Source organism: Microbispora sitophila (assembly GCF_014892245.1).
Taxonomy (GTDB): Bacteria; Actinomycetota; Actinomycetes; order Streptosporangiales; family Streptosporangiaceae; genus Microbispora; species Microbispora siamensis.
Window position 1 is genome coordinate 1 of record NZ_JADBGC010000041.1, and the last position, 57,671, is coordinate 57,671.

The 57,671-nt window shown below is 71.3% G+C and carries 37 protein-coding genes; 23 read left to right on the forward strand and 14 right to left on the reverse strand.

The window, feature by feature from the left end:
- The first annotated feature begins 488 nt into the window (after positions 1 to 488).
- Entirely contained in the window at positions 489 to 1,826 is a 1,338-nt protein-coding gene (locus IL992_RS43045) for a CynX/NimT family MFS transporter (RefSeq protein WP_193209053.1), read from the forward strand.
- A gap of 22 nt (positions 1,827 to 1,848) precedes the next feature.
- Here the strand turns inward: IL992_RS43045 and IL992_RS43050 are convergent, their stop codons facing one another.
- The gene (locus tag IL992_RS43050) at positions 1,849 to 2,634 is read right to left on the reverse strand and encodes a carbon-nitrogen hydrolase family protein (protein ID WP_193209054.1); all 786 of its coding nucleotides are present in this window, start codon (positions 2,632 to 2,634) and stop codon (positions 1,849 to 1,851) included.
- Positions 2,635 to 2,674: 40 nt separating this feature from the next.
- Here IL992_RS43050 and IL992_RS43055 point away from each other — a divergent pair, with 40 nt between their 5' ends.
- On the forward strand, positions 2,675 to 3,328 hold the full coding sequence (locus IL992_RS43055) for a GntR family transcriptional regulator (protein WP_319019199.1): 654 nt from the start codon (positions 2,675 to 2,677) through the stop codon (positions 3,326 to 3,328).
- A 20-nt stretch (positions 3,329 to 3,348) separates the two neighbouring features.
- Here the strand turns inward: IL992_RS43055 and IL992_RS43060 are convergent, their stop codons facing one another.
- Entirely contained in the window at positions 3,349 to 4,692 is a 1,344-nt protein-coding gene (locus IL992_RS43060) for an MFS transporter (RefSeq protein ID WP_193209056.1), read from the reverse strand.
- Positions 4,693 to 4,799: 107 nt separating this feature from the next.
- Here IL992_RS43060 and IL992_RS43065 point away from each other — a divergent pair, with 107 nt between their 5' ends.
- From IL992_RS43065 to IL992_RS43080, 4 genes are all read left to right on the forward strand, one after another.
- Positions 4,800 to 5,483, forward strand: a complete 684-nt coding sequence (locus tag IL992_RS43065; protein WP_193209057.1) for a DUF2848 domain-containing protein — start codon at positions 4,800 to 4,802, stop codon at positions 5,481 to 5,483.
- Between the two features lie 43 nt (positions 5,484 to 5,526).
- Entirely contained in the window at positions 5,527 to 5,871 is a 345-nt protein-coding gene (locus IL992_RS43070) for a cupin domain-containing protein (protein ID WP_079314337.1), read from the forward strand.
- 70 nt (positions 5,872 to 5,941) lie between these two features.
- On the forward strand, positions 5,942 to 6,715 hold the full coding sequence (locus tag IL992_RS43075; RefSeq protein ID WP_226874835.1) for a class I SAM-dependent DNA methyltransferase: 774 nt from the start codon (positions 5,942 to 5,944) through the stop codon (positions 6,713 to 6,715).
- Positions 6,716 to 6,853: 138 nt separating this feature from the next.
- Positions 6,854 to 7,717, forward strand: coding sequence for a hypothetical protein (locus IL992_RS43080; protein WP_193209058.1), 864 nt, complete (start codon positions 6,854 to 6,856; stop codon positions 7,715 to 7,717).
- A 161-nt stretch (positions 7,718 to 7,878) separates the two neighbouring features.
- Here the strand turns inward: IL992_RS43080 and IL992_RS43085 are convergent, their stop codons facing one another.
- Positions 7,879 to 9,267 carry an MFS transporter gene (locus tag IL992_RS43085; RefSeq protein ID WP_319019200.1) on the reverse strand — a complete coding sequence of 463 codons (1,389 nt, stop codon included), beginning with the start codon at positions 9,265 to 9,267 and terminating at the stop codon, positions 7,879 to 7,881.
- 206 nt (positions 9,268 to 9,473) lie between these two features.
- Here IL992_RS43085 and IL992_RS43090 point away from each other — a divergent pair, with 206 nt between their 5' ends.
- The 4 genes from IL992_RS43090 to gntD all read left to right on the forward strand — a co-directional run bounded on the left by IL992_RS43090 (position 9,474) and on the right by gntD (position 12,493).
- Positions 9,474 to 10,190 carry a TetR/AcrR family transcriptional regulator gene (locus IL992_RS43090; protein WP_319019201.1) on the forward strand — a complete coding sequence of 239 codons (717 nt, stop codon included), beginning with the start codon at positions 9,474 to 9,476 and terminating at the stop codon, positions 10,188 to 10,190.
- 194 nt (positions 10,191 to 10,384) lie between these two features.
- A complete protein-coding gene (locus IL992_RS43095; RefSeq protein ID WP_193209059.1) occupies positions 10,385 to 11,206 on the forward strand; it encodes an ArsR/SmtB family transcription factor in 822 nt (273 codons plus the stop codon).
- A gap of 22 nt (positions 11,207 to 11,228) precedes the next feature.
- Positions 11,229 to 11,444 carry an MbtH family protein gene (locus tag IL992_RS43100; protein WP_193209060.1) on the forward strand — a complete coding sequence of 72 codons (216 nt, stop codon included), beginning with the start codon at positions 11,229 to 11,231 and terminating at the stop codon, positions 11,442 to 11,444.
- Positions 11,441 to 12,493, forward strand: coding sequence for a guanitoxin biosynthesis L-enduracididine beta-hydroxylase GntD (gene gntD, locus IL992_RS43105; RefSeq protein WP_193209061.1), 1,053 nt, complete (start codon positions 11,441 to 11,443; stop codon positions 12,491 to 12,493). The genes IL992_RS43100 and gntD overlap by 4 nt, the downstream gene beginning before the upstream one ends.
- Here gntD and IL992_RS43110 read toward each other — a convergent pair.
- Entirely contained in the window at positions 12,483 to 13,754 is a 1,272-nt protein-coding gene (locus IL992_RS43110; RefSeq protein ID WP_319019202.1) for an MFS transporter, read from the reverse strand. The genes gntD and IL992_RS43110 overlap by 11 nt on opposite strands.
- Positions 13,755 to 13,987: 233 nt before the next feature.
- Between IL992_RS43110 and IL992_RS43115 the strand changes: the two genes are divergently transcribed.
- On the forward strand, positions 13,988 to 15,565 hold the full coding sequence (locus tag IL992_RS43115) for a glycosyltransferase family 39 protein (protein WP_193209062.1): 1,578 nt from the start codon (positions 13,988 to 13,990) through the stop codon (positions 15,563 to 15,565).
- Between the two features lie 190 nt (positions 15,566 to 15,755).
- Here the strand turns inward: IL992_RS43115 and IL992_RS43120 are convergent, their stop codons facing one another.
- Both IL992_RS43120 and IL992_RS43125 read right to left on the reverse strand, forming a co-directional pair.
- Entirely contained in the window at positions 15,756 to 16,904 is a 1,149-nt protein-coding gene (locus IL992_RS43120) for a tryptophan 2,3-dioxygenase family protein (RefSeq protein WP_193209063.1), read from the reverse strand.
- A complete protein-coding gene (locus IL992_RS43125; protein WP_193209064.1) occupies positions 16,901 to 17,920 on the reverse strand; it encodes a methyltransferase in 1,020 nt (339 codons plus the stop codon). The genes IL992_RS43120 and IL992_RS43125 overlap by 4 nt, the downstream gene beginning before the upstream one ends.
- A gap of 329 nt (positions 17,921 to 18,249) precedes the next feature.
- On the opposite strand from IL992_RS43125, the gene IL992_RS43130 reads away from it, so the two are divergent.
- From IL992_RS43130 to IL992_RS43150, 5 genes are all read left to right on the forward strand, one after another.
- On the forward strand, positions 18,250 to 18,984 hold the full coding sequence (locus IL992_RS43130; protein WP_193209065.1) for an ABC transporter ATP-binding protein: 735 nt from the start codon (positions 18,250 to 18,252) through the stop codon (positions 18,982 to 18,984).
- Position 18,985: 1 nt separating this feature from the next.
- Positions 18,986 to 21,547, forward strand: coding sequence for an FtsX-like permease family protein (locus IL992_RS43135; RefSeq protein WP_193209066.1), 2,562 nt, complete (start codon positions 18,986 to 18,988; stop codon positions 21,545 to 21,547).
- 130 nt (positions 21,548 to 21,677) lie between these two features.
- The gene (locus tag IL992_RS43140; RefSeq protein WP_193209067.1) at positions 21,678 to 27,413 is read left to right on the forward strand and encodes a non-ribosomal peptide synthetase; all 5,736 of its coding nucleotides are present in this window, start codon (positions 21,678 to 21,680) and stop codon (positions 27,411 to 27,413) included.
- 12 nt (positions 27,414 to 27,425) lie between these two features.
- Positions 27,426 to 36,653, forward strand: coding sequence for a non-ribosomal peptide synthetase (locus IL992_RS43145; RefSeq protein ID WP_193209068.1), 9,228 nt, complete (start codon positions 27,426 to 27,428; stop codon positions 36,651 to 36,653).
- Positions 36,654 to 36,661: 8 nt separating this feature from the next.
- The gene (locus IL992_RS43150; RefSeq protein WP_193209069.1) at positions 36,662 to 38,011 is read left to right on the forward strand and encodes a serine hydrolase domain-containing protein; all 1,350 of its coding nucleotides are present in this window, start codon (positions 36,662 to 36,664) and stop codon (positions 38,009 to 38,011) included.
- On the opposite strand, the gene IL992_RS43155 is transcribed toward IL992_RS43150, so the two are convergent.
- Positions 37,980 to 38,753, reverse strand: coding sequence for a thioesterase II family protein (locus IL992_RS43155; protein ID WP_193209070.1), 774 nt, complete (start codon positions 38,751 to 38,753; stop codon positions 37,980 to 37,982). The genes IL992_RS43150 and IL992_RS43155 overlap by 32 nt on opposite strands.
- A 243-nt stretch (positions 38,754 to 38,996) precedes the next feature.
- On the opposite strand from IL992_RS43155, the gene mppP reads away from it, so the two are divergent.
- The 4 genes from mppP to IL992_RS48105 are packed head-to-tail and all read left to right on the forward strand — an operon-like array spanning position 38,997 to position 42,312.
- Positions 38,997 to 40,139, forward strand: coding sequence for an enduracididine biosynthesis enzyme MppP (mppP, locus tag IL992_RS43160; protein WP_193209071.1), 1,143 nt, complete (start codon positions 38,997 to 38,999; stop codon positions 40,137 to 40,139).
- Positions 40,139 to 41,335, forward strand: coding sequence for an aminotransferase class I/II-fold pyridoxal phosphate-dependent enzyme (locus IL992_RS43165; RefSeq protein ID WP_193209072.1), 1,197 nt, complete (start codon positions 40,139 to 40,141; stop codon positions 41,333 to 41,335). Before mppP ends, IL992_RS43165 begins: the two co-directional genes overlap by 1 nt.
- Positions 41,326 to 42,147, forward strand: coding sequence for an enduracididine biosynthesis enzyme MppR (gene mppR / locus IL992_RS43170; RefSeq protein WP_193209073.1), 822 nt, complete (start codon positions 41,326 to 41,328; stop codon positions 42,145 to 42,147). The genes IL992_RS43165 and mppR overlap by 10 nt, the downstream gene beginning before the upstream one ends.
- Positions 42,148 to 42,180: 33 nt before the next feature.
- Positions 42,181 to 42,312: a hypothetical protein gene (locus IL992_RS48105; protein WP_264295208.1), complete on the forward strand. Its 132-nt coding sequence runs from the start codon at positions 42,181 to 42,183 to the stop codon at positions 42,310 to 42,312.
- Positions 42,313 to 42,319: 7 nt separating this feature from the next.
- Here the strand turns inward: IL992_RS48105 and IL992_RS43175 are convergent, their stop codons facing one another.
- The 6 genes from IL992_RS43175 to IL992_RS43200 all read right to left on the reverse strand — a co-directional run bounded on the left by IL992_RS43175 (position 42,320) and on the right by IL992_RS43200 (position 51,837).
- Positions 42,320 to 45,217 (reverse strand): AfsR/SARP family transcriptional regulator, encoded by a 2,898-nt coding sequence (locus tag IL992_RS43175; protein ID WP_193209074.1) that lies wholly within the window; start codon positions 45,215 to 45,217, stop codon positions 42,320 to 42,322.
- Between the two features lie 550 nt (positions 45,218 to 45,767).
- Positions 45,768 to 46,568, reverse strand: coding sequence for a polyprenol monophosphomannose synthase (locus IL992_RS43180; RefSeq protein ID WP_193209075.1), 801 nt, complete (start codon positions 46,566 to 46,568; stop codon positions 45,768 to 45,770).
- Positions 46,569 to 46,884: 316 nt separating this feature from the next.
- Entirely contained in the window at positions 46,885 to 49,062 is a 2,178-nt protein-coding gene (locus tag IL992_RS43185; RefSeq protein WP_193209076.1) for an MMPL family transporter, read from the reverse strand.
- Between the two features lie 78 nt (positions 49,063 to 49,140).
- On the reverse strand, positions 49,141 to 49,431 hold the full coding sequence (locus IL992_RS43190; RefSeq protein WP_193209077.1) for a hypothetical protein: 291 nt from the start codon (positions 49,429 to 49,431) through the stop codon (positions 49,141 to 49,143).
- Positions 49,421 to 51,418: a multicopper oxidase family protein gene (locus IL992_RS43195; protein WP_193209078.1), complete on the reverse strand. Its 1,998-nt coding sequence runs from the start codon at positions 51,416 to 51,418 to the stop codon at positions 49,421 to 49,423. The genes IL992_RS43190 and IL992_RS43195 overlap by 11 nt, the downstream gene beginning before the upstream one ends.
- Entirely contained in the window at positions 51,415 to 51,837 is a 423-nt protein-coding gene (locus tag IL992_RS43200) for a DUF6220 domain-containing protein (protein WP_193209079.1), read from the reverse strand. The genes IL992_RS43195 and IL992_RS43200 overlap by 4 nt, the downstream gene beginning before the upstream one ends.
- A gap of 237 nt (positions 51,838 to 52,074) precedes the next feature.
- Between IL992_RS43200 and IL992_RS43205 the strand changes: the two genes are divergently transcribed.
- Both IL992_RS43205 and IL992_RS43210 read left to right on the forward strand, forming a co-directional pair.
- On the forward strand, positions 52,075 to 53,271 hold the full coding sequence (locus IL992_RS43205; RefSeq protein WP_319019205.1) for a sensor histidine kinase: 1,197 nt from the start codon (positions 52,075 to 52,077) through the stop codon (positions 53,269 to 53,271).
- Positions 53,268 to 53,966, forward strand: a complete 699-nt coding sequence (locus tag IL992_RS43210) for a response regulator transcription factor (RefSeq protein WP_193209081.1) — start codon at positions 53,268 to 53,270, stop codon at positions 53,964 to 53,966. The genes IL992_RS43205 and IL992_RS43210 overlap by 4 nt, the downstream gene beginning before the upstream one ends.
- A gap of 173 nt (positions 53,967 to 54,139) precedes the next feature.
- Here the strand turns inward: IL992_RS43210 and IL992_RS43215 are convergent, their stop codons facing one another.
- Positions 54,140 to 55,009, reverse strand: coding sequence for a fumarylacetoacetate hydrolase family protein (locus tag IL992_RS43215; RefSeq protein ID WP_319019207.1), 870 nt, complete (start codon positions 55,007 to 55,009; stop codon positions 54,140 to 54,142).
- A gap of 301 nt (positions 55,010 to 55,310) precedes the next feature.
- On the opposite strand from IL992_RS43215, the gene IL992_RS43220 reads away from it, so the two are divergent.
- Positions 55,311 to 57,629 (forward strand): glycoside hydrolase family 3 N-terminal domain-containing protein, encoded by a 2,319-nt coding sequence (locus IL992_RS43220; protein ID WP_226874845.1) that lies wholly within the window; start codon positions 55,311 to 55,313, stop codon positions 57,627 to 57,629.
- The last annotated feature ends 42 nt before the right edge of the window (positions 57,630 to 57,671 follow it).

Sequence of the window (57,671 nt, forward strand, 5' to 3'; positions counted from 1 at the left end):
ATCCAAGGCGTTCTATCAGCGCAAACGAGCCGAGAACAAGATCCATACTCAGGCCCTACTGGCTCTGGCCCGACGCTTGGTCGATGTGCTGTGGGCTCTGCTGCGCGACAACCGGGTCTTCTCCCCTTTTCCGCCGTCCCAGCTCACAGCGCTCGCCGCTTGACATGGTCATTGAGATTCCTTCGCGGCACGTGCTCACGGGCCGCTGTCGGGGGAGTGCTGTGGAGCGGAAGTGCTCCGAGTTTTTTCCGCCACAAAATGGGGTGTCAAGCCCCCAATCGGGACGATGTGACCGACGGGATCGCGGAGCCGGCAGGTCGGCCGCGGCTCTGGAGCGACCCCGTGAATTTTGGAATAAGCCGCTGATTTTAGGATGACCTGGTCGTTTGAGGGTGACGAGGTGGTTTACGGGATGACAGCGCGTGGATGACAGGGTGGCTGGGGGCGACCAGGTGGTTCAGGACGACGCCGAAATTCGGACCGAGCCGATGGTTCGTGATGTGGCGGCGCCGAAGGACGACGTGGCGCGGCGGAGCCCCGCGAAGCAGCGGCAGGGCCGCGTCCGGTCCGCCGCATGGACGCGCCGCCTGGCGGTCGCCGCCCTCGTGCTGGCGGCGCTCAACCTCCGGCCCGTGGTCACGAGCCTCGGGCCCGTGCTCGAAGAGGCCCGCGCCGCCCTCGGGATGAGCGCCACCGTCGCCGGTCTGCTCACGTCCGTGCCGGCGGTGTGCTTCGCGCTGGTCGGCTCGGTCGCACCCCGCCTGGCCCGCCGTCACGGACCGGACGGCGTCGTCCTCGCCGGAATGGCGGCGGTCGCGCTCGGGCTCGCCCTGCGTCCGTTCGTCGGCAGCACTCCGGTGTTCCTCGCGCTGAGCGGCCTCGCACTGGCCGGGATCGCGGTCGCCAACGTGCTGCTGCCGGTCGTGGTCAAGCAACGCTTCCCGGACAGGGTCGGCATGATGACCGGCCTGTACTCCATGGCACTCAATCTCGGCGCCTCGGCCGCCGCCGCCGTCACCGTCCCGCTCGCCGGCGCGTTCGGCGGTGACTGGCGTGCCGGTCTCGGAGCCTGGGCCGTCCTCGCCGCCGTCGCCGTGCCGCCCTGGGTCGCCCTCGCCCGCGACGGCCGGCGGCCACCCGAGCAGCAGATCGGACAGCAGCTCGGACAGCAGCTCGGACAGCAGATCGGGCAGCGGGCCGGGCAGCGGGCCGGGAGGCCGGCGGGCGGGGACGCCGCCGCGGGGGCCCAGGCGCATGTACGGGTCGCCCGCAGCCCCACGGCCTGGGCGCTCGCGGTCTTCTTCGGCCTGCAGGCCACCTCCGCGTACGTCATCATGGGCTGGCTGCCCCAGGTCTTCCGCGACGCCGGGCTGTCCGCCGAGACCGCCGGCCTGCTGTTCGCCGTCACCTCGGTGCTCGGGGTGCCGTTGTCCTTCGTGCTGGCGGCCGTCGCCGGGCGGCTGCGGAACCAGAGCGGCATGGCCGTCCTGCTCGGAGCGTTCGGGCTCGCCGGGTACGCCGGACTGTGGGCGGCTCCCGCCGCCGCGCCCTGGCTGTGGGCGGTGCTCCTCGGCGTGGCCAACTGCTCGTTCCCGCTGGCGCTCACGATGATCGGGATGCGCGGCCGGGACGGCGCGACGGTGATCCGGTTGTCCGCCTTCGCGCAGAGCGTCGGCTACCTGCTGTCGGTCCCCGGTCCCATCCTGGTCGGAGCGCTCTACCAGCACACCGGCGGCTGGCAGGGGCCGCTGGCCTTCGTGGTGTGCCTCATGGTGCCGCAGATCGCGGCCGGATACTTCGCGGGCCGCGACCGGCAGGCCGCCTGAGGGCGTCGCGCGTCCGTGATTCCTACAGGCGCGCGTCGGTGAGGACGGGGATGGCCGCCCTGGCGCGTGCGACCTCGTCCGGATCGATCTCGACGTCGATCAGCCGCGCCTCCGGCCCCGCCTCGGCCAGGGGCCGCCCCCAGGGTGAGACGACCACGCTGTGCCCGATCCCGGTCGGCGCGGAGCCCGCGCCCGTACCGTCCGGCGGGCTCGCCTGGCCGCAGGCGACCACGAACGTGGTCGAGTCGAGCGCCCGGGCGCGGGTCAGCAGCCGCCACTGGTCCACCTTGCCCGGGCCGTCGCCCCAGGACGCGCACAGCACGACGACCTGGGCCCCCTGCCGTGCCAGCCGGGTGAACAGCCCGGGGAAGCGGACGTCGTAGCAGGTGGCCAAGCCGATCCGCACCCCCGCGACGGTCGCGGTCACGGGGTCGGTCCCGGGCGCGACGGTGTCCGACTCCCGGTAGCCGAACGCGTCGTAGAGATGGATCTTGTCGTAGGCGGCGTCCACCTCCGGACCCGTCAGCAGCAGCGTGTTGCGGACGCGGCCGTCCGGTGCGGGGGTGAACATGCCGACCGCGAGCGTGCGTCCGGACTCGCGGGCGATCGCCCGCACGCCGTCCGCCCATGGGCCGTCCACCGGCTCCGCGACCTCCCGTAAGGGCAGGCCGAACCGGCGCATCATGGCCTCGGGAAAGACGACCAGATCGGCCCCCGTGCCCGACGCGCGGGCCGTCCACTCCCGTACGAGGCGCAGGTTGTCCTCGGGATCGGGACCGCTGTTGACCTGGGCGATGGCGACGCGCATGAGCTTCCTTCCTTGTCTACGACCTGTATACATTGTGCTCGTGAATGGTGTCGGAGAGCGGTTGACCGGGCGAGAGCGGGCCTTGACCTATCTGCGCGAGGTGGTGTTGTCCGATCCGGCCCGGGAGGGCACGTTCGTCAACGAGCAGCAGCTGGCCGAGGATGTCGGCCTCTCCCGGACGCCGGTGCGGGAGGCTCTGCTGATCCTGGCGTCCGAGGGCCTGCTGCAGATGCTTCCCCAACGGGGGGTGTACATCTCCCCGCTGTCCGCGCGGGAGATCCGCGAGCTGATGGAGCTGCGCGGGGTCATCGAGCGCTACGCCGTGACCGTCCCCGGCCTGGACGCGGAGGCGACCGGGACGGCGATGCTCGGCGTGCTGGAGGAGCAGGCCGCGATGGCGGGTGACGCCTCCCGGCGGGACGCCCAGGCGTTCATCGAGCTGGATCGCCGCTTCCACCAGCTGATGGTGGACGCGGCCGGGAGCTCGCTGCTGTCGCGGACGTACGCGGGGCTGCGCGAGCGGCAGGTCCGGGTGGGCATCGCCGCGCTGCGGGCCGGTGACGGGCGCTGGCAGGACGTCTGCCTGGAGCACCGGGCGATCGCCGAGGCGGTGCGCGCCGGCGCCGTCGCCGACGCGCACGCCGCGATCGACGCGCACCTGGGGAAGACCTCGCAGGCGCTCCTGGCCGTCTAGGCCGCCGGTCTCGGGTCCGCTCAGGCCGTCACCCGGTCCGGGGGCGCCGCCAGCAGTTCGCGGTCCTCGGCGTGGTCCGGGTCGCGGCCCAGGGCCAGCCCGAGCAGGGTCAGCAGGGCCGAGACGGCGACGTAACAGGCCGGCGCCACCCAGCCGCCGGTCGAGACCAGAAGCCAGGTGAACGTGAGCGGCGCGAGCGCGCCCCCGATCACCCCGGCGAAGGTGTAGGCCAGCGAAGAGCCGGCGTAGCGCAGGCGCGGGGAGAACTGCTCGGTGATGTAGGCGGCCTGCGGGCCGTACATGAACGCGTGGATGCCCAGGCCGACGACCGTGCAGACGACGAGCGTCACCACACCGCCCGGCCGGGCCAGCGTGAAGAACGCGAAGGGCCACAGCCCGGCGAGCACCGCCGCCACGGCGTACAGGGCACGCCGGTTCACCAGGTCGGACAGTGATCCCGCGAGAGGGATGAGGACGAGCTGGCAGCCCGAGGCGATCAGTACGGCGGCGAGCACCTGACCGCGGGTCAGGCCGAGCTCGGTGGTGCCGTACGTGACGACGAAGACAGTGAACAGGGCGTAGAGGATGTCGGGGGCCAGCCGCGACAGGATGGCGGCGGCCAGCGGGCGTCGCTGGTGGGCCAGGATCTCCTTGACGGGGGCCGCCGGGCGCTCCCCATGCGTCTCGATGGCCTTGAAGACGGGCGTGTCCTCCAGCTTGAGCCGGATCCACAGGCCGAAGGCGATGAGGACGGCTGACAGCAGGAACGCGACCCGCCATCCCCAGGCGAGGAAGGCGCCCTCGCTCAGCGTGCCCGCGAGCAGGGCCAGCATGCCGTTGGCCAGCAGGTTCCCGGCCGCCGGACCGACCTGCGCCGCGGAGGCCCACAGGCCGCGCCGTCCCGGGTCCCCGAACTCGCTGGACAGCAGGACGGCGCCGCCCCACTCGCCGCCCACCCCGACCCCCTGCGCGAAGCGCAGCACGACGAGGACGACGGGCGCCGCGACGCCGACCGAGGCGTAGGTGGGGAGCAGGCCGATGAGGAACGTGGTCACGCCGATGAGCAACAGGGTGACCACAAGGACCTTCTTGCGGCCGATCCGGTCGCCGAGGCGGCCGAACACCACTCCTCCCACCGGCCGTGAGAGGAAGCCCACCGCGTAGGTGGAGAAGGCCGGCAGGGCTCCCGTCAGCGGGTCACCGCCGGGGAAGAAGAGTTCGGGGAAGACCAGGGCCGCGGCCGCCGAGTAGACCGCGAAGTCGTACCACTCCAGCGAGGTCCCGCTGAGACTGGCGGCGTACGCCCGCACCAGGGAGCGTCTGTCGACGTCCTTGATCCCGGCGGACGGGGACGGCTGAGGCATGCGTGCACCTCCGGAGCGAAGGGGGGTTGGTAGCTCCCATACTTGCTGTATACAATTCGAATACGCAAGGCATACTTTGAGATTTGTCAGTGGGAAGGAGGTGGGAGGTGTCCGCACTGAGCTTCGAGCTCCCCGACGGCACCGTCGCCGCCACCGAGGTCACCCAGGTGTTCAACGCCGGCTGGGCCGGACGCGACCGGGAGCAGGTGCAGGCGCACATCGACGAACTGGCCGAGCTGGGGGTGCCGGCGCCGGAGAGGACTCCGTGCCTCTACCCCGTGTCGCCCTATCTGGCCCGGCAGACCTCCCTCGTGCGGGCGCAGCACGCGCGCACGTCGGGAGAGGCCGAGTGGGCGCTGGTCGTGACCGGCCCCGGGCCGGACGACGTGCTGCTGACGAGCGCGTGCGACCACACCGACCGCGAGTTGGAGGTGCACGGGGTGGCGTGGAGCAAGAACGCCGCGCCCGACGTCCTGGCCCGCAGGGCGTGGAGGCTGTCCGACGTCCTCGGCCATATGGACGAGATCCGCATCGTGGGCCGGGTCGGGCACGAGCGCGCCCTGATCCAGGACGGCACCTGCGCCGAGCTGCTGCCGCCCACCTACTGGCTGGACGTGCTCAGGCGGGCCGGGCTGCACCGGCCCGGGACCGTCCTGCTGTCCGGGACGATCCCCATGGTGAAGGGGCCGGACCAGTTCGCGTCCCGATGGGAGACCGCCCTGGTCGACCCGGTCACCGGGGAGGAGATCGTCTCCGCCTATGACGTCGAGGTCCTGCCGGCGCCGCTGTGACCCCGTGGACGACCGGCGCCGAACACCGATTCGAGAGGAAACGATGAGCGACGACGACGGGCGCCCGTGGCGGACGATGACCTCCGTCGAAGGGCTGCCCCTGCTGGGCGGGCACGCCCTGTTCCGCCTGCCGCTGCGTACCGAGCGCGGGCTGCTGCTGGAGATCGAGTATCCGGAGGGGGTGAGTTCGCCGGAGCACTTCCACGATCACGACAGCTTCATCTACCTGCTGTCCGGCCATCTGGCGGGCACCGTGAACGGGCAGGAGTGCGAGCTGCTGCCGGGACAGACCCTGCTGCACCCGCGGGGCGCGCCGCACACGGTGGCCGCGCTGCGCACCAGCCGGTGGCTGGAGTTCAAGGCCCCGCCCACCCTGCCCATCGGATGACCCGGGCCGTCGGGCCGCGCGGCACGAGACGCCGGCCGGACGGAAAACCGTTGGACAGCGCCGTACGGCGATGGCGATCGTGGGGAGCATGCGGCAGGAGGAGATCTGGAACGCCGACGCCGCCCGGCGCTACGACACGCCGGGCACCGGGATGTTCGCGCCCGAGGTCCTCGTGCCGGCCGTCGATCGCCTCGCCGATCTCGCGGGCGACGGGCGGGCGCTCGAGTTCGCGATCGGGACCGGTCGCGTGGCCGTCCCGCTCGCCGAGCGTGGGGTGCCCGTCAGCGGCATCGAGCTGTCACGTCCGATGATCGACCAGCTGCGTACGAAAGTGGACGAAACGAAGATCCCGGTCGTCGTCGGCGACATGGCGACCGCCACCGCCCCGGGGGAGTACGCGCTCGTCTACCTCGTCTACAACACGATCTCCAACCTGCTCACCCAGGCCGAGCAGGTCGCCTGCTTCCACAACGCCGCGCGCCACCTGACACCCGGCGGCCGCTTCGTGATCGAGCTCTGGGTGCCCGAGCTGCGCAAGCTCCCGCCGGGTCAGGAGGCCGTGGTGTGGCACCGCGAACCCGGCTACATCGGCCTGGACACCTACGACGTCCTGCGGCAGCACATCGTGTCGCATCACTTCACATTCGACGAGAGCGGCCAGGCCCGGCTGTTCCGCAGCCCCCACCGGTACATCTGGCCGGCCGAACTCGATCTCATGGCCCAGCTGGCCGGGTTCGAGCTGGAGACCAGGCACGCGGACTGGATCGGAACCGAGTTCACCGCCGAGTCGCGTTCCCACGTGTCCGTCTACCGCATCCCGAGGGGTCGAACCGCGTCGCAATAGCGCCGAGCTGTCGCCGGCCTGAACGCGCGTTCGCGGGGGCTTGAGAATCCGGTTTCGCGGCGACGGCCGAAAATACGGACGAGCGGGCCGTGCTGCCGCCCCCGCGGCAAGGGGAGAGCCCCGCGAGGCGACGGCCTCGTGGGGCATGCGGGTCCGGCGGGTTCGATGTGCGGTTATCCGGTCCTTGCTGCTGTTGCTGCCTCACTCTCCCCGCTGCTGATGCCGCTACCGCGGTCCGCGTTCCTCGAATCGGCCGCGCTCGCGTCCGCGCTCTTCCATGCGCCCGCGCTCGCGTCCGCGTTCCTCGAATCGGCCGCGTTCACGTCCGCGCTCTTCCATGCGCCCGCGCTCGCGTGCGCGTTCACGTCCGCGTTCCTCGAATCGGCCGCGCTCGCGTGCGCGTTCACGTCCGCGTTCCTCGAATCGGCCGCGCTCGCGTGCGCGTTCACGTCCGCGTTCCTCGAATCGGCCGCGCTCGCGTGCGCGTTCACGTCCGCGTTCCTCGAACCGCCCGCGTTCACGTTCACGTGTGCGTTCACGTGCGCGTTCACGTCCGCGTTCGCGACCATAGTGGCCGTACGTCCGGTGGCGCTCACGGCCACGGCACCTGCCTCCGGGGCAGGGCTGTGCCGGATTCTGCGCGACCTGTGCGGTGCTGCCGGCCGCATTGACCGGCTGCGTCTGCATCGTCACCGGGACGATGAGGGCCGACGCCGTGATAGCGCCAGCAGCCAGTGCTTCCTTGAGCATGAGTATCACTTCCGTCGACTCCGTGACTGTCACCGGGGAACCCCGGATACACGGAGCGCGAATCGATCCATCGAACCTTGGATCCAGACCCTGATTCTCACGCTAGAGGTAACAAAAGGCCCCGTCACCCAGAAATGCGCAAACAACCGCTTTCCGCAACAGAAAACAAATGCAATCGGAGGTGTTGTCGGACCGTTTCCCCGTGCCGACAATCCCTTTACGTGGGTCCCTGGATTCCTTCCACATCGTTGAGGCGCATTGGTTGTGATCGCACATGTCCGGCCGCACCCCGTCTCCTGCCCCTTCCGGGTCGTTACGGTGGACCGCTGACCGAAACCGCGCGGGTCCTGGAGATTGCCGTGACCGCCGTCGAGGAAGCGGGCCGGTGAACGCCTCACCCGTCGCATGGCCGGCTATTCCGGTTCCGGGACCAAGTCACGGCTGCCGTGCCCCGCCGGCGACGCTGTGCTCGTACGCGGCAGGACGGTGACGGCGATGAGGACGGCGCCGACCAGGAGCACCGCGCCGAGTGTCATGCCGAGCGCGTACCCCTCGGTGAGACCCTCCATCGTGGTGGTCTCGCCGGTGCGCGCATGGGCGGCCGTGCCGAGAGCGGCCAGCCCGAGCGAGGCGCCGATCTGGCGTGAACTGGCGAGCAATCCGGAGGCGGCGCCCGTCTCGCTCGGCGCGACACCCACGGTGGCGGCGGAGACGACCGGTCCGAGGCAGAGCCCGAAACCGATGCTGGTGACGAGCGACGGGCCCAGGGCGTCGGTGAGGAAAGAGCCGTTGGCACTGATCAGACCGAACCAGGCGAACCCGATCGCGGTCACCAGCCCGCCGATGATCAGCATGGTGCGGAGCGGGAGACGGTAGCCGAGTTTGACGGCGGCCGCGGCGCCGGCGATCACACCGATCGCGAAGGGCAGCAACTCGATCCCGGCCATGGTCGGACTGGCCTCGAGCACTTGCTGGAGGTAGAGGGACGCGAAGTAGAAGGACGACGCCATGGCGGCGCCGAGGAGAAGGTTGTAGGAGTTGGCGCCGGCGACCGAGCGGTTGGTCAGCAGGCCGAGCCGGATCAGCGGGTCGCGGCCGGTGGTCCGCTCGACGTAGACGAACGCGGCCAGCAGCGCGACGGCGATCCCCAGGGTCGCCAGGGTGACCGGCGAGGTCCACGCGTACTGGTCGGTGCGGACGACGCCGAACACGAGCAGGGACATCCCCGCCGTGGCCAGGATGGCGCCCAGCACGTCCGGGCGACCGCCGGGAGCCGTGGGCGGAGCGGAGCTGACACCCCGCCAGGCCAGGGCCAGCGCGATGGCGGCCATCGGGACGCTGACGAACATCACCCAGCGCCAGCCCGCGTACTCGGTCAGCACACCGCCGATCAGGACGCCGAGGGCGCCGCCGGCGGCGTTCACCGCGCTCCATATCCCGTACGCCCGGACGCGGGCCTTGCCGGAGGGGAAGGTGACGGTCAGCAGCGCCAGTGCGGCCGGAGACAGCGCGGCGGCGCCCTGCAGGGCGCGGCCGGCTACCAGATGGCCGGGTTCCTGCGCGAAGCCGCCGGCGAGGGAGGCGAGGCCGAAGACGGCGAGCCCGAGCAGCAGGACCCGCTTGTGGCCGTAACGGTCGGCGATCTTGCCGCCCAGGAGGAGCAGCCCGCCGAAGGTGAGGGCGTAGGCGTGGATCACCCAGGTCAGGCCGACCACGCTGAAGCCGAGGCCGGCAGCGATCCGCGGGAGTCCGAGGTTCACGACCGACAGGTCCACCGACACCATGAACTGCACGACAGCCACCGCGGCAAGGGTGAGCCCCGGCCGAGCGGCCGTATGGATGACCGGTTGTCCGCTCGCCGATTTCGTGTCTGTCACCGTACCTCCATCCTCTGGCCGGTTTCTCGTACTTTTTCGTACACGTACCGAAAGTACACCGGAACAGTCCGGTGTCGACGGCCGAAGCCCCCGATTGGCGGAAGGCGGTGGCCGGACGGAATGATGGGACGGTGTCCCGACGCGATGCCCCGCACGGCCGCACCGGCCGTCCGCCGGTGACCTCCCGAGCGCAGATCCTGGATGCGGCCCGCCGGCTCATCGATCGGGACGGCTGGGAGAAGCTGAGCATTCGCCGGCTGGCCGCGGAGCTCGGTATCGGGACGATGACCCTGTATCACCATGTACGGGACAAAGAGGACCTGCTGCTTCTGCTGATCACCGAATACGCGGACCAGGTCCCGCAGCCCGACCTGCCCCGCGAGCCGCGGGACCGCATCGTCGCGACCGCCACCCTGATCCACGACGCCCTCGCGGCCTGGCCGTGGGCCGCGGAGGTCCTCACGGCCGACGGGTTCATCGGCCGGCTCGGCGAATCAGTGTGGATGGTCGAGACCATCGTGGCCGGAGCCATCGACCACGGGTGCGCACCCGAACAGGCCGTGCACGTCTTCCGCCACATCTGGTACTACACGGTCGGCGAGATCCTCGTCCGCGCCCACTCCGCTCACCAACCGGCGGACGCCGGGCGGCCCACCGACCGCGACCCCCTCTTCAGCGGCCTCGACAAGTCGCGGATGCCACGCCTGGTCGCCCTCGGCGATCGATGGCGAACGCTGGCCGCGCAGGACACCTACCCTCAGGGACTACGGGCCCTCGTCGACGGACTGCTCGCCCAGGCCACGTCGGCGACGCCGTGTGAGGTGGCATCCGCGGAGCGGGGTGAATAAGTCCTCGTCTACCGCGCGCGAGGCGTCCGTGGCCGCGTTCCGTGCCCGTGCTCCGGGATCGCCGCCGGGCGCCAGCGGGAGGAACGCGCCGAGCACCCGGGTAGGGGTGCGATAGTCCCGGGATAGCGCACGTCCCTAATTAATGAAGAGTGCTGAGGATTCACTTCACGGTCCAGGATATGGGCCGAATTCGCATGAGTGCGGGACTCGGCCTGGTGACGGAGGGCGTGTTCGCGCTGGATCTGTTCCGGCGCAACGGGGCGTTCTTCGACGGCTGGCGCAAGCAGGTGCGTCAGCGGCTCGGGTCGCGCGTCGCGGACCTGGAGCCGCTGCTCCGCGAGCGCCGGGCACTGTCCGAACTACTGGAGACATTCCGGCGCGGGGCCGCGGACAGCGGCGCCGACGCCCGGGTGGCGGGACTGGTTTTCGAGTTCTGCAGCGCGGCCGTCGTCCCGTACTGGGACAGGGTGCAGAGCCGCCTCGAGGCCGAGCGGGCCGTTCGCGGCAGGATCGGCATCACGACGGGGGTCGAGGGGCTGCTCGGCACCTTGCACCCCAACGTGGAATGGCAGCCGCCACTGCTGGAGATCCGCGACGACGAGGAACGGCACGTCGAGCTGCGCGGGCGCGGGCTGCTGCTCAGCCCGTCGCTGTTCCTGCGCGGCAGGTCCTGTGTGGTGATCGACGGGGGCGACGAGAGACCGCCCGCCCTGGTCTACTCCATGCGGGCCGACGTGGCCGACGTCATCGGCGTCGAGGCCCCGCCCGAGCAGGCGCTCGGCGCCCTGGTCGGGCACACGAGAGCGGCGGCGCTCCAGGCGCTCGCCGAGAGCTGCACCACCGGCGAGCTCGCCCAGCGGCTGGGCATCTCGCTGGCCGGCGCCAGCAAGCACGCGACGGTCCTACGCAGGGCCGGGCTGGCCAACGCCTCACGGAGCAGGAACACCGTGCTCCACACACTGACGCCGCTTGGCGTCGCGCTCCTGCAGCGCCGTGAGCCCGTCCAGGCTCACTGACCACGAGAAAAGGGGATCCACGATGAGCACCAACCCGTTCGAAGACCCCGACGGCACCTACCACGTCCTGATCAACGAGGAGGGCCAGCACTCGCTGTGGCCCGCGTTCGCCGAGGTGCCCGCGGGATGGTCGGTGGCCAAGGCCGCCACCGACCGGCAGTCGGCGCTCGACTACGTCACGGCGAACTGGACCGACATGCGTCCGGCCAGCCTGATCACTTCCATGAACACACCGTGAAGGGACCGACTGTGCTCACGATCAAGCTCACCGAGACCGAGACCACGCTCGTGCGGGAACTCGTCGAGGAACTGTGCGAACGCCACGAGAGCGTGGAGTCGCCCGAGTTCCAGCGCGAGGGCAAGACCTACGCGCAGGAGCTGCCGCGCCGGCTGCGCGCGGAGCTGAACGGATTCACGGCGGCCGAACGCCACGGCGCCTGCGTGATCTCCGGGCTGCCCGTCGACGACGCCGAGATCGGCCCCACGCCGGCGCACTGGAAGGACAAGCCGGTGCCGTCGCCGACGCTGCGGCACGACATCGCCTTCTACCTGATGGCGTCCCTGCTGGGCGAGCCCATCGGCTGGGCCACGCAGCAGGACGGCTACCTCATGCACGACATCCTGCCCATCAAGGGGCACGAGCACGAGCAGATCGGCTCGGGCTCGCAGGAGGTGCTCACCTGGCACACCGAGGACGCCTTCCACCCGCTGAGGACGGACTACCTCGGGCTCGCCTGCATGCGCAACCACGACGCGATCGCGACCACCGTCGCCGACGTCGCCGACGTACGGCTGGACGAGGCCACCGCCGAGGTCCTGCGCCAGGAGCGCTTCCGGATCCTGCCCGACCACTCGCACCGGGCCGAGAACGCGCACGTGCCCGCCGAAGCGGGCGGGCTCGACCACAAGGCCGCCACGCTCATGCGAAGCAGCCGGGAGATCGTCGAGGAGGAACTGCGCTCGCCGACGGCGGTCGCGGTGCTGTTCGGCGATCCCGACGATCCCTATATCCGCATCGATCCGCATTTCATGCGGGGTGTTCAGGGAAGCGCGGAGCAGGAGGCACTCGATGAGGTGACCCGCGCGCTCGACGCCGCGCTCACTGAGATCATCCTGCGGCCCGGCGACATCTGTTTCATCGACAACTACCGCATGGTGCACGGGCGGAACGCGTTCACGCCCAGGTTCGACGGCACCGACAGGTGGTTGCGTCGTCTGAACGTCGCGAGGGACCTGCGCAGGTCCCGGGGCCGGCGGCTCACCGCGCAATCCCGCACTATCTACTGACCGGCATTCCAGGAAAACGGCGGAGAGCCGGACTGAGCGTCGCTCCGAGCGCCACGGCGCCCAGGGCCGCGGCGCACATCAGGAGGCTCTCCGCCCCGCCCCCGGCCAGGGTGACCGTCAGTCCGCCGGCCACCGGGCCGACCGTTCCCGCGAGATCGGCGCAGAGGCCGACGACACCGCTCAGCTGGCCGCGCATCTCGTCGGGAGCGATCGACAACTGGTAGCTCACGATCGTGGCGTTCGTGACGGGCAGGAACACCGCGGCCAGGCCGAGCAGCGCTCCGAGCGGCACACCGCCCGGCACGAACGCCATCGAGGCCGCTATCGCGGCGAAGGCCCACGACGAGCCGATGATGATCACGGGGGCGGGCAGCGCGTCCTGCAGGCGGCCGGCCACCGCGGCCCCGAGCAGTCCGCCGACGCCGAAACAGGCCATCATCAGCCCGATCTCCCCGGAGGCCACCTCGGCCTCGCCCGACGCCACCAGGATGACGACGATGAGCGCGTGGAACGCGAGGTTGACGAAGACGATCCACACCGCGGTCGTCCTGATCAGCGGCTGCCGCAGCAGCCAGCGGAACCCGCTCAGCAGCGCTTCCCTGGCCGGCTCTCGTCCGGCGTCCGCCGCGGGCGGGACCGGGCGGCGGGGCAGCCGCAGGAGCAGCAGCGCGGCGACGGAGACGGCCATCAGGCCGGCGTCGATCGAGAACGGCCCCAGTTCGTGCACGCCGAAGGCGAACCCGGCCAGCGCCGGGCCGAGCAGGAGAGCCGCGAACGGGCGCGCGGCGTTGCGCGTCAGCGCCTCGCGAAGCTGGGAGGCGGGCACGACCTGCGGCAGCACCGCGTGCTCCGCGGGCTGGAACACCGAGCTGAAGACGCCTTCGAGCACGGCCACGAGCGCGAGATGGGGGAAGGAGTAGAACCCCAGCGGCAGCGCGATCACGACGCTGCACATCGCGGCCCCGCGTACCACCTGTGACAGCAGCAGGATCTTCTTGCGGTCCCACCGGTCGGCCAGCACGCCGGCGGGGACGTTCGCGATCATTCGTGCCGCGGCCAGTGCCGAGGTGAGCAGCCCGACCTCCACCGGCGAGGCCGCGTGCGCCAGCAGCAACAGCGGAAAGGCGATGAACACCATCTCGCTCGCCAGCTCCGACAGGAACATGTTGCTCCACAAGATGGTGTAACCGCGGTTTCTGGACAGCGGAACCGGATCCGGTCCGTCCTGTTTCCGCGCGGCCTCATTTCGTGTCATTGCCATGTCATGTCCTCGCAGCAGTGGAAAAACAACCGGTCGGCGTCGATGGTGCGCCGGAATCCGCCGCACGGCCAGGTATTTGACGGGTACGCGAAAGCCGAAGGCCACGCCGCCGGCGAGCCATATTTCTGCACCATTCAACTTGATTGCCCGCGGTGCCGGGCGGTCACATTCTGGAACCGCCAGACGCGTCCGCCCCGGATGCGGTGACGACAAAAGCAATTGGAGGTCATGTCGTGAATGCCGCGACGATTACCGGCACACCCGGCCGGGTGGCCGCGGGGGAGCCGGCGCTCGCCCCCGTACGATGGGGGCCCTCGCTGGGCGTGGGCGCGGCCCTGGCCGCCATGGTCCTCGCGCTGTCCGGGCGGCACGGGTATCACCTCGACGAGCTGTACACGCGGGTGGCCGGCCGCCACCTCGGCTGGGGGCAGATCGACCAGCCGCCGCTGGTCGCGCTGGTCGCCAGGGTGGAGACCGCCGTGTTCGGCGACAACCTCACCGCCCTGCGGCTGGTGCCCGCGCTGCTGATGGGCGTCACGGTGGTGCTCGTCGGGCTCATCGCCCGCGAGCTGGGCGGGAGCCAGAGGGCGCAGCTCCTGGCGACGGGCGCCGCCGCCGTGTCGGGCCTCGCCCTGATCACCGCGCACCTCCTGGGCACCAACGACTTCGACGTCCTGGTCTGGGTCGCCGTCTGCTGGCTGGCGATCCGGCTCGCCCGCACCCGTGACCCCCGGTTGTGGCTGGTGATGGGCGTCGTGGTCGGCGCCGGCCTGTACGCCAAGTACCTGCTCGTCCTGCTCCTGCTGTCCATCGGGGTGGGCATGCTGGTCAGCGGGCCGCGGCGGCTGCTGTTCCACCCGTACGTGCCGGCCGGTGCGGCGATCGCGGCCCTCATCGCCTCGCCCGTCCTGATCTGGCAGGCGACGCACGGCTGGCCGCAGTTCGAGATGGCGGACGCGCTGTCGATCGCGCTCGCGGACCTGTCGCGGATCTCGTTCCTGCCGATGCTGATCCTCGTGGTCGGGCTGTTCCTGACCCCGTTCTGGATCGCGGGCCTGGTGGCCCTGCTGCGTCGCGCGCAGTGGCGTCCGTACCGGTTCGTCGCGGTGGCCTACCTCTTCATGATCGTGCTGCTCATCGCCATCGGCGGGCAGGCGGTCTACGCCGGCGCGCTGCAGTTCGTCCTGCTGGCCGCCGGATGCGTCGTCGCGGCGGACTGGGCGCGGACCGCCGTACGCCGCTGCCTCGCCGGGCTGGCGCTGGCCGCCAACCTGGTGACGTCCGCGGTGCTGCTACTGCCCGTCCTGCCGATCCAGGCCTACGCGGACAACCCCGTGCTGGCACAGCTCGCCATCACGCAGTTCGACCAGGCGGGATGGCCGGAGCTGACCGCCCAGGCCGCCGCCGTCTACCGCGCGCTGCCCCCGGAGGACCGGTCGCACGCGGTCTTCTACGGCAACCACTACGGCCAGGCGGGCGCCCTCGACAAGTACGGTCCCGCCTACGGCCTGCCGCCCGCCTACAGCGGGCACAACTCGTACGCCGACTTCGGCCGCCCCGCCGACGACAAGACCGTGGTCATCACGATCGGCGTGGACCGGGCGAAGTTCTCACAGCTGTTCGCCCAGTGCACCCCCGCCGGCCGGTTCACCCTCGACCTGCCCGTCTCGGACGCGGGTCAGGAGTTCATGGTGTGCCGCGGGCCGCGCGAGCCGTGGTCGCGGCTGTGGCCCCGGCTGCGCTGGATCGGCTTCCAGTGCCCGTACACGGCCATGGCCGTGACGGCGGCGAGCAAGGAGGGATGTGTCTGAGCCGGTCGCCGAGCATCGAGAAGACCGCCGGGAGATCCTTCCCGGCGGTCCTGTCGTGGTCCGGGTGCGGCCGGCGTGCCCGGTGACATGGAGGGCGACATGGACCCGGTGGCATGGAGGGCGACGTGGAGAGGGAGGGTGAGGCGACCTCACCCTCCCTCTCATCCGGTCCCGGTCGGCCGGCTCGGCGTCAGCGGAAGGCGAACGCCGACAGCAGTTGCTCCGGGTCGGTGAGCCGGGGGCCCGAGGGCAGGCCGTCCTTCTCGACGAACCGCTTGAGATAGCCGGCCCCCTCCGTGCCGCCGGAGCCCTTCATGTTCGGCAGGTACGTGCGGCCGAATCCGTAGTGCCTGCCCCGCCAGACCAGCAGCCGCCGTTCCAGCGCGGCGTACGTGGCGGCCACCTCGAGGTCTCCGCTCGCACCGGCCGCGTCCCGCAGGGAGCGGAACTTCCGCAGCCGCGGATCGCCGATCACACGGAGATGGTCGAAACGGGCGAACGTCTCCCTCTTGCGATCGTCATAGCCGTACACCACCAGCTCCATCAGGTGGTAGTTCAGCGACTGCACCGCGCTCGCGTCCCCGGTCGCGTCGCGGAAGCCGAGGAACAGCTCGGGCGACAGCGTCTTCAGCGCATGGAAGATCGCGTTCAGCAGTTCGGCGCACGCGCCCACCTGGTCCATCCAGAACAGGCATCCGGCCCGGTCGCGCTCGACCAGCGAGACCGCCCGGCGGGCGGCCAGGCGGGTCATGAAGAAGGTCAGCTCGCACGCCTGCACGGCGCGGATGAAGATGTGCTCGTCATGCTTGTCGGAACGGCGGAAACCGCAGAACCGCCTGAGCACGAGCACCTGCCGGTCGAGCCGTTCGTCGCCCGTCAGGCGCCGCACCAGGTCCGCGCCGTGCGGCGCACCCCGCGGCGTCACGGGCATGGCGGCGATCCGGTCCAGGACGGGCCCCAGGCGGCGCAGGCGTTCCGCGATGTGACCGGGCGGCTCCCGGTGCCGCGCCGCCTCCTCGTGCTCCCGCTCCGACAGGTCGGTCAGGATCGCGTGCATCGCCAGCAGAGCGCCGCCGTAGGCGTCGTCCTGCTGGCCCAGGAACCACCCGAAGACGTGCAGCGCCGTGTAGCGGTAGTACTCGGGAATCGCCAGGCGGTGGCTGAACGGGCGGGTCAGGAGACGCATCTCGACGTCGTCCCTCGCCACGGCCTCGTCGTAGCGGCGGGACAGGTCGGCCAGCTCCTCCTGGCTCAGTTCGGCGAGCGCGGTCGAGGCCAGCAGGCCGGCGAGCGCCTCGCTGTGCCCCGGGAACGCCGTACGGAAGGTCTCGGTGGTCATCTCGCCCCCACTGTCACCGGGCTCCGCCGGCCGACGAGCAGGTGCTTGTCGGCGGTGGAGCGGCGGACGGCGCAGTCGGCGAAGCCGGCCCGCCGCAGCAGGCCCAGGTACTCCTCCGGAGTGCGGTGCCGGCCCTGGGTCTCCAGGTGCATGGACAGGTTCATCACGGCGGTCGACAGCGGGCCGCGGCGGTCGGGGTCGAAGAGGCGTTCCATGACGAGCACCCGGCCTCCGGGCCGGCAGGCGTCGTACGCCTTGCGCAGCAGCCCTTCGCAGGTGTCGTCGTCCCAGTCGGACAGGATGTAGCCGAAGGCGACGCAGTCGCCCTCGGGCAGCGGGTCGCGGAAGAAGTCGCCGCCGGCGAAGGTGAGCCGGTCGCCGAGTTCGTACGCCTCCGCGCGCTCCGCCAGGTACGGCCCCACCTGGGGCAGGTCGAAGACCGTGGAGCGCAGGCGCGGATAGGCGAGCAGGGCCGCCACCGAGAACGGGCCGCTCGCGCCGCCCACGTCCACCAGCCGCCGGACGTCGCCGAGGTCGGCGAGCCTGGCCAGCTCGTGCGAGACGTGGAAGCTGAGCTGCCACATCGCGGTCAGGAAGCGCCGGACGGAGTCGTCGTCGCGGTAGAGCGTGGCGAACGGGTCCGGCAGTTCGGCGTCGACGGCGGCCTTGCCGCGCGACAGGTAGTCGTGCACCTGGCCGAACCGCTGCGCGGTGCTGCCGACCAGGTGGTCGACGAACCCCAGCAGATAGTGAGGCTCCCGGCTGTCGAGGTAGGGCCTGGTTCCCTCGGCCAGCGCGTACCGGCCTTCGGTGCGCGTGAGCACCTGCAGGGAGACCAGGACGAGCAGCAGGCGCTCCAGGGTCTCGCCGTCGACGCCGAGCGCGCCGGACAGTTCGGCGGCGGTGGCGCTCCCGTGGTCGGCGAGATGGACGAACACGCCCGACCTGTCGGCGAAGTGCAGTGAATGAGTGGCGTAGATTCCGAAGACCGCGCGTTCGAGATGCACTGGGATCATGGGCGAAATCCTTGATAAGGAGATGACGTATCCGCTCGCGCGTCGCGCTCGTTTCGCGCGGGCAGGGGGATGTCACGTCAGTTTCCGCGGATGCGCGGCACGGCCCCAAGCATTTTTCTCCGCCGGTTAAACGCGGACGCCCGGCGTCCGCCGGGCGGTGGCATTTCGCGACCTCAGATTATTCCAGGTGCGGGCGCGGGCGGCGGCCTTATTGACGTCTCGGTTAAGAAGCGAGTTCGGAAGCGTGTTCGGGCCGGAACGGCTGGCGGTCGCTGTAATTGTCGGGCACGATGAGCAGAGTCGGAGTGCGCTCTCCATAACTTTCGGGAATGACGATGACATACGCGGTCAGGTTGGAATCCGTGAACAAGGTGTACGGAGGTGGGCGCAACGCGGTGCGGGCGCTGGACGATGTGTCGATCGCGCTGCCACGCGGGACGTTCACCGCGATCATGGGTCCGTCGGGTTCGGGCAAGAGCACGTTCCTGCACTGCGCCTCCGGTCTCGACCGGTCGACCTCCGGGCGGGTGTGGCTCGGGGAGACGGAGCTGTCGCGCCTGAAGGAGGAGCAGCTGACGGTGCTGCGCCGCGAGCGGGTCGGGTTCGTGTTCCAGGCCTACAACCTGCTGGACGCGCTGACCGTCGAGCAGAACGTCACGATGCCGTTCCGCCTGGCGGACAGGCCCGTTCCGTACGACCGGCTGCGTGCCGCGCTGGCCCAGGTCGGCCTCGCCGACCGGCACGACCACTATCCGGGCCAGCTCTCCGGCGGGCAGCGGCAGCGGGTGGCCGTCGCCCGCGCGCTGATCCACGAGCCTGAGGCCGTGTTCGCCGACGAGCCGACCGGCGCGCTGGACACGCGCACCGGCCGGCAGATCCTCGAGCTGTTACGGCGGATCGTGGACGATCTGCGGCAGACGGTGGTGATGGTGACCCACGATCCGGTCGCCGCCTCCTACGCCGACACGGTGGTGTTCCTCGCCGACGGCAAACTCGCCGGTGACATGAGCAAGCCCACGCCGGAGCGGGTCGCCGACCGCATGACGCGCCTTGGTGAGTGGTGACATGACGCGGCGAGTGTTGTCGAGACGTGCGCTGTCCCTGGCCTGGAGCACCATCAAGGGCCGCAAGGGCGGATTCGTGGCCGCGTTCGTCGCGGTCGCGTTCGGGTCGGCCGTCCTCACCGCGAGCGGGATCCTGCTCGAGACCGGCCTGTCCTCCGGTGTTCCGGCCGAGCGCTATCGGGCGGCCGAGGTGGTGGTCGGCGCCCCGCAGACCTTCCCGGTCGCCGAGGACGTCGACCCCCGCTACTCCGAGCGGGTCCGGCTGCCGGCCGGGCGGGTCGAACAGGTGCGGCGCGTGCACGGCGTGCGAGCCGCGGTCGGGGACGTCAGCGTTCCGATGAGCCTCGTGACGGGGGACGGCCGGGTGCTGACCGGTCCGGACGGCGCGCCCCTGCTGGGCCACGGCTGGCCGGCCGCGGCGCTCACCCCGTTCACGCTGGCCGCGGGACGGCAGCCGCAGACGCCGGACGAGGTGGTGCTGGAGTCCCGGCTCGCCGAGCAGGCGGGCGTGTCCGTCGGCGGCACGGTGACCCTGGCGGTCGGCACGACCTCGTCGGCCTACCGGGTGGCCGGTCTGGTGACTCCGCGCGGCGGGCCGCTGACCAGGCAGGGCGCGCTGTTCCTGACCGAAGAGCGGGCCCGGAGCCTCACCGGGCAGCCGGACCGGGTGGACACGGTCGGCGTGCTGGCCGCTCCCGGGGCGGACCCCGATGAGCTGGCCGCCGACATCGAGGAGGCCGTACGCGGAGTCGTGACCTACACCGGGGACGAGCGCGGCGACGCCGAGATGCTCGACGTGGGGGCGACGCGGGCGTTCGTGATCGAACTGGCCCTGTCGTTCGGCGCCACCATGGTGATGGTCGTGGTGATCGTGGTCGCCGGCACGCTCGCGCTCTCGGTGCAGCAGCGGCGGCGGGAACTGGCGCTGCTGCGGGCGATCGGGGCGACGCCCAAGCAGGTCCTCGCCATGATCGGCGCCGAGGCGACCCTCGTGAGCGCGGCCGGCGCGGTGGCCGGCGCGGTGCCGGGGATCGCCCTCGGCTTCATGTTCCACCGGGTCTTCGCCGCGGTCGGCGTGCTCCCCGAGGACTTCGAGCTCGTGGTCGGCCCGCTGCCGGTGCTCGCGGCCATGCTGCTGTGCGTGGCCGGCGCCCGGATGGGCGGCTGGATCGCCGCCAGGCGCGCCGCGAAGGTCAGCCCGATCGAGGCGATCGGCGAGGCGGCCGTGGAGCCGCGCAAGCTGGGCTGGGTCCGGCTGACGATCGGCTCGCTGCTCGTCCCCGCCGCGCTGGCGGCCGCCGTCGTGCTGCCGATCGCGCTGCCGGGAGAGTCCGCCGTGGAGGGCGCGAGCAGTTCGGCGTTCCTGCTGGTCGTCGCCGTCGCCCTGCTCGGTCCCCGCCTGCTCACCGGCGCCGTCGTCCTGCTCGGGCCGCTGCTGAACCGAGGCCAGGGGGCCAGCGGGTTCCTCGCCGTCGCCAACGCCCGCGCCAGGTCGCGGCGGCTCAGCTCGGCCACGACGCCGCTCATCATGGGCGTCACGATGGCCGCCGCGCAGATCTTCAGCGCCACCACCCTGAGCGCCGCCGCGCAGGACCAGGTCGTGGACGGGCTCCGGGCCGGCTACGTCGTGACCCCCGCGACCACCGGACTGTCACCGGAGCTGGCCGGCGTGCTGCAGAAGACGGCAGGCGTGTCGGGCGTGACCCCGGTCGTACGGACGCAGACGCTGATCACCTACACCGACGGCGACAGCCGGCAGTACAAGATCTTCCCCACCCAGGGCGTCGAGCCGCGGGGCATCGCGGCGACCATGGACCTCGGCGTTCTGCGTGGCGACCTCGCCGGCCTGAGCGGCGAGGCGGTGGCGCTGAGCCGGATGGCCGCGGGCACCGTCGGCACGGACGTCGGCGGGACCGTCGACCTGCGGCTCGGCGACGGCACGCCCGTACGGGCACGGGTGGTGGCGATCTACGAGAAGGGCCTCGGCTTCGGCGACGTCACGCTCCCGCACGACCTGGTGATCCGGCACACCACCGACCGTCTCGACTCCTGGATGCTGGTCAGGGCGACGGGCGGGGACGCCGGGCTGCGGCAGGCCCTGGCGGCCTACCCGACGGCCCGGGTGGCCGACCGGGAGTCCTTCATGGCCGCCCAGGACGCCGCGGAGGCCGGAGGCGACGCGGTCGGCCTCATACTCAACGCGGTCCTGCTCGGCTACATCGCCATCGCCGTGGTGAACACGCTGGTGATGGCCACCGCGGCGCGCGTACGCGAGTTCGCCATGCTGCGGCTGATCGGCGCCCGGCGCGAGCAGGTGCGGTCGATGATGCGTGGCGAGGCGCGCATCATCACCGTCGCGGCCGTGCTCATCGGCACGCTGGCCGCGCTTCCCTCGCTGGTCGGCATCAGCATCGCGGTGAGCAGACGGCCCCTGCCGTCGATCCCGCCGCTCGCCTACGCGGGCATCGTCGCGGCCGCCGTCCTCGTCGCCTGGCCGTCCATCATGATCTCCGCGCGCGTCGCCATGCGGCGGCGGCCGGTTGAGGCCATCGGCGCCGAATAGGCGCGAACGCGCTGACCATCCTTTTTAGCGACCCAGTCAATGACATGGATCTATCCCCTCATTCCGGGCGAAGCTGGCATTCCCTGAATGGGTCAAATCCAGATTTATTCGTCGATGACGGAGGTCGACCATGTCGGTACGGGAAATCGAGGATCCGGTCCCGCTGTTATTGCCGGCCGATGTTCACCGGTCCGCGGCGGGCGCGCGTATCCCCGCGGCTCACCGATTCACGATCGCCGGAGAACTCGCCGACGAGCTGCGAAAGCTCGGCGCCCGTCATCACGCCTCGCTGTTCACGATTCTGGTCGCCGCCTGCCAGGTGCTGTTCGCCCGCTATTCGGGTCAGCAGGACGTCGCGGTGGGCGTGGCCACCGGCGGGGATCACGCCGGGAAACTGGTCCTGCGCTCGCGGGTGGCGGGCACGCAGCCGTTCGGGGCCTTCCTGGCCACGGTGGGGGAGACGGTGCTCGCCGCCCGCGCCGGAGGCGGCACACCGGCCGGGACGCGCGTGCTGGTGGTGCAGGGCGAAGTGCCGGCGGATCCGGTGGACCTGGCGGTGGTCCTGAGCGAGCGGACCGGTCCGATCGAGGTGACCATCGCCTACGACGCCGGGCTGTTCCTCGCCGGCACGGTCGAGCGGATGGCGGGCGCCCTCACGACGACGCTGGCCGCGGTGGCCGCGGACCCGTCCGTACCACTGTCCGAGCTGCCGCCGCTGACCGAGGCCGAGCGGCGGCGGGTGCTCGTGGAGTGGAACGACACGGCGCAGGACTACCCCGCCGACCGGTGCGTGCACGAACTGGTCGCCGAGTGGGCGCGGTCCTGCCCGGACGAGCGCGCCGTGATCTCCGACGATCTCACCCTCACGTACGCGGAGCTCGACGGCACGGCCGCGAGGCTGGCGGGGCGTCTGAGGGCGGCGGGCGTGACCGCCGAGTCCCGGGTCGGCATCCTGCAGAGCCGCGCTCCGCACGCCATCGTGTCGATGCTCGCGGTGCTCAAGGCCGGCGGCGTGTACGTGCCCCTGCACGACAGCTATCCGGTGGACCGGATCCGCTGGGTGCTGCACGACACCGGCGCGACGGTGCTCCTCACCGACCAGGCGATGGGCGCCAAGGCGCGGGAGGCCGGATTCCCGGTGATCGTGGTGGACGGCCCGGAGCACGACGAGGCCCCCGCCGCGCAGCCGCACGATCCCTCCACCGCGCAGCCGCACGAGTTCCCCGCCGCGCATGCCGGTCAGCTGGCGTACGTGATGTACACCTCGGGCTCCACCGGCACGCCGAAGGGCGTGGCGGTGACCCACCGGAACATCGTGAGCCTGGCGTGGGACCGCCACGCGCGCTCGGAGGCGCACCGGCGTTTCCTGTTCCAGTCCCCGCACGCCTTCGACGCCGCGACGTACGAGGTGTGGGTGCCACTGCTGACGGGCGGCCAGGTGGTGGTGGCCCCCGCCGAGCTGACCCCGCGCGAGCTGACGCGGGTGACCGAGGAGCACGGCGTGACCGCCGTGTTCATCACCGCCGCCCTGTTCCGCCTCTTCGCCGAGGAGTCCCCGGAGTGCTTCGCCGGGCTGCGCGAGGTGTGGACCGGGGGCGAGGCCCCGTCCCTGCCCGCGATGGAGCGGGTGCTGCGCGGCTGCCCGGACACGGTGGTGGTCAACGTCTACGGACCCACCGAGGTCACGACGTTCGCCGCGGCGCAGGTGGTGACGCCGGAGCATGTGCGCGCCGGCGTCGCGCCGATCGGTCCGCCGCTGGACAACACGCGGGCGTACGTGCTGGACGGGTTCCTGCGGCCGGTGCCCGTCGGCGCACCGGGCGAGCTGTACCTGGCAGGCGACGGACTGGCCCGGGGCTACTACGGCCGCCCCGAGCTGACGGCGGGCCGGTTCGTCGCCGACCCCTTCGCCGAGGACCCTTTCAACTCCGGCGGCCGCATGTACCGGACCGGTGACACCGTGCGGTGGAACGGGAACGGCGAGATCGAGTTCATCGGCCGGGTCGACAACCAGATCAAGATCCGCGGCTTCCGCGTCGAGCTCGGGGAGATCGAGACGGCGCTGCGCCTCTTCCCCGCGGTCTCGGAGGCCGTGGTCGTGGTGCACGAGGCCCACGGGACCCGCGGCCTGGTCGCCTACCTGGTGGCGGACGGGGCCGAGGAGGCGGAGCTGCGGCGGTTCCTGGGCGAGCGGCTGCCCGGCTACATGGTCCCCTCCCGTTTCGTCGTGCTGGACGCGCTGCCGATCAACGCCAACGGCAAGATCGACCGGCGGGCCCTTCCCGACCCCGGCGCCGCGACGGGCACCGAGACGGTGGCTCCGCGCACCGAGGCCGAGCGCGTGCTCGCCGGGATCTGGTCCGAGGTGCTCGGGGTGGCGGACGTCGGCGTGACCGACGACTTCTTCACCCTCGGCGGCGACTCCATCCTGAGCATGAAGGTGGTCTCCAGAGCCCGGGCCCGCGGGCTCGTCCTGTCGGCCAAGGACGTCTTCGTCCACCCCACGGTCGCGGAACTGGCGGCGGCCGCCGAGGCGGTGTCCCCCCAGGACGCGTACGCACAGAACGCGTACGCACAGAACGCGTACCCCCAGGACGCGAATCCACAGGACGCGAATCCACAGGCCGCGCTCGTCCCCGCGCCCCGGAGCCCCGGCCGCGTCGCCGGTTCAGAGGACGGGGTCGAGGACGTCTATCCGTTGACCGCGATGCAGAGCGGCATGCTGTTCGACGCGCTCATGGCGCGCGACTCCGGCCTCCACCTCATCCAGTTCGACCTGGTGCTCGACGGGGTCGACGACCCGGAGGCGCTCGTACGGGCCTGGCAGCGCGCGGTGGACCGGGACCCGATCCTGCGCACCGCCGTGGTCTGGGAGGACGTCGACACTCCCGTGCAGGTGGTGCACGAGCGGGCCACGCTGCCCGTCGTCCGCCTCGACTGGCGGGAGCTGCCCGAGCAGGGCAGGCACGAGGCGCTGCGCCGGCTGCTCGACGAGGACACCGCCAGAGGCGTCGACTTCACCGAGGCTCCGCTGAGCAGGCTGTACATCGCCAGGATCGGCGACACCGCCGTCCGGGTCGTCTGGTCGGTCCACCACATCCTGATCGACGGCTGGAGCGCCTCCGTGCTGCTCGCCGACGTCCTCGCGGACTACGCGGCCGTACGCGACGGCGACCCGCCGGCGGCCCCGCCCGAAGGCGCCGAGCCCGCGCCACCGCCACGCCGGGCGTTCCGCGACTACGTGGAGTGGCTCGGCCGGCGCGACGAGCCCGCGGCCGAGGACTACTGGCGGGAACGGCTGACCGGCTTCGACACGCAGACGAAACTGGCCTTCGACCGGCAGCCGGGCGAGGGCTACCGCCCCCGCGCGACCCGATCGCTCCAGGTGGACCTGCCGGAGAAGCTGGCCGCCGCGATCGCCTCCCGCGCGCAGGCCACCAGGCTGACGATGAACACCCTCGTCCAGGGCGCCTGGGCGATCCTGCTGTCGCGCTACAGCGGCGAACGCGACGTGTGTTTCGGCGCCACCGTGTCGACCCGGCCCGCCGACCTTGACGGGGTGGACTCCATCACGGGCATGCTCATCAACACGCTGCCCGTACGGCTGGAGGTCGACAACGGCCGCGACCTGCTGTCGTGGCTGCGTGAGACGCAGCGGGAGCAGGCCGCCGCCAGGGAGTTCGACTGGGTGCCGTTGCCCCGGATGCAGGCGTGGAGCGGCGTGCCCGCGGGCGTCAACCTGTTCGACAGCGTCCTGGTCTTTCAGAACTACCCGTTCAACCCCGGCATGGCGCCGGACGGCCTCGACCTGCGGCACATGGCCGTCGAGTTCATGACGAACTATCCGATCGGCCTCAGCGTCTTCCCCGGACGCACGCTGTCGATGCGGCTGCTCTACGACCCCGAGCTGTTCGACCTCGCCACGGTCGAGCGGGTCTCCCGGCACCTGCTGACCCTGCTGGAGTCCATTGCCGCCGATCCGCAGCGGGTCATCGGCGAGGTCTCCATGCTCGGCCGCGAGGAGCACCGGATGCTGGTGCGGGAGTGGAGCGGCTCGCCCGCCGGCTACTCCATCGAGCGGCGCATGGACGAAGTGATCAGCGAACGCGCCCGCCGGTGGCCCGGCGCCGTCGCGGTGGAACGCGGAGAGGACCGGCTGACCTACGCGGAGCTGGAGACGCGGGCCAACCGGCTGGCCCAGTACCTGACCGGGCTGGGCGTCGCCTCGGACGTACGGGTGGGCGTGGCCGTCGAACGCGGTCCCGACCTCGTGGTCGCGATACTCGGCGTGCTCAAGGCGGGCGGCGCGTACGTGCCCCTCGACCCGGACTACCCGCCGGAGCGGCTCCGGGTCATGATCGCCGAGTCCGGGCCCGCGGTCGTGCTGACCCACGAGCACCTGTCCGCGTCGTTCGCCACGGCGCCGGTCCGCACCGTGTGCCTCGACCGGGACTGGCCCGTCGTCGCCGGGCACCCCGACCGCGTGCCCGACACCCCCCGCGGGCCGCGCGACCTCGCCTACGTCGTCTACACCTCCGGCTCGACCGGCCGCCCCAAGGGGGTCATGGTCGAGCACCGCTCGCTCTACAACACGGTCGAGGCGGTGCGCGACCTGTGGCTGACCCACGACAGCAGGGTCTTCCAGCTCTGCCCGATGAGCTTCGACGCCGCCTCGCTCGACCTGTTCAGCACCCTGGCGGCGGGCGCCACCCTCGTGGCCCCCGTCGCGGCCTCCGGATACGGCGGCGCCCAGCTCATCGAGGAGCTGCGGACGAAGGCCGTGACCGCCGTGACCATGCCGCCCACCGTCCTGCCCGCCCTGGACGCCGCCGCGCTGCCCAACCTGGAGTTCGTCCGGGTCGGCGGCGAGGTGCTCACCAGCGAGATGGCGAGGATCTGGTCGCGCGGCCGGAGACTGGTCAACAACTACGGCCCGAGCGAGGGCAGCATCGCCGTCACGCTGTTCCCGGTGCAGCCCGGGACCGAGTACGACAACGTGCCGATCGGCGGGCCCATCCCCAACGACCGGGTCTACGTGCTGGACGACCGGCTCTCCCCGGTCCCGGTCGGCGTCACCGGCGAGTTGTACATCGGCGGCGACGCCGTGGCCCGCGGCTACATCGGCCGGCCCGACCTGACCGCGGAGCGGTTCGTGGCCGACCCGTTCGGGCCTCCCGGCGCACGCCTGTACCGGTCCGGCGACCTCGTCCGCTGGAACGCGGACGGCACGCTGGAGTTCGCCGGCCGCGTCGACGACCAGATCAAGATCCGCGGCTTCCGGGTGGAGCTGCGCGAGGTGGAGAACGTCCTCGCCGGCCACGACGGCGTGGCCGAGACGGCGGTGGTCGTCCGGCAGGACCACGCGGGGAACAAGCGCCTGATCGCCTATTGGGTGCCCGCGCCCGGCGTGCCCGCGCCCACCGCCGACGAGCTGCGCGCGCACCTGTCCGGCTTCCTGCCGGACTACATGGTCCCCGCCGCCTTCGTGCCGATGACGAAGCTGCCGCTCAACCGCAACGGCAAGCTCGACAGGGAGGCCCTGCCCGACCCGGGTACGCAGGACGACGCCGGGGACGGCTACCTGCCGCCGCGGAACCCGACGGAGGCGGCGCTGTGCCGCATCTGGTCGGAGGTGCTGGCCATCGACCCCGTCGGAGTCGAGGACAACTTCTTCGACCTGGGCGGCGACTCCATCAGCAGCGTCCGGCTGGTGTCGAGGATGCGCGGCGCGTTCGGCGTCGACATCTCACCCAACGACCTCTTCGACCGGCCGCGCATCGCGGCCCTGGCCGAGCGGATCCAGGTCAAGATCCTGGAGAACGTGTCGGCGGCGGCGTCCGGAATCGACGCCTCTTACGGGATCTGAAAGGCAGCCGACATGTCCACCTCTTTCGAAGACAAGCTTGCCGCCGTACCCGCCCATCTCAGCGAGCTCATCAGGCGCCAGCTCGCCGGCGAGTCCGCGACGCCCGCCGAGGACCGTCCGATCCGGCCCGTGCCGCGTACGGCCGGCCTGCCCATGTCGTCCGCGCAGCAGCGCCTGTGGTTCATGGCCGAGCTGGAGCCGGACAGCGCGGAGTACAACGCGCTGCGGGCCCTGCGGCTGCGCGGAGACCTCGACGTCGAGGCGCTGACCGTCGCCGTCAACCGGGTCGTGGAGCGGCACGAGTCGCTGCGCACGACCTTCGACGCCGTGGACGGCCGCGGCGTCCAGATCGTGCACGAGCACGTGGACCGCGCGCTCCCGGTCGTCGACGTGTCCGGCCGGGGCTCCGCCGCCCGGGTGGAGGAGTTCCTGCTCAGGGAGATGAGCTCGCCGTACGACCTGCGGGGCGGGCCGCTGCTGCGGGCGACGCTGCTGCGGCTGGGCGAGCGCGACCACGTCCTGGTGCTCGGCGCGCACCACATCGTCGTCGACGGCTGGTCGACGGGCAACCTCCTCGCCGAGCTGGCGGCGGTGTACACGGCCGAGCTGGCCGGGACGCGGGCGCAGCTGCCGCCGCTTCCGGTGCAGTACGCCGACTACGCGGCCTGGCAGCGGGAACGCGAGGCGGACGGCGTCCTGGACGGCCAGCTCGCCTACTGGCGCGGCCGTCTGGACCGCATGCCCGTGCTCGAACTGCCGGCCGACCGGCCGCGCCCGCCGGTGCGCACCCCGGCCGGAGCGGTGCACGAGTTCGAGGTGCCGGCGGAGCTGGTCGCCCGTCTCAGGGAGCTGGGCAGGAGCAACGGCGCGACGCTGTTCATGGTGCTGGTCGCCGCCACGAAACTCCTGCTCGGCCGCTACTCCGGCGAACGCGACATCGCGGTGGGCACCGTGACCTCGGGCCGCGGCCACCCGGACCTGGACCACCTGATCGGCTCGTTCATCAACACGCTGGTGCTCCGCTCGCAGGTGGACGAGTCGCTGTCGTTCACCGCGTTCGTCCGGCAGGTCCGCGCGACCCTGCTGGAGGCGTACGCCAACGAGGAGGTCCCCTTCCAGCGCCTGGTCGAGGCCCTGCGGCCCGAGCGGGACCCGAGCCGGCCGCCGCTGGTCCAGGTCATGGTCAACCTGCAGAACCTCGCCGACGGCGCTCCCCGGCTGCCCGGCCTCGAGGTGTCGGAGATCCAGCCGCCGATGAACGTGGCCAAGCTCGACCTCACCTTCGACTTCTACGAGGACGCCCGGTCGCTGACGTGCTACCTGGAATACAGCACCGACCTGTACGACCGGGCCACCGTCGAGCGCCTCGCCGGTCACCTGGTGACGCTGCTCGGCGCCGTCGCCGACGCTCCGGACGCACCCCTGTGGACGCGGGACATGCTCCCCGAGGCCGAGCTGCGCGACCTCGCCGCCGCGGCGCTCGGCCCGTCCTCCGGGCACGTCCCCGCCCGCCGCGTGCACGAGCTGTTCGACGAGCAGGCCGCGCGCCGGCCGGACGCGTACGCGGTGAGCTGCGGGGACGAGCGCCTGACGTTCGCCGAGCTGGCCGCCGAGGGCAACCGGCTCGCCCGGCACCTGACCGGTCTCGGCGTGGGCCCCGGCGCGCTGGTGGGGATCTGCCTCGAACGCGGCGTGGACGCGGTCGTCGCGATGCTGGGCGTGCTCAAGGCCGGCGCCGCCTTCCTGCCGCTCGACCCCGAGCACCCGGCGCAGCGGCTGGCGACGATGCTGGACGACGCTGACGCCTCCGTGGTGATCACCGAGCACCGGCTGCGCGACCGCCTCGCCGGACACGACGCCACGCTCGTCGACCTCGACCTCGACTTCAACCACCGGGACCGGCAGGTGCTCGACGGCCTGCCCGCGCTGTCCCCGGACGTCGCCGGCACCCCCGACGATCTGGCGTACGTCGTCTACACCTCCGGATCGACCGGCAAGCCCAAGGGCGTGATGGTCAGCCACCGCAACGTGCACCACATCATGCGGGCCTGGGACGCGCGTTACGGCCTGGAGCGGCTGCGCGGGAGCTGCCTGTCGGTGTCCAGCGTCGCGGTGGACGTGTTCTTCGGCGACTTCCTGCTGTCCGCGATGTTCGGCGGCGAGCTGCTCATCTGCCCCCCGGAGGTGATGAGCGACCCGCCCGCGCTGGTAGCGATGCTGCGCGAGCGGGCCCCGGAGATCATGGTCACCACGCCGTCGCTGGCCAAGGCGATCTCCCAGGAGCTCGCCGCAGGTGGCGGCGCCCTCGACTCGCTGCGCGTGCTCGCCGTCGGCTCCGAGCCCTGGCCCGCCGACGACTGCCGCGCGCTGCTCGAACACGTCGCCGCCCACACGATCGTCGCCAACGCCTACGGCGCGACCGAGACGACCGTCGACTCCACGATCTTCGACGTACGGGCCGAACCGATCGGCGCCGCGGCGACCGTACCGGTCGGACGGCCCATGCTCGACACCCGGGTGCACGTGCTCGACGAGCGCATGCGGCCGGTGCCCGCCGGGGTGTTCGGCGAGGTCTACATCGGCGGTGGCGGCGTGGCGCAGGGGTACTGGAACCGGCCCGGCCTGACCGAGCAGCGGTTCCTGCCCGACCCCTTCTCCGGCGAGCCCGGGGCCAGGCTGTACCGGACGGGCGACGTCGGCCGCCGGCGCGCCGACGGCAACCTGGAGCTCGCCGGGCGGGCGGACGACCAGGTGAAGGTGCGTGGCTTCCGGGTCGAGCTGGGCGAGGTGGAGGCCGCGATGACGCGCCACCCCGGCATCGCCGCCGCGGCCGCCGCCGTCCGCAGGGACGAGTCGGGCCGTGAGCGGCTGGTCGGCTACCTCGTCCCCGCCGGGGACCGGGCGCCCGACCTGGGCGAGCTGCGGGCCTTCCTCGCCGACATCGTGCCGGACCCCGCGGTGCCGTCCGCCCTGGTGACGCTGGAGGCGCTGCCGATGACGCCCAGCGGCACGCTGGACCGGCGCGCCCTGCCCGCTCCCGCGAGGGTGGAGCGGGCGGCCGGCCGTCTGGTGGCGCCCCGGACTCCGGCCGAGACCGTGCTGGCGGAGATCTGGGCGGAGGTCCTGGGCCTCGCCGGAGACGAGGTCGGCGTCGAGGACAACTTCTTCGCCCTCGGCGGCGACTCGATCCTCGGTCTGCAGGTGGTCTCCCGCGCACGGCGGGCGGGCCTGCGGCTGACCGCCAAGCAGATCTTCCGGCACCAGACCGTCGCCGAGCTCGCCGCGGTCGCCGTCGTCGAGGACACGCCCCGCCCGGCGGCGCTCCCGGTCACCGGCGACGTCCCGGCGACGCCGATCCAGCGCTGGTTCTACGAGGAGTTCCCCGCCGCGCCCGGCCACTTCAACCAGTCGATGTTCCTGGAACTGGCCGCCGGCGCCGACGCGAGCGCCGTGCGTGCGGCGTTCTCGGCGGTGCTCGCCCACCACGACGCGCTCCGGCTGCGGGCCGAACGTACGGCCGGCGGCTGGCGGCAGCACCACGCGGAGGCAGACAGCGGCGCGGAGGCAGACAGCGGCGAGGTGTTCCGGACGGTGGATCTGTCGGGACTCGACGCTCCCGCGCAGGACCGCGCCATGCGCGAGGCCGTCGGGCGGGCGCAGCGCGGGCTGCGGCCGGAGACCGGGCCGCTGATCCGCGCGGTGTTCTTCACCCTCGGCGGGGACCGCGCGCCGCGGCTGTTCGTCACCGTGCACCACCTCGTGATGGACGGCGTCTCCTGGCGCATCCTGCTGTCCGACCTGGTCACCGCCTACGAGGGAGCGGGACTGGAGGCGAAGTCGAGCTCCTTCAGGGACTGGGCGGTCAGGCTGGGCGAGGCGGCGGACGCGGGCAGGTTCGACGGGGAGCTGCCCTACTGGACGGACGTCGAGCGCGACGTCACGGACAGCGCGCCGCTGCCGGTCGACGGCACGGGAGACAACACCGTCGGATCCGCCCGCACCGTGTCGGTACGGCTGGACGCCGGGACCACCCAGGCCCTGCTGCGCGACGTGCCCGACGTCTACCGCACGCAGGTCAACGACGTGCTGCTCGCCGCGCTGGCGTCGGTCCTTTCCGAGTGGACGGGCGGCGACACGGTCGCCGTGGAGATGGAGGGCCACGGCCGCGAGGACCTGTTCGACGACGTCGACCTGTCCCGCACGGTCGGCTGGTTCACCACCATGTTCCCCGTCGCGCTGGCCGTGCCGCCCGCGGGGGACCGTGGCCGCGACTGGGGCTCGGTGATCAAGACGGTCAAGGAGCGGCTGCGCGCGGTGCCGTCCTCGGGGCTCGGCTACGGCGTACTGCGCTACCTGCGCGCGGGCGGGCTGCGCTATCCGGGCGCGGGCGGAGCCGCCGGGGCCGGCCGCGGCTGCCAGGTGGGCTTCAACTACCACGGCCGATTCGACATGACCACCGGGGACGACGGGCTGCTCCGCCGGTGGCTGCCGAGCCCGGTCCCGGACCGCGGCCCGGACCTGCCCCGGCAGAACCTGGTCGAGATCACCGGCATGGTCCGGCAGGGGCGGCTCGAGTTCGAATGGGAGTACTCGGCCAACCTGCACCGCGAGGAGACGATCGCCCGGCTGGCCGAGCGCTTCGCGGCCGCGCTCGGGCAGATCGCCCAGCACTGCGCACTGCCCGGCGCGGGCGGACGCACCCCGTCGGACTTCCCGCTGGCCGGGCTCGACCAGGAGGGCGTGGACAGGATCGCCGGCGACGGCCGGTCGGTCGAGGACGTCTACCCGCTGACCCCGATGCAGAGCGGGCTGCTGTTCCACTCGCTCGGCAGGCACGACGGCGACATCTACTACACGCACTTCGGCCTCGTGCTCGACGGCGTCACCGACCCCGGCGCGCTCGCCGCGGCCTGGCAGCGGGTGGTCGACCGTACGCCCATCCTGCGCACCGCGGTCGCCGGCGAGGACGTCGGCCGGCCGCTCCAGGTCGTCCACCGCGACGTCCTGCTTCCCGTGGCCCACCACGACTGGCGCGGGCTGCCCGAGGCGGAGCAGCGCGAGCGGCGGCAGCGGCTCTGGGACGAGTGCGCCCGGCAGGAGCTCGACCTCGCCACCCCGCCGCTGATGCGGCTGCACATCGCCCGGCTGGCGGAGACCACCGTGCACATCCTGTGGTCCTCCCACCACATCCTGCTGGACGGGTGGAGCTTCGCCGACGTGCTGTCGGAGGTGTTCGAGGAGCACTCCGCGCTCACCTCCGGCCACGTCACCACGCCGAGAACCCGTCCTCCCTACCGCGACTACGTGCGGTGGCTGGCCGAGCAGGACGAGAGCGCCGCGGCCGGCTACTGGAGCCGGGCGATGGCCGGGTTCACCGCGCCCACCCCGTTGCCGTACGACCGGCCGCCGGTGCGGTCGCACCAGTCCAGGGACACGGCCTGCCTGAACCTGGCGCTGCCGCCGGAGCGCGCCCGGCGGCTCGAGCGATTCGCCAGGGACGCCCGCGTGACGGTGAACACGCTGATCCAGGGCGCCTGGGCGATGGCGCTGTTCCGGTACGGCGGCGAGCGTGACGTCTGCTTCGGCACCACCGTGTCCGGCAGGCCGGCCGACCTGCCCGGGTCCGACGAGATGATCGGCCTGTTCATCAACACCCTGCCGGCCAGGGTGCGTGTGGAGGGCGACCTCGACGTGCTGTCGTGGCTGCGGCGCATCCAGGAACAGCAGGTGGACGCGCGGCAGTACGAGTACGTGTCGCTGGCACAGGTGCGCCAGTGGAGCGAGATCCCGCACGGGGCCAACCTCTTCGACAGCGCGGTGGTGTTCGAGAACTTCCCGTACGACGACGAGGCGGCGGCCAGGAACGGCCTGCGGATCCGCGAGCTGGTCAGCGTGGAGACGTCGAACTACCCGCTGACGTGCGTCGCCCATCTGACCGACACGCTGCGCATGCGCCTGGGTTACGACCCCGGCCTGTTCGACGAGGACACCGTCCGGCGCTTCGCCGACCACCTGCTGAACCTGCTGGACGCCATGGCCGACCACCCGGACCGCCCGCTGCGCGCGCTTCCCCCGGCGGGCGAGGCCGAGCTGCGCAGGCTGCTGGTGGACTGGCAGGACAGCGCGACGGGCTACCCCGCCCGCTGCCTGCCCGACGTCTTCGCCGAGCAGGCCCGCCGCGTCCCCGGGGCGCCGGCCGTGGTATGCGGGGACGAGCGGCTGACCTACGCGGAGCTGGACGCCCGCGCCAACCAGCTCGCCCACGAGCTGGCCGGGCGCGGAGTCGGCCCGGAGGTCCCGGTCGGCATCTGCCTCGAAGGCGGGCCCGAGATGGTGACGGCGGTGCTCGGCGTGCTGAAGGCGGGCGGCGCCTACCTGCCGCTCGACCCCTTCTACCCGCGGGAACGGCTGGCGTACATGCTCGACGACGCCGCCGTGCCCGTCCTGCTCACCGAGAGCCGCCTGGCCGACCGGCTGCCGCCGACCCGGGCCGAGGTGATCTTCCTGGACGAGCGGCGGGAGGCCGTCGCACGGCAGCCCCGTACGGCGCCCGAGACCGCCCTCGTGCCGGACAACCTCGCGGTGCTCGTCTACACCTCCGGCTCCACCGGCGTGCCCAAGGCGGCCATGGTCACGCACCGGGGCCTGGTGCGGCTGGTCATGGCCCCCGGACGGCACACCTTCGGCGGAGCCGGGACCATCGCCCAGCACCACTCGATCTCCTTCGACGCATCGCAGAACGAGCTGTGGAACGCGCTGCTCACGGGAGCCTGCCTGGCCGTGCAGCCCGGCGACTTCCGGTCGGTGGACCAGCTCGACGACTTCCTGCGGGCGCACCGGGTCGAGGCCATGTCGTTCTCGGCCGGGTTCTTCCACGCCATCGCCGACACCGACCCCGGCATCCTGTCCGGGCTGCGCAAGGTCGTCGTCGGCGGCGAGGCGCTGTCGCCCGCGCACTGCGCGCGGGTCAGGGACGCGCTGCCCGCCCTGGAGATCGTCAACGCCTACGGCCCCACCGAGTGCTCGGTGACCGCGAGCTGCTTCCCCGTGGACGAGGTCGCGGCGGGCGACGGCGCCGTCCCCATCGGCAGGCCGGTCGCCCACTCCAGGATCTACCTGCTCGACGGCGACCTGAACCCGGTCCCGACGGGGGTGGCGGGAGAGGCGTACATCGCCGGCGACGGCGTCACCCGCGGCTACTGGGACCGTCCCGCGATGACCGCGGAACGGTTCGTGGCCGACCCGTTCGGCCCGCCGGGATCGCGGATGTACCGCACCGGCGATCTGATGCGGTGGCGTCCGGACGGCACGCTGGAGTTCGTCGGCAGGACCGACGACCAGGTCAAGGTGCGGGGCTTCAGGATCGAGCTCGGCGAGATCGAGAAGGTGGTCACCGCCCATCCGGCGGTCGCCCAGGCCGCCGTCGTCGTACGGGAGGACCAGCCCGGCCACAAGCGCCTGGTGGCGTACGTCGTGGCGAAGGCGGGCGCCGGGGCCGAGCCCCGGGAGCTCGGCGCGTTCGCCGCCGCGAAGATCCCCGAGTACATGGTGCCCGCGGCGTTCGTCGTGCTCGACAGGCTGCCGCTGACCTCCCACGGCAAGGTGGACAGACGAGCGCTGCCCGAGCCGGGCCAGGACCTGGCCGGGCGGACGTACCTGGCCCCGCGCACACCCGCGGAGGAGACCATGGCCGCCATCTGGTCGGAGGTGCTCGGCGTCGCGCGGGTCGGCGTGCGGGACAACTTCTTCGAGCTGGGCGGCGACTCGATCCTCAGCATCCAGGTGGTCTTCAAGAGCAGGAAGGCCGGCCTGTCCGTCTACTCCAGCGACCTGTTCCGCCACCAGACCATCGAGGAGCTCGCCGCGGCGGCGGGCCGGAACGCGCCGGTCGCGGCCACCCAGGCGGTGGTCTCCGGGGAGGTTCCGCTGACCCCGATCCAGCGGGAGTTCCTCGGCACGCACACGGTCGCCCCGCACCACACCGTCCAGTCCGTGCTGGCCGAGCTCACGGCGGACGTGGACGAGGAGGCCCTGCGCACCGCCCTGGCGGCGGTCCTGCGCCAGCACGACGCGCTGCGCATGCGCTTCGTACGCGAGGGAGGGGACTGGTCGCAGCACAACGCGGCGGAGGAACCGGCGCAGGTGCTGCACCGGCACGATCTGTCGGAGGTCGCCGAGCCGGACCGGCGCCGCGTCATGGACGAGCTGGCCGTGGCGGCCGACTCGACCATGGACCTGGCCGCCGGTCCGCTGGTGCGGGCGCTGCTGTTCGACTTCGGGGCGGGGGAGCGGCCGTGGCTGTACGTCACCGTGCACCATCTGGTGGTCGACGCGGTGTCCTGGCGGGTGCTGAACGACGACCTGGACACCGCCTACCGTCAGGCCGTCGGCGGCGAGCCCGTGGACCTGGGGCCGAAGACGTCCTCGTTCCAGGAGTGGTCGCGCCGGCTCACCCGGCACGTCGCGGACGGCGGGTTCGGCGAGGAGGTGGATTACTGGTCCGCGGTGCCGGAGAGCACACCGCTGCCCGTGGACCGCGACGGCGTCAACGTCGTGTCGTCCAGGAGGATCGTGCGGGTCTCCCTCGGGGAGCGGGAGACCTCCGCGCTGCTCCACGTGGCGCCGGGAGTGTTCCGCGCCCGCGTCAACGACGTGCTGCTCGGCGGCCTGGCCTGGGCGCTGTGCCGGTGGACGGGCGAGGACCGGCTCGTCATCGAGCTGGAGGGCCACGGCCGCGAGGAGATCTTCGACGACGTCGACCTGTCCCGCACGGTCGGCTGGTTCACCAGCTCCTACCCGGTCCTGCTGGAGGTCCCGGCCTCCGGCGAGGAGGAGGACTGGACGCCGGTGGTCAGGTCCGTGCGCCGGTCCCTGCGCGCCCTGCCGGGCAACGGCCTCGGCTACGGAGCGCTGCGCCACCTCGGCCGCTCCCCGCTGACCGGGCGCGCTACGCCCCAGGTGCTGTTCAACTACCACAGCCAGATCGACGAGATCACCAGGACCGACGGCAGGTCCCTGTACCACGCCTTCCACGACACCATCGGCCAGGAGCAGCACCCGGACGAGCGGGTGATCCACCCCCTGGAGGTCGTCGGCGCGGCACAGGGCGGCCGGCTCTCCTTCGACTGGCACTACTCCGAGGGCCTGCACGACCGGGACACCGTCGAGCGGGTGGCCGAGGACTTCCTGGGGGCGTTGCGCTCGCTCGCCCGCTCCTGCGACCCGGCGATCGAAGGGTGAGGACGCCCATGGACGACATCTCCGAACGGCTCGCGCGCCTGGTGCGGCGGCACCGTGTCCCCGGAGCCCAGCTCGCCGTACGGTGGCGGGACCGCACGTTCACCGCGGAGGCCGGTGAGGAGATCTGCGGGAGCGGCCGGCCGGTCACCGCCCGGTCGGCGTTCCCGCTGGGCTCGCTCACCAAGCCCTTCACCGCCACGCTGGCGATGATGCTGGTCGCCGACGGCGACCTCGACCTCGACGCGCCGCTGGCCGGTTACCTGCCCGGGCTGGGGTCCCCGGCCGGGCGGGCGACCCTGCGGCAGCTCCTCAGCCACGCCGCCGGGCTGCCGGCGAACGTGGACGAGTCGGCGGCGGGCCTGACCCGCCGCCGTTGGGCGGCCTCCGACGGCACCGCACCCGTACATCCGCCCGGTTCCGCGTTCTCCTACTCGAACGCCGGCTATCTCCTGGTGGCACACCTCGTCGAGGTGGTCACCGGGATGGACTGGCGGGCGGCCGTGGAGTCGTTCCTGCTGCGCCCGCTCGGCATCGAGCCGCTGTTCGCGGCCGACGCCGGGCGGTCCGGCACCCGGCCCGCCGCCCTCGGGCACGTGGTGCGGCCCGGGGCCCCCGCGCTGCCGATCGCCGAGCAGTCGGTCACGAGCCTGGAGGAGCCCGTCGCCGGGCTCGCGGGCAGCGCGAGCGATCTGCTCGCGTTCGCCGGACTGCACCTGCCCGGGCACGCCGGGCCGGGCCTGCTGGACCGCGACGGCGCCGCGGAGATGCGCGGGGACCAGCTGGGCGGCCTGGCCGCCGGCCCGTTCGGGCTGGCGGACGGCTGGGGCCTCGGCTGGTCCCTGTACGGCGGGCCGGCGAAGACGGCAGCGACGGCGGGGCCGGCGGGGGCGGCAGGGTCGTGGTTCGGGCACGACGGCACGGGCGACGGCGCGTGGTCCCATCTGCGGGTGGAGCCGGACAGCGGCACCGCGGTGGCCCTGACGGCCAACGGGACCAACGGCGCCGTGCTGTGGGAGGCGCTGGTCGGGGAGCTGCACGGGATGGGCCTCGACGTGGGCCACTACCCCCTGGGAACGCTGGCCGACCCGGGGCCGCCCGCACCCGGGCCCGCGGAATGCGCCGGCGACTACGCCAACGGTTCCTGGACCTGCGCCGTCGAGGCGGCGGACGACGGTCTGTACCTGTCGGTCGGTGCGGGACCGCGCTGGCGGCTGTCGTGCACGCGTGACCTGCGCTTCACCACCGAGGGGTCGGACGCGGGGTCGATGCCCTACGTCGGCAGGTTCCTCCGCGATCCCGCCACCGGCCGGGTCGGCCTGGTGCAGATCACCGGCCGGCTGGCCCGGCGCCGCCGCTGACCTCGAGCAGATCCTCCCCGATCACGGGGAGGATCTGCTCCGTCATCTCGTGGATGAAGAAGTGCCCGCCCTCGTAGAGACGCACCCGGCACTCCGCCGTGGTGTGCCGGCTCCAGCGCCGCATCTCCCCGGCGGTGGCGTGGTCGTCGTCGCTGCCGCCGAACACCGACACGGGGCAGTCCAGCGGCGGCTCGGGACGGTAGCGATAGGTCTCCGCCACGGTCATGTCGGCCCGCAGCATGGGCAGCAGGGCCTCGAACAGCTCCGGATCGTCCAGCAGCTCCGGGGGAGTGCCCCCGGTCTCGCGCAGCCAGCGCGTCAGCTCGGGCGTGGGCGCCTCACGCACGAAGGGCCCGCGGGGCGGGAGGTGGGGCGCCGACCGGCCGGACACCAGAAGCCTGACGGGCGCGCCGAGCCCCGCGCGGCGGATCCACCGGCAGCTCTCGAAGGCGATGATCGCCCCCATGCTGTGGCCGAACCAGGCGTGCGGGCGGTCCAGCAGGGGCGAGACGGCCCGGACGAGCTCGGGCACGAGGTCGTCGGCCGAGGTGTACGGGGTTTCCCCGAAACGCAATTCCCGGCCCGGCAGCCGAATCGCGACAACTTCGATGTCGGGCGCCAGCAACGGCGCCCAGGAGCGATAGGCGCTCGCTCCGCCGCCGGCGTGCGGGACGCAGAACAACCGCATTCTCGGCTCGTCCAGGGTTTTCCAGCGGACGTCCCAGCCGCTGACCGACGTCATTGTGAAAGCCTGGCTTCTGGTTATGCTCGTCATCGGGCGCCCCCTCCGGGCCGGAAATGTCGCGTACGCGGCCGCGTACGGGAGAAACCGCAGGCAGCCACGCAAGTATGGTCCTTTCGGCCAGCATCGGAGTCGACATTTTTGAATTATATGGAAAACGTGCAGGACGGCACTTCCCGGCCCTTGCCGCTTTTGTTCCGGTGATTCATCATCGCTTGTGTCCCCAACTGAGCGAGGTGCGTGATGACCGTCCTGCAGAATTCGGTGCCCGTGGATCTGGGAAATCTCACCCAATACGAATTCCTGGCCCTCAACAGTCCGCTCAATCTTTCCGACGGCCACGCCCGTCAGGAGCTCACCGCCGGCCAGGCCAGGATCGTCGAGGAGCTGCCGGCCCTGTGGGCCGACGCGCTCAAGCGGCCGGTGGCCGAGGTGGAGGCGGACGCCCGCAGCGCCTTCTTCGGCCTGTTCGGCCAGCACAGCTACCCGAGGGGCGAGGGCCGGGTGCTGGCCTGCTACTCCTCGTCCGTCGCGATGGAGATCTTCGCCAGGTCCCTGGCGACCGTGAGCGACGCGATCGGCCTGATCCACCCGACCTTCGACAACATCCCCGACATCCTCCGCGGCGTGGGGCTCACGCTCCTGCCGATCGAGGAGGACGAGCTGCACCACGGCGACCTCGACCCGTACCTGATGAGCCGGGTCGGCGCCATCTTCGTCACCACTCCCAACAACCCGACGGGCCGGGTGGTGTCGCAGGAGCGGCTGCGCGCCCTGGCCGAGCAGTGCGCCCGCTACGACGTGGTGCTGGCCCTGGACACGTGCTTCCGAGGCTTCGACACCCGGGCGCACTACGACCACTACGCCGTGCTCCGCGAGAGCGGCTGCCGGTGGGTGGTCATCGAGGACACCGGCAAGCTGTGGCCCACGCTGGAGCTCAAGATCGGCTGGCTGGTGTCGGCGGAGGACGTCGGCCTGCCGATCGAGAAGGTGTACTCCGACATCCTGCTCGGCGTGTCGCCGTTGATCATGTCCATGGTGCGGCGCCTCGCCGAGGACGCCGCCGGCGGCGGGCTGGCCGAACTGCACGAGTTCATCGCCGGCAACCGGGCGCTGCTGCGCAGCGCGCTGGCCGACGTGCCCGACGTCCACTTCCTCGACCCGGGCTCGCGCGCCAGCGTGGAGCGGATCGGCATCGGCTCGCGTTCCAACCTGGCCGTGTGGTCGGCGCTGAGCGAGCACAGCGTGTTCGCGCTGCCGTGCCAGAAGTTCTTCTGGGCCGACCCCGCCCGCGGCGAGGGAATCCTGCGCATCGCGCTGGCCAGACCGCCGGCGGCGCTCGCGATGGGTGCGGCGGCGTTGCGGACCGTGCTCTCGGAGAGCTGATGGGCGCGGCCGGGAACGCGGCCGGACCGCTGTCGCACCGCAGGCGGTGGTATCCGGACGTCGTGCAACAGGTGGCCCCGCCCGGGACGTTCGACCTCGGGCCGGGCTACCTGGATCCCGGGCTGCTGCCGGTGGACCTGCTTCGCGGGGCCTACGCCGACGCGCTGGCCGAGTTCGGCTCGGCGGCGCTCAGCTACGGCCCCAATTCGGGAGCGCTGCCCCTGCGGGCACTGCTCGCCGACCGTCTCGGCCCGCCGTGCACGCCCGACCACATCATGGTGACGTCGGGTACGTCGCACGCGCTCCACCTGATCGCCACCATCCTGTTCCGGCGGCACGACGTGGTGCTCGTCGAACAGGTGGGCTACGACCTCGGCCACGCCATCCTCGCGGATTCGGGCCTGCGCCTGAGGGCCGTCGAGATGGACGACTCCGGCATGGTGCCGGAGGCGCTGGAACGGGCGCTCGGCGCGGCCGGGGACACCCCCGCCTTCATCTATCTCAACCCCACGTTCCACAACCCCACGGGGCTGCTCGTGCCGTCCGGGCGACGGCGCGAGCTCCTCGCGGTCGCCGCCGCGTACGGGGTGCCGATCGTCGAGGACGACGCGTACGCGGAGATCAGCCTGACCAGGAGCGGGATGCCCGGCTCGATGGCCGAGTTGTCCGGATACCACGGCGTGATCCGGCTGGGCTCCTTCTCCAAGTCCCTGGCCCCCGGTCTGCGCCTCGGCTGGCTGGCGGCCGATCCCGAGACGGTGGCCAGGATCCAGGCGCACCACGTGTTCGACAGCGGCGGGTCACCGAACCACCTGGCCTCGCTCGCGGTGACCACCCTGCTGACGACCGGCGCCTACGATCGGCACCTGACCTGGCTCAGGTCGGCCCTGCGGGCCCGGCGCGACGCGCTCGCCGCCGCGCTCTCGGCGAACCTGCCGGAGCAGTTCGTGTTCGACCGGCCGGCGGGCGGGTTCTTCCTGTGGGTCACGGCCGACGGGGAGCGGGACGAGCGGGGGCTGGTCACGGCGGCGCGGAACGCGGAGGTCAGGGTGCTGGCGGGCTCGCGGTTCGGCCGGCTGGCGCGGCCCAGCGTCAGGCTGGCCTACAGCTTCAACTCCCCGCCCAGGCTGACGGCCGCGGCGCACCGCCTGGCCGCCGCCTGGAATCCCACAGAACGGAGACTCCTATGCTCCTGACAGAACCCGGCGGACCCGGACCTCACGGATACAGCCTCCCCCTGTCGCCGTCCGGAGAGTCGGCCATGGTCAGCCCACCCCCCTGGCACTTCTCCGGCGACGTGATCATGGTCGAGTACCGTACCGACCCCGATGTGGCGGCGGCGTTCCTCCCACCCGGGGTGGATCCCGGGCCCGATCCCGGCGCCGCCGCCGCCGTCTTCGCGCACTGGCACTGGCGTTCCGAGACCGGGCAGGAGGCCGGCGACCCGGCGCGCAGCCAGTTCAGCGAGTTCCTGATCCTGCTCGGCTGCACGGCGGAGGGGCGCCCGATGGCGCGCTGCCCCTACGCCTGGGTGGACAGTGCGGTGCCGATGGCCCGCGGCTGGATCCAGGGCATGCCCAAGCAGTTCGGCGCCGTCCACCTGACCCATCCCAAGGCCGTGGGCCGCACGGGCCCGCACCTGGCCGAGGGCGGGGTCTTCCACGGCGTCGCCTCCCAGTACGGCTGCCGCATCGCCAGGGCGAGCGTCACCCTGTCGGGGCGGGTGGCCGAGCCGCCCGCGCTGCACGCGGTCCCGCTGGTGCACACCCGGCATTTCCCGGCCTGGGTGCCGCCGGAGGAGCCGCTGTCGCAGCTCGTGGTCTCGGCGGTCGACGACGTACGGTTCGGCGAGATCTGGTCCGGACAGGCGAGTCTCGACTTCGCCGGCGACCTGCAGGGGGATCTCGCGGCTCTCAGGCCGGTCGAGGTGGGCGGCGGTTTCGTCTTCTCCTACTCCGAGACGCTGCGCCACGGCCGGGCGCTGTCCGGCGAGGCAGGGCGGGGATAGGCCAGAGGTAGCGGCGCCATGAAGGATCCAATCATGAGAATCACACGAGCGATCGCCGCAGCCTTCGTCACTGTCTCGGCCCTCCTGGTCGTCGGGCCCGTCGCGGCGAGCGCGACGCCCTCCGTGCCGTCGGACCCACCCTGGGATGTGCCCATCGCGCATTAGGACCGCTCTAGGGCACCGCCCTCGCCAGGCCGGCCAGCCCCTCCCGCGCCCGAGCGGCACCCGCGTCGTCGCCGAGCGCGTGATACAGCGTCCGGGCGACCATGTAGTCGGCCGCCGCGAGCGTCATCTCTCCGCTCTTCACATATTCCGCGGCCAAGGCGCACCGCGCCTTGGCCTCCGTACGCCGGTCGCCGGCGATCTGCGCCAGCTCGCAGCCCTCCAGCAGATTGAGGAACCCATCGTGACGCCGGCCTCTCCTGATCTCGAGGTCGCCCAGATCGACCAGGATGAACGCGGTGCCCACGTGATGGTCGAGCGATCGGGTGATCCGCAGGGCGTTCCGGAACCCCGTCTCGGCGGTGTCGGGATCGCCGGCCTGCGCGTCCAGCACCGCCATGGTGTGCAGGATCTGCGCTTCCAGCCCGAGGTTGCCCGCCGTGTGCGCCAGCAGCCTCGCCTTCTCCAGGTACACGCGGGCCGTCGCGTCCGCGTGCCGGTCCAGATAGATCTTCGCTATCCCGTGCACGGCTCCGGCCTCGCCCCCGCAGTCGCCCGCCCTGGCAAGCAGCGCGACGGCCCTCGTGTACATCTTCTCCGCCCCCTGCAGGTCCCCACCGGCCCGGTTGATGGCGGCGAGGTCGCTCACCGCCAGGCCCTCTCCCGCGGCGTCGTCGAGGCCGTGGAACAGCTCGGCGGAGCGTTCGAGCAGTTGACGCGCCTCGTCCCGGTCGTGCCGGATGATCGCCCTGTGCCCCTGGGAGTAGAGCATGACCGCCTCGCCGCGAACGTCTCCCGCCTGCCGGGCCGTCTGCAGCGCGCAGTCGGTGATCGTGCGCCACACCTCGAAGTGGCCACCCGCCTCCAGAAGGGGGAACAGGGCCAGCGCCAGCTCCCAGCAGTACTCCGTCTGGCCCTGCTCGGCCGCCTGCTGCGCCGCCGTCGCGAAGCGCGTGGGCTGCGACTCCAGCCACACCGGCGCCCAGCCGGGCGGCAGGCGGTCGAGCCAGTGCTCGGGCGGCTGCCAGCGCGGGGCGGAGCCGCGCACGACGCCCCAGTGACCGCCGCGGACGGCGACGTAGGCGGCGTCGCTCATGCTGAGCAGCGCGCCGAAGAACCTTTCGAGCGCCGACGCCCGCTCCTGCGGCGGATCCTCTTTCATCGCGCGGTTGTGGGCCAGCGCCAGCACCAGGTCGTGGCAGGTGTAGGCGGGGCCCTCGTACGCGCTCGCGCCGGCCGGCGTGAGGAAGCCGGCCTCGCTGAGCTGGTCGAGGCGCTCTTCGGCGGCCGGGAGCGGCATGTCGGCCAGGGCGGCGGCCGTCCACGCCGACACGGTGCGGTGACCCAGCAGGCCGATGCGCCTGAGCAGCGTCCGGGTGTCGGCCTCCAGCGTGCCGTACGCCCACTCCAGCACCGGCTCGACCTCGCGCAGCTCCGACAGGATGCGCTGCCGCACACCGAGACGCGCGGCGACCTTCCCGATCGGCCAGGCGGGCCTGGCCGCCAGGCGGGAGCCGACGATGGCCAGGGCGAGCGGCAGGCCGAGGCACGCTTGGATGATCTCGTCCACCGCCTTGGGCTCCGCGGCCATCCGGTCGGTTCCGGCGTTCTGCGCCAGCAGGGCTCTGGCGTCGTCGGGTTCGAACGGCTGCAACGGGATCAGGGTGACGCCGTGAAAATGAGAGGCCCCGGCACGGCTCGAGACGATCACCGCACAGCCGGCGCTCCCCGGCAGCAGCGGAGCGATCTGCTGGGCGTCGGACGCGTCGTCCAGGACGATCAGCAGGCGCTTGCGTGCGGTCAGGGAGCGGAACAGCACAGACCGCTCCTCTATGTCGGAGGGGGTGGCCGGGCCGCTCACGCCCAAGGCGCGCAGGAACCTGCCCAGCACGTCGTGCGGCCTGGCCGGACGAGGGCCGGCGCCGCCGAGGTTGGCGAACAACTGGCCGTCGGGATAGTCCGCGGTCACGAGGTGCGCGACCTCGAGCGCCACGGTCGTCTTGCCGACGCCCCCGTTGCCCACGATGACGACGACCGGCAGGTGCCTGCGCTGCTGGGGGGTCAGCGCCATCACCGCCTGCTTCAGCTCGCCGTCCCTGCCGATCATCGACGGCAGGCCCGCGGGAAGCTGCTGCGGGGTGAACGCGGCCGCGGGCGCCTGCTGCAGGGCGGAGTCCTGCCGGAGGATCTGCTCGTAGAGGTGCTGCAGATCGGGCGAGGGGTCCACTCCCATCTCGTTGACCAGGCGGTTGCGCAGGTCGGCATAGGTGCGCAACGCCTCGGTCGTGCGCTGCGCGCGGTAGAGGGCCAGCATGAGCTGGCCCGCGAAGCGCTCCCGCATGGGATGGGCGGCGGTCAGCAGGTGCAGCTCCGGGATCACCTCCGTGTAGCGGCCCAGCTCGAACTGCACCTCGATGTTCTCCTCCACCGCCGCCAGGCGCAGTTCCTCCCACCGGTGCGCCTCTGTCACGAAGACGTCGCCGTCGAAGCCGGCCAGCGCTGGGCCCCGCCACAACTCCAGCGCCTCGCGCAGGTCGCGGGCCGCGTCGTCGGTACGCCCGGCGCGCAGGGCGGCCCGGGCCTCCGCGACCAGTTGCTCGAAGACTTTCGCGTCGACGCTGTCGGGCGCGGTGACCAGCAGGTAGCCGTCCGTGCTGGTCTGAATCGACGCGGTGCCGAGCAGGTAGCGCAGCCGCTTGACCGCGCCGTGGATCTGGGTGGACGCGGTCTTGCGCGGGGAGTCGCCGTACAGGGCGTCGATGAGCTGGTCCTTGGAGACCGCCTCGCCGGGGGAGAGGAGGAGGCGGGCGAGCACGGTGCGGTCCCGCACCCCCGCGACGGGAATCTCCGTCTCACCCCGGCGGACGATCAGTGGGCCGAGTATTCCATAGTTGAAAACTGGAACCATCTGCTCCGCCTTGTCCACAGGTTACTGCTCTGCGCCCCCGCGACATTTATCGGGTTCGTGCCGAGAAATGTTCGCAGATACCCGTGCCTCCGCACCTCCTGACCGAACACCCGCCCGAAGCGCTCCGTGGCGCATTCGTAACCGATTGTTCACTGGTTTGGGCTTGTCCCATTTGGGACGTTTATTGGGTTATTCGGCGTTTGTGGCAAGGGTACGGATTGAACTGTACTCACCATAACTGGAGAAGTGAAGACGGCCGGACAGGCGCGGTTGTACCGCCAGGTAATGACACGGCGAATTGATTGCCCCGCCGCTGCTCGCGATGGCATTCAGGCGGCGGAGCGTGCCGCCCGCGGCGAGCCTCTCGGCGTACGGTTCCGCCCGGCGGGGGTGGGGGAGGAGGGAGGGCGTGGCGAGGACGGGCAACCGGCCGGGCCCGCCGTGACAGTGATCGGCGGCGTGCACCCCTCGCACCGCGTCTGGATTGGGGGGCGTCACCACAGCCGGGCTCGCCCGCCACGCTCCCGGCGGCGGGCGAGCCCGGAGTCCCTCACCCCCGGCGCCGCCTGCCGAACCGCAGCGCGAACGGGGTCAGCATGGACTCGACCTGGACCGCGAGACTGATCTTGCTGGAGCCGGCCCTGCGCTCCTCGAAGTGGATCGGGATCTCGACGATCGACTGCCCCATGTGCTCACACAGATGGTTCATCTCCACCTGGAAGCTGTATCCGTCGCTCCGGATCGTGTTCAGGTCGATGTGTTCCAGCACCTCGCGCCGCCACATCTTGAAACCGCCGGTGACGTCGCGAATGGGCAGTTTCAGGATGGCGTTGACGTAGATTCCGGCGAACCTGCTCAGCAATCGCCGGTGCCGGCCCCACCGCGCGGAGAGCGAGCCGCCGGGCACATATCTGCTGCCGATCACCATCCCGGCGTGCGCGGCCATGATCGTGCCCAGCATCCGGGGGATGTATTCGGGCCGGTGACTCAGGTCGCCGTCCATTTGCACGACGAAGTCGGCGCCGCGGGCGAGTGCCTCTTTCATTCCGGCGACGTACGCCCGCCCGATGCCTTCCTTGGCTTCGCGGTGAAGCACCACCATGCGGCCGGGATGGGTCTTGTTCACCTGCTCGGCGAGGTCGTCGGCGAGCGCTCCGGTGCCGTCCGGCGAATCGTCGTCCACGACGATGAGCTGGATTTCCGGCAGTTCCAGGTCGTAGATCCGGCGGGTCAGCTCGGCGATGTTGCCTGCCTCGTTGTAGGTGGGGACCACCACTGCCACACGAGCGTCCCGCCACGGCGACGGCAGGGGAGAGGTGTCGATGACATGCGTCCTCTGAATGGTTTCCATCACGCTCCCTCTGCGTGCCGGGCGGCGGAGTTGCTCGCTGTGCCGGGAAATGGATTTCTGTTTTCCGGGTCAGTGCAATCGTAGCCGGATGGGGCCGGCGGAGTAGATGGCCGACGGCGAATTTCCGTCTCCGGAAAACCTGGAGGTCCGCGTCGCCGGCGCCGCTTCCGAACGGTTCATCGTAGTGGCTTCGAAGCGAACGGAAGCCATCGCTTCGTGAATAGGGCGATTCCGGAGAAAGAAATCGACGAGAATCCGCCTCGCCCGGGACTGACGCGACCACTCGGCGACCGGGCGCCCTGAACGGTTCGACGAGTCAGACCCTGGCCTCTTCTCCGACCTCGGCAGGGGGAGTCGAGGTCGCCTTCGGCGCCCGGCGTCCGGGCATCCACCAGTTGGCCTTGCCGCACAGTTCCATCACCGCGGGGACGAGGATCATCCGGATGATGGTGGCGTCGATGAGCACGGCGACGGCCATCCCCAGACCCCCCTGCTTGACCGCGACGTCGGGGCCGAGCAGGGAGGTCGTGAAGACGGCGACCATGATGGCGGCGGCGGCCGTGATGACCTTGGCGGTCCGCGCCATCCCGCGAGCGACGGCCGTCCGGGTGTCGCCGGTGCGCTCGTACTCCTCACGGACCCGTGCGATCAGGAAGACCTCGTAGTCCATGGACAGGCCGAACAGGACTGGGAAGATCATCATCGGCACCCAGGTCGTGATCGGCATGGTGGTGGGGAAACCGAGGGCCGAGCCCAGCCAGCCCCACTGGACGACCGCGACGAGCACGCCGTAGGCGGCGCCGATCGACAGCAGGTTCATCACGGCGGCCTGCAGCGCGATCGTGACCGACCGGACCAGCGCGGTCAGCAGCACCAGGGACACCGCGATGACGACCGCGATCATCAGGGGCAGGCGCGAGCCGATGTCGTCGGCCATGTCGATCGTGCCGGCGTTCGGGCCGCCGACGTAGACCCCTTCGCCGCCGGGCGCCTTGGGCAGCACGTCGTCGCGGAGCCGGTGCACCAGGTCCGCGGTCGCCCTGTCCTGGTATCCGGTCGTGGGGAAGGCCATGAAGATCGCGGCCTGTCCGTCCGTGCTGACCTGAGGCGGCGTGGCGTAGGCGATGCCCTCGGTCCTGCCGACCGCTTCGATGACGGGACGCAGATCGGCGTCCTTGGAGCCGACCTCGGTCGCGAAGATCAGGGGTGCGCCGTAGCCGGGGCCGAAGCCCTCGGAGAGGATCTCGTACGAGGTGTAGCTGCTCCTGTCGTGGGGCTGGACACTGGCGTCGGGGTTGCTCAGCCGCATCGACAGCGTGGGGGCCGCCAGCACCACCAGGACCGCGCCGGCCAGTATCGCGGCGACCAGCGGCTTGCGCTGTACCGCACCGGCCCAGCGCTCCGCGAGCGTACGGCGCTTCCGGGACGGGACACCGCCGGTTCCTTGCCGGCGGGCCGCGCGACGGGGCAGGCGCAGGGAGTTGATCTTGTGGCCCGTGAAGCCCAGGAACGCCGGCAGCAGGGTCACCGCGGCGATCATCGTCACCAGCACGATCACCGACGTGGCGACGGCCACTCCGGTCATCAGCCGCTGTCCCATGACGATCAGGCCCATCAGGGCGATCACGACGGTCGTGCCGGCGAACAGGACCGCGTGACCGGCCGTCGTGATCGCCCTGACCGTGGCGGTCTCGGGCTCGTCGCCGTCCTGCAGGCTGTCCTTGTAGCGGGTCACGATGAACAGTGCGTAGTCGATGCCGACCCCGAGCCCTATCATCGCGGCGATGATCGCGGTGAAGTCCGGTGAGGGGACCAGGTGGCCCACCAGCTTCGTCAGGGCGATGCCGGCGGCGATCGCCAGCAGCGCGGTCACGATCGGCAGGCCCATCGCCACCAGTGACCCGAAGGCGATGAACAAGATCACCGCTGCGGCCACGATGCCCACGCTCTCGGCCGAACCCTGCGGGGGTGTCTCGGCCTTTTCCGCCGGATTCCCGCCCAGCCCCAGCGTCACGCCGTCACCGGAGGCGTTCTCGACCAGATCCACCAGGGGCTTGACCGCGGTCTTGTCCACCTCCTTCCGAGTCAGCGGGATGGTCGTACGGGCGATACGACGATCCCGCGTCACCAGACTCTTGTCCTGATACGGCGAGGTCACCGGTCCTACCACGGGTGAGGTCGCCAGATCGGCGAGGACCTTCTCGATCCTCTGCCGGGCGGCGGGGTCGTCGATCCCCTTCTCCGCCTTGATCGCGAGAGTCAGCGTGTCCCCTTGCCGCTCGGGGAAGTGCTTCTCGATCAGCGCCTGTGCCTTGGCGGAGTCGGAGTCACCGCCGGAGAAGTCGTTGTCGGGGGCGGCGCCGTAGCCGAAGCCGGCGAACGCCACGGCGATCACGCCGACGATCCAGGTCAGGAGGACCAGGCGGCGGCGCCGGAAACAGAATCGAGCCAGTCTCGCCAGGACTCCATCTGTACGCGGAGTCTCGGTTGTCATGCTCTTCTCCTTCTGCAAGCGAAATAGGGATCAAGAAAGTCGCGGAACAGGTCGTCATCACCGCCCGCCGTGAACCGTCTATTTGCGCGATTTCGTTCCGCCGCCGAAAACGCGCATCAGCAGAAAAGCTGTGTCCGATGGTGCGTTTCGCAGCGGGGCGAGAATCGCCGAATCGGCGAGCTCTTCCAGCGCCGTGTCGATGACGTCCAGGTCGGCGGGGGAGAGGGACGGGGCTCGACGGGCCAGCCGATGCAGTTCGGCGTCGATGACGGCCCGGGTGTGCCGGCGGACCAGGGCAAGGAGGTTCGACGTGGGATCGTCCGCGCATCGGGCGGGCTGGCGAGCGGCGAGGTCAGCATCAGTGGCCATGGCCTGGACTTCCGCCGTGCGAGCCGCCGAACGGCGTTGTGACGCCGTCGTAGTGGAGCCGCAGCATCATGCCCTGATGCGCGTGCGGAAGGTTGTGGCAATGATTCATCCAGATCCCGGGGTTCGTGGCGGAGAATGCGACATCCCATTTCTCGCCTGGCCGGACGTCGAATGTGTCCATCCACAGCGGGCTGCCCGTCGACGGCGTTCCGTCCCTGGACAGGATCAGCACGGGATGGCCGTGCAGGTGCCAGGGATGTGTCTCCAGGCTTCGGTTGACGACGGTGAAGCGGACGATGTCGCCTTCGGCGACGAACTGGTCCGGGATGGAGGGGTGGCCGCGGCCGTTGACGGTCTGCGCGTACGCCGGTCGGCCGTCGACCATGGCCACTCCGCGATCGAGGACCATGGTGAAGTGCCTGTCGGCATCGCGGGCGTCGAAAGGCACGGCGGCCGGAGCTCCATAGCGCAGCAGGTCGAGCTCCGGGAAGCCGGACGTGTCCTCGGCGGGCGCTTCGCCGGGGGCAGCGCCCCGCGGGCGCAGGCGCAGTCCGCCGTCACGATCGTCGTCGACGACGAGTGCCACGGACGTGTCCGGCATGAGGAACACCAGGTCATATCGCCCGCCTGCGGGCAGGTGCAGTCCGACGTCGCTGACCTCGCCCGGTTGGTTGAGGTCCCGGCCGTCGACGGCCGCCACCCGGAACGGGGTTCCGGCGAGGGCGATCCGATGGGAGGTCGAGTCGGTGTTGATCAATCGCAGCCGTACGGGTGCACCGGGCGGCACGGGGTGTTCGGATCGGCCCTCTCCGCCTGCGATCACGACCGTGCCGTCGAAGGTGTGCACGGGCAGGGTCAGGTCCACCTGCTCCGCCGCGGAGTGGTCGCCGGCTCGCTGTCCGTCGCGCGGTTTCACGACGAGGGTTCCGTACAGCCCTTTGTGTACGCCGATGTGCGACGCATGATGCGTGTGGTACCAGTAGGTGCCCAACTGGCCGGCGCGGAACCGGTAGACGAAGTCCTCACCGGGTTCCACCACCATCTGGGTCACACCCGGCGCGCCGTCCTCGCCGCACGGTACGTCGTAGCCGTGCCAGTGCAGGGTCACGCCCTCCTCGATGCCGGCGTTGCGCAGCCGCACGTCGATCAGGTCACCCTGGGTCGCGATGATCTCCGGGCCGGGGACCTCGCCGTTGTAGGTCCACGCGTCGATCTCCCGCCCGGACGGGAGCCGTATGGTGGCCTTCTTCGCGGTGAGCACGTGCCGCCGCACGACGCCACCCGGCGCCGGCGAGCCGGAGCCCCGCAGGTCGGCCACCGACACGGCCGTCCGGGACGAGCGTCCGGGACCGCCTCCCATGGTCACCGATCCCGCGGGGAGGAACGACAGCCCGCTGCCCGCACCGGCGGCGGTCACCGCGACCGCGCCACCGGTCCAGCCGATGAACCGGCGGCGCGAGACCGCGCGTCGACCCCCCGGCACCTGTACGACGCCCGCATCAGCGGTTTCCTCGGCGGGAGGCGCGACCACTCGCGCGGTCAGCAAGGCGCCGGCGCACACAAGCGAGATCGTTGTCAAGGCCGTGCTCAACGTGAGCGGATACCCGACCAGGAAGGTCACCACAAGACCGGCCAGCGCCGCGTAAGCCGCGGTGAGCACCGAGACCACGCCGCCTTCCGACCTACCGTCGCCTCGTCCCCGCCTCGCCGCGAGCAGTCGCGGGCCGGCGAACAGCACGGCGCAGGCCCCGGCTGCCCCCAGCATCGGCAGCCCCAGCAGCACCTTCTCCTGTACGAACCACCAGCCATGGCCGGCCAGAACCGCCACGGTGACCACGCGGACAAGCGTCACGAGCACCGCCGCGACGAGGACGGCGAGCGCCGGCCGGGCACGCCGGAGCGCCAGTGTGGCTCCGGCCCCGAACCACGCGGCAACGCTCAGCAGGGCGACGATGTGGTCCAGGGTGATCCACAGCCCGGCGGTCATGGCGTCTGTCGTGCGGGTGCGGCCGGCCTGGACGACTGTCCGGCCTGGCGGACGATCCTTCCGGCCACTGCCAGGATGGCGAGGCCGTTGACCGCGTGCAGGCCGAAGACGAGTTCGCCGGCGGTCGTGCTGCCGCCGGTGCCGTCGAACGCCGAGGCGATCGCCCGGATCACGACCTGGACAACCGCGAGCCCGGCGACCAGGCCGCTCATGCCGATGAGCCGCCCGGGCATCCGGGCTATCGCGGCGACGATGGTCACCAGGACCGCGAGCAGGACGATTCCGGCGCCCAGCATGCGGTGCGCCTGGAAGGACTCGTCGTTGGGCGCCGTGTCGAACGCACCGCCGGCAGCCAGGAAGAACTGTGCGACGACGGCGAGCGCCTGCAGGGCCGCCAGGCCGGCGAAGAATCTACGCATGCCGCGCTCCTCGAGGTCGGTGAGGGTGATCAGTCACGGCGGCAATCGTCGGGCCGGTGAGGCCGGCGTGGCCTCTGCCGGCGGATGGCGGCGTCTACGCAATCGGGCGTAGCCGATTCGTGTCTCGCTACGCCTGACGGCGTAGCAGGTCGCGCGTCTGGGCGGAGCGTCGTCCGTGCGCGGCGCCAGTAGGATCACGGCATGGAACACCGCACCGTGTCTTCTCCCCTGCGGAGCGTGACGCAAGACGTGGTGCTCGCGCTCTTCGTCAGCGTGATGCAGGTGCAGGGCACGGTCGCCCGCGTCGCCGCCGAGGGGGCACCGCGTCCGCTCACCGACTTCGGAAACCTCGGGTTCGCGCTGCTGGTGGTGAGCGGCCTGGTCGTGACCGTCCGCCGCCGGTGGCCGGTTCCGGTGTTCGTCACCGCCGCACTCGCCAGCTTGGTCTATTACGGTCTCGACTTCCCGGACGGGCCCGGCTGGCTCGGACTCTTCGTCGCCCTGTACACCCTCACCGCCTACGGTGACGGGCGCCGGTCGCTGGTGATCGCCGGTGCGGGTATCACGGTGCTGGCCATCGGCTGGCTGGTCGCCGCCGCCGACATCGAGCCACGTGCCGCCATCGGCTGGGTGTTCTTCCGGATCGGCGCGTCGGTCATGAGCGCGGCCCTCGGCGAGTCGGTCCGGTCCCGGCGGGTCATCGCGGCCGAAGCTCAGGAGCGCGCCGAGCTGGCTGAACGGACCCGTGAGGAGGAGGCGCGGGCGCGTGTCGACGCCGAACGGCTCCGGATCGCGCGTGAAGTCCACGACACCGTCGCGCACGCCATAGCGATCATCAACGTCCAGTCCGGGGTCACCGCGCACGTGCTCGACAAGAGACCGGAACGGGCCCGCGAAGCGTTGCAGGCCATCGAGCAGACCAGTTCCCGGGCGCTGCGGGAGATGCGAGCCATCCTCGGTGTGCTCCGTGACGACAACGACGGCCGGGTGCCCTACCCCGGGCTGGAGCAGATCGACGAACTCACCGCCAAGGCACGCGAGGCCGGACTGGACGTCACGCTCGAGGAGATCTCGCCCGTGACGCCGTTGCCGAGCGCGGTGGGCAGTGCCGCCTACCGAATCCTTCAGGAATCGATCACGAACGTGATCCGCCACGTGGGCCCGACCCGCGTGACGGTCGCGCTGAACCCGGGGATCGACGTCCTGGAGATCCGCGTGACCGATGAGGGCCGCCGCATCGGATCCGGTGACGGCTCCGCGGATCGGCCTTCCGGCAACGGCAGGGACACGCCGGCGAAGGCCGGCCGCGGGATCCTGGGCATGCGCGAGCGCTGTCGACTGCTCGGCGGAGAGCTCGACGCCAAGCCGACTCCGGGCGGCGGGTTCGAGGTCACGGCCCGGTTGCCCCTCGCACCGACCGGGTCGCGCCTGTGAACACGGCATCCGTGTCACCGTCGACCACCGCTCCGATCAAGGTGCTGCTCGCCGACGACGAGCGGCTCGTGCGATCCGGGTTCAAACTGCTGCTCGACGTCGAAGACGACATCACCGTGGTCGGAGAGGCGACCAACGGTGCCGAAGCGGTCGAGGGTGCCCGCGCCGCCCGCCCCGACGTCGTCCTCATGGACATCCGCATGCCGAAGCTGGACGGAATCCAGGCCACGACCCAGATCACCGCGATGCGCGGGCTGGAGCGCGTCCGGATTCTCATCCTCACCACCTACGACACCGACGCGTACGTTTTTGAAGCCCTGCAAGCCGGTGCCAGCGGCTTTCTGCTCAAGGACGCCGGACCGGCCGAGCTCCTGCACGCCATCCGGGTGGTCGCTGCGGGAGAGGCCTTGCTCGCGCCGCGCATCACCAGACGTCTTATCAGCCAGTTCACCGCACGGCGAACGGCGGCCAAGACGGCGGAGGACCGGCTCGCCGTGCTCACCGAGCGCGAGCGAGAAGTGCTGGCCCTGGTGGGGCGGGGCCTGAGCAACGACGAGATCGGCGCCGAACTGTCCCTCAGCCCGGCCACCGCGCGCACCCATGTCAGCCACGCGATGGCGAAACTGGGTGCGCGTGACCGCGCGCAACTGGTTGTCATCGCCTACCGAACGGGACTGGTCAGCCCTGACGCGTGACCCGCCCAGTGCACGGATCCGCCGACCGGGACGATCAGGCTTCCGCGTGAGCGGCTACGAACTCCGGCTCACGCTCGGGCCACCATTCCCCTCGCCTCCCAGCCCACGGCGGTGCACGGGTCGCGACGGAAGGGCGCGAGTGCGCCTGTCCCTCAACGCGATCATCTCTGGCGTCACGGGGTCGCCAGAAAGTTGAAGTGGTCCTTGCCCACGACAACCGGATTACGGAGTTCGCCGATCTCGTCGATCGTTACGGTGATCAGGTCGCCCGCGTGTAACCGGAAGTCGAGATCGGGCACGAGGCCGGTCCCAGTGGCGAGAACGACCCCGTGGGGATAGTTCTCGGAGTGAAAGAGATAGGCGGCCAGTTGGGTGAACGGGCGCCGGATCTGCTTCGTGGAGGTCGTGCCATCCCAGATGACGGCGCCCTTGCGAGTGATCGTCAGGCGGATGGCGAGGTCGGAAGGGTCGACCTCCCACGCGGGTCTGATGCCGGAGGAGAGGGCGCATGCTCCGGCGTACAGCTTGGCTTGCGGTAGGTAGAGCGGGTTTTCGCCCTCCACCGATCGCGAGCTCATGTCGTTGCAGACCACGTAGCCGACGATCTCCTCGAAGCGATTCATCACGAGAGCCAGCTCGGGCTCGGGAACGTTGAGCTCCGAGTCGGAGCGGATACCGACGGGTTCGCCGTCGACGACCACTCTCCAGGCGGGCGACTTGAAGAACAGTTCGGGACGCTCGGCGTCATACACCAGCTCGTAGACCGATTTGAGGGTGCTTTCTTCCACCCGCGCATCCCGAGAGCGCAGGTAGGTCACGCCTGCGGCCCACACCTCCATGGCGCCGTCCACGGGGGCGAGCAGACGCACCTCGGTGAGCGGGCAGTCAGGGGCGGCGTCGGCGCACATCCGTTCGACCTCCTCGATTCGGTGGTTCAGAAGCTCGAACATGCCGGCGACCGGCAGGGTGGACAGGACGCCGTCATTCAACACTGCGATGCGTGGGCGGGAATCGCTGACACTTTGGTATCGAACGATGTGCACTCGGGTCTTCCCCTCTGTCCCCCAGCGCCTGCGCGCGCTGTCTCTGACGGGGCTCTGGACAAAGCGGACGGGATCGGAGACGGTGAGATTGTAAACGTTACCGATTACGTTTGCGAAGGCCGGATTCACGTGTCTGGCCGGGTGGGTTCGGACGCAACCGGCGGTGTCATCGATAACGCCGGGCGTGGGTTCTAGCGGTGTTTGGGGTGATCAGATGACCACTGTGAGCCGGGAATCTCGAGCGATTTACACCGATCCGGCCGCGTCCGTGGGGGAGCGCGTCGCGGATTTGATGGCCCGGATGACCCGGGAGGAGAAGCTCGCGCAGTTGGGGAGTGCTTGGGCGTTCTCTGTGATCGAGGGTGGCCGGTTCTCGGCGGAGCGGGCGCGGACGGTCCTTCGGCACGGCTTGGGGCACGTGACTCGTGTCGCGGGAGCCACCAGTCTGAAGGCGCCACAGGTGGCGCGGGTGGCGAACGCGATCCAGCGGTTCCTGATGACGGAGACTCGGCTGGGGATACCAGCGATCGTGCACGAGGAAGTGTGTTCCGGATTGATGGCGCGGGAGGGGACCATCTTTCCTCAGGCGATCGGTGTCGCGAGCACCTGGGAACCGGAACTCAACCGGCGGCTGGCGGATGCCGTTCGTGCGCAGATGCGCGCGATGGGAAGCCACCAGGGGCTCTCACCGGTGCTGGACGTGGTACGGGACCCGCGGTGGGGCCGGACGGAGGAGACCTACGGGGAGGACCCATACCTGGTGGCCCGCATGGGCGTGGCGTTCATCCGGGGTCTCCAGGGCGCTTCTCTGACGGAGGGCGTCATCGCGACGGCCAAGCACTTCGTCGGTTACGGGGCGTCCGAGGGCGGATTGAACTGGGCGCCGGCGCACCTGCCACCTCGTCTGCTACGGGAGGTGTATCTGTATCCGTTCGAGGCGGCGGTCCGCGAGGCGGGCCTTGAGTCGGTGATGGCCGGCTACCACGAGCTGGACGGGATCCCATGCCATGCCAACCGTGAGCTTCTCAGCGATGTCCTCCGTGGGGAGTGGGGCTTCACGGGGACCGTCGTGTCGGACTACTTCGCCGTCGACGATCTCCATTCGTACCACCATTTCGCGGAGGACAAGCGGCGAGCGGCGGCTCTCGCGCTCACCGCGGGTACCGACGTCGAGCTTCCGGCAACGGATGGGTACGCGGGCGCGCTGGCGGAGGCCTTGGACGCCGGCGAGGTCGGCGAAGGGGAACTGGACGAAGCGGTCTCGCGGGTTCTTCGGCACAAGTTCGAGCTCGGCCTCTTCGAGAACCCTTACGTTGACGAGGCCGCGGTCGCGTTGACGGTGAACGTCGAGCGGCACCAGGAGGTGGCGCTCGAGACAGCTCGCCGCAGCCTCGTCCTGCTCAAGAACGAGGGCATCCTGCCGCTGCGGCCCAGCGCCGGGACGGTCGCTCTCATCGGGCCGAATGCCGACGACGCCCGGCACCTGCTCGGTGACTACTCCTTCGCGGCGCACGTCGAGTCGTTGATGGAGGCACGCGAGCGGAAGGGCCTGCTCGGGCAGACGATGACGGTCCCGGACGACCTCGAGATCGAGGAGAGCACGGACGGGGTGCCCACGGTGCGCGACGAGCTCACGGCCCGCCTGGGTGACCGGGTGCGCTACGCGCGCGGGTGCGACGTGATCGACACATCGAGGGACGGTTTCGACGAGGCGGTCGCGGCCGCCGCGGCGGCGGATGTCGCGGTGCTGGTCCTGGGAGATCGTTCGGGGTTGACGACCCGGGCCACCACGGGAGAGTCGCGGGACAGGTCCAGCCTGGAGCTCCCTGGTGTCCAGGAGGAGCTGGTTCGTGCGGTCGTCGCCACCGGCACCCCCGTGGTGGCGGTGCTCGTCGCCGGCCGGCCCATCGGCAGCGACTTCCTGCACGAGAAGTGCGCCGCGGTGCTGATGGCCTGGCTGCCCGGGCAGACCGGGGCGCGAGCGATCGCCGAGGTTCTGCTCGGTGAGGTGAACCCGAGCGGGAAGCTGCCCATCTCCTATCCGCGAACCGTGGGCCAGATACCGGTCTTCTACGGACACAAGGTGTCCGGCGGACGGTCGCACTGGCACGGTGACTATGTCGACTCGCCCGCCGGCCCGCGATACTGCTTCGGTCACGGACTCGGGTACGCCCCGTTCGTCGTCGAACAGGCCACGCTGGACCGCGCCGAAGTGCCCGCCGGGGACAGCGTCACGGTGGAGGTGACCGTGGCCAACATCGGCGATCGAGCCGGCGAGGAAGTCGTTCAGCTCTACATCCGCGACCCGCAGGCGACGGTCACCCGGCCGGTGCTCGAACTGAAGAGCTTCGCCCGCGTGTCCGCCGGTGCAGGGCAGCGGACGGCCCTTCGCTTCCACCTGCCCACAGGGCAGCTTGGCTTCTACGACCGAGACATGAACTACACGGTAGAAACCGGGCATATCGAGGTGTACGTCGGCTTCTCCTCCGATACTCACACCTTGGCGGGCACGTTCACCATCACCGGCGACGCCGACCGGCCGAAGGTGCAGAAGATCTACACGGGCACAGTCGGTGTCGGCGAACTGCCGCCGGCACCCTCACATCACCCGCTCGGATGAGATGGCTGGCCTGTTCATTCTGGTCATGTCCTTATAAGACCT

Coding starts and splice junctions, on each gene's coding strand:
- IL992_RS43165 (WP_193209072.1), top strand. CDS start 40,139: ATGGGCGCGGCCGGGAACGCGGCCGGACCGCTGTCGCACCGCAGGCGG.
- IL992_RS43200 (WP_193209079.1), bottom strand. CDS start 51,837: ATGCGTAGATTCTTCGCCGGCCTGGCGGCCCTGCAGGCGCTCGCCGTC.
- IL992_RS43155 (WP_193209070.1), bottom strand. CDS start 38,753: ATGACGTCGGTCAGCGGCTGGGACGTCCGCTGGAAAACCCTGGACGAG.
- IL992_RS43125 (WP_193209064.1), bottom strand. CDS start 17,920: ATGATCCCAGTGCATCTCGAACGCGCGGTCTTCGGAATCTACGCCACT.
- mppP (WP_193209071.1), top strand. CDS start 38,997: ATGACCGTCCTGCAGAATTCGGTGCCCGTGGATCTGGGAAATCTCACC.
- IL992_RS43070 (WP_079314337.1), top strand. CDS start 5,527: ATGAGCGACGACGACGGGCGCCCGTGGCGGACGATGACCTCCGTCGAA.
- IL992_RS43060 (WP_193209056.1), bottom strand. CDS start 4,692: ATGCCTCAGCCGTCCCCGTCCGCCGGGATCAAGGACGTCGACAGACGC.
- IL992_RS43185 (WP_193209076.1), bottom strand. CDS start 49,062: ATGACAACCGAGACTCCGCGTACAGATGGAGTCCTGGCGAGACTGGCT.
- IL992_RS43175 (WP_193209074.1), bottom strand. CDS start 45,217: ATGGTTCCAGTTTTCAACTATGGAATACTCGGCCCACTGATCGTCCGC.
- IL992_RS43145 (WP_193209068.1), top strand. CDS start 27,426: ATGTCCACCTCTTTCGAAGACAAGCTTGCCGCCGTACCCGCCCATCTC.
- IL992_RS43140 (WP_193209067.1), top strand. CDS start 21,678: ATGTCGGTACGGGAAATCGAGGATCCGGTCCCGCTGTTATTGCCGGCC.
- IL992_RS43075 (WP_226874835.1), top strand. CDS start 5,942: ATGGCGATCGTGGGGAGCATGCGGCAGGAGGAGATCTGGAACGCCGAC.
- IL992_RS48105 (WP_264295208.1), top strand. CDS start 42,181: ATGAGAATCACACGAGCGATCGCCGCAGCCTTCGTCACTGTCTCGGCC.
- IL992_RS43110 (WP_319019202.1), bottom strand. CDS start 13,754: ATGGCAATGACACGAAATGAGGCCGCGCGGAAACAGGACGGACCGGAT.
- IL992_RS43190 (WP_193209077.1), bottom strand. CDS start 49,431: ATGGCCACTGATGCTGACCTCGCCGCTCGCCAGCCCGCCCGATGCGCG.
- IL992_RS43045 (WP_193209053.1), top strand. CDS start 489: ATGGTTCGTGATGTGGCGGCGCCGAAGGACGACGTGGCGCGGCGGAGC.
- IL992_RS43095 (WP_193209059.1), top strand. CDS start 10,385: ATGAGTGCGGGACTCGGCCTGGTGACGGAGGGCGTGTTCGCGCTGGAT.
- IL992_RS43050 (WP_193209054.1), bottom strand. CDS start 2,634: ATGCGCGTCGCCATCGCCCAGGTCAACAGCGGTCCCGATCCCGAGGAC.
- mppR (WP_193209073.1), top strand. CDS start 41,326: ATGCTCCTGACAGAACCCGGCGGACCCGGACCTCACGGATACAGCCTC.
- IL992_RS43120 (WP_193209063.1), bottom strand. CDS start 16,904: ATGACCACCGAGACCTTCCGTACGGCGTTCCCGGGGCACAGCGAGGCG.
- IL992_RS43220 (WP_226874845.1), top strand. CDS start 55,311: ATGACCCGGGAGGAGAAGCTCGCGCAGTTGGGGAGTGCTTGGGCGTTC.
- IL992_RS43135 (WP_193209066.1), top strand. CDS start 18,986: ATGACGCGGCGAGTGTTGTCGAGACGTGCGCTGTCCCTGGCCTGGAGC.
- IL992_RS43180 (WP_193209075.1), bottom strand. CDS start 46,568: ATGGAAACCATTCAGAGGACGCATGTCATCGACACCTCTCCCCTGCCG.
- IL992_RS43195 (WP_193209078.1), bottom strand. CDS start 51,418: ATGACCGCCGGGCTGTGGATCACCCTGGACCACATCGTCGCCCTGCTG.
- IL992_RS43100 (WP_193209060.1), top strand. CDS start 11,229: ATGAGCACCAACCCGTTCGAAGACCCCGACGGCACCTACCACGTCCTG.
- IL992_RS43150 (WP_193209069.1), top strand. CDS start 36,662: ATGGACGACATCTCCGAACGGCTCGCGCGCCTGGTGCGGCGGCACCGT.
- IL992_RS43130 (WP_193209065.1), top strand. CDS start 18,250: ATGACGATGACATACGCGGTCAGGTTGGAATCCGTGAACAAGGTGTAC.